A 56,880-nucleotide genomic window follows, 5' to 3' on the forward strand; every position below is an offset into this window, starting at 1 on the left:
TGGAGCTTGCGCCGGTTGTCTTGGGCAGGCGATCGACGATTGCCTGTGCTTCACGGTGTACGACCGTGGGGTCGACGCCTACAGCTTTGAGTAGTGGGGCAGCGATGCCGTCGGTCTGGTCGAGCAATGCGACCAGCAGATGGGCAGGCCGGATATCGGGGTTACCCGCCGACGACGCCGACTGCAGTGCAGCCGTCATCGCAGCCTGGGTCTTGGTTGTTGGTGTGAACGAGTCCACTTGTCACCTTTCTGGCGAAGTCGAACGGGAAGAGCCGCGACCGGTTGGTATTGCGACTGTGTCAATATGCTCAACGCGGACAAACTTGAGTCTATTCCGCTCAAGTTTGTTTTCGCCAGGCCGAGTTGGTTTCGTAGGTCACATTTTCAGCCGTACTAGAATTGTGGCGAGAGTTGCAGCTGGTGCGAAAGGGGGATGGATTGGATCCGACAGTGATCGCCCGTCTGCAATCCAGCCTCGATTCTCTGACCGACGACGAAGAGAGCCGTGCGCACTTCTCGGCAGTGTTCTACACCGGCCTCTTTGCGGAACATCCTCTGTACCGCTCATTGTTCCCCGCCGGGATGGAATCGCAGGGCCACCGTTTCTTCCGAGCCATCGAGTTCGTCGTGAAAAATCTGCCCCAGCATCGCCGAATCCGGAAGTTCCTCACCCAACTCGGCCGCGACCACCGTCGCTACGGCGTCGAGCGTGAGCACTACGAGGCCGCCGGCGTCGCGCTGAAGCGTGCGGTTCGGTCGATGTACGGCACGAGCGCGCACAGCCGCTACAAGTGGACGCCGGAGCTGGACGAGGCCTGGTCTCAGTTCACCGACCTCGTCGTCGGCACGATGGCCGACGGCGCCGAATCCGATACGACCCCGGCGCTCTGGGGCGCAACCGTGGTCAGCCACGAACGAGTCCTCGACGATCTGGCGATTGTGCGCCTCGAAGCCGACCCACCCATTCCGTACGGGGCGGGACAGTACGTCGGCGTTCAGATTCCCCAGCGCCCGAAAATGTGGCGGTACTACTCACCGGCGATTCCGACCAACCCTTTCGGTCAGCTCGAGTTCCACATCCGCAAGGTGTCGGGAGGATGGGTCAGCCCCGCGATCGTCAGCGAGACCAACGTCGGTGACCGCTGGGTCATGTCCACTCCCCTCGGCGGTCTCGAGGTCGACTTCACCAGCGACCGTGACGTTCTCATGATCGGATCCGGCACCGGCATCGCTCCACTGCGGGCACAGGTGATGGAAATGTCTCAACGCGCGCACAACCCGCGCGTGCACCTGTTCGTCGGCGGCCGCTATCCGTGCGATCTCTACGACCTCGAAACGCTCTGGCACATCTCGCTCAGTAATCCGTGGTTGACCGTCGTACCGGTTTCCGAAGAACCCGAAAACCCTTGGTGGCACAACGGACCGGTGCTCGAACCACCGTTCGGAATGCACAGCCGGCTGATCGGACCGATCGGAAAAGTGGTCGCGCAGTTCGGTTCGTGGGCCGACCGTCAGGTGCAGATCTCGGGGTCACCGTCGATGATCAAGACAACCGTCTACGCCTTGCGTGCCGGCGGAACTCCGCTCGACCAGATCCGGCACGACCCGCTCTACTGACTACAGGAGAACTTTCATGGCCCAGCGAACCTGGTCGAGCACAGTCGTCGAACATCACCGTCTCCGTGAGGATCTGGCGGTTGTTCGTCTTGTCGGCGACGTCGTCCCGTTCCGACCGGGCCAGTACGTCGACGTCAGCGTCCCGCAGAATTCGCGGTTGCTCCGTCGACTCTCCCCCGCACTGCCTCCCTCACACGACGGGAAGTTGGAGTTTCACGTCAAGACGGTTCCCGGTGGTTGGGTCAGCGGTTCGATAGTCAAGGACACCCAGCCTGGTGACGTCTGGCAGATCCTCGACCCGCGCGGCAACCTGTCCGTCGACGAGAACGGCCCCACCGTCATCATGGTCGCGGGCGGAACCGGTTTGGCCCCACTCCGGTCGATCATTCTCGATCTGGCTCAGACCCCGAACCCGCCGCAGGTGTACCTCTTCTTCGGTGGCCGAACGCTTCGCGATCTCTACGCTGCGGACATGCTGTGGCTGCTCGCCGACCAGTTTCCGTGGTTGCAGCCCATTCCTGTCGTCGAAGATCTCTCCGACGGCGGCCCGCCCGACGGATGGTTCGACCGGTTGAACGTCGACATCGGATTCGGCGACGATCATCTCATCGAAGGCACGCTCGCCGACGTCGTCGCGTCGTACGGTGCATTCACCGAACATCAGGTCCTGGTGTGCGGATCGGCGGCCATGGTTCGGTCGACGCGTGATCGATTGATCGAGGCCGGAACGCCGGCCGAGGTCATTCAGTTCGATCCGTACTGACGGTCAGTACGTCGGGTCGTTGCGAACGGTGTCGACGTCGATGCCCACTGCGCGAAGCCTGAATTTGGTGCTGTTGACCATGGATTCGCTGCCGACGACCTGAATGTCGTAGCCCGCCCAGTCCCCGAACGAGGTCACGACCTTACCGACCTTGCCGACGATGCGCCGCTTCATGCCGATCGGCGGCAGTGGCTCCGCTTCGGTGTGCCACCACGGATTCTCGTCTTCTTCGGAGACCGGGATGATCGTGAGCCACGGGTACTTCTCGGCCAGCTTCCACAGATGCGGAAGGTCGTAGAGATCGCACGGATGCTGTCCGGAGTAGAACAGTTGGACCTTGCGAGTGTTGCCGCGTCGGATCAGTTCGAGGATCTGAGCGCGAAGAGGCGCGACACCTGTTCCCGACGCGATCATCAAAAGGTCCTTGGAGTTCTCCGGAATCCCCAAGGCGCCGATGGGCGAACCGACCACCCAGGTGTCACCGACAGCGGTCTGGTTCACCATGACCGGGCTGACCCACCCGCCGGTGACCTGGCGGATGTGGAACTCGAGGATTCCGGTCCCGTCGTACGGCGTGGCCGGAGAGAGGTAGCGCCACATCCGTGGCCTCGCGGCGACCTGCACGCTGACGTACTGACCGGCGCGGTACTCCATCGTCTGGTCGAGTTGCAGCCGCACGACGGCGACGCCCTTGATGACCGGGCGGCATTCGATGACCGTGGCACTCCACGCGGGCGGACCGTCTTCCGCGTTGGCGGCGTCCATCATCGCTGCCGAGATGATCGCGAGCGCGTTGCGCCACGCGCTGTCGACCTCGTCTGTCCACATTTCGGCGCCACCGAAAGTCTCGAGTGCTTCGATCAGGGCATTGCCGACTGCCGTGTAGTGCTCGTCGGTGACGCCGTACTTACGGTGATCGCGGCCGAGCTGCGCGAGGTACTCGAGTATCGCGTCGGACTCGTCGAGGCGTTCGACGACGTGAGCGATAGCGCTGACAAGCCGGTCACGCTGCACATCCATCGCTGCCGGAAAGAACTCCCGGGTTTCGGGCGATCGAGCGAACAGGATCGAATAGAAGGTACGGGCGAGCCGTTCCGGACCATCTTCTACCGCAGCGACGGATTTGAAGCTCGACCGGACCAGAGAGATTGCTTGCGAATCCACGCTCATCCTCGTCCCGACTAGACGCGGCAAGACCCGCCGCGGAATTTCGTCTGCAGCTTATGTCACAAATGTCTGACTCGTAAATCATTCTGGACAAGTGTCACAATGCGACCCCATTTCGCGGTGTGACCGTCCCTTTCTTATTCTTGCGTGCAAGATAAACAAGAGCTTCGACACTCTCGATCGCCGAGCTAACGTTCAGCGAAATCTCAACCAGCCAAACAGGAGTCGTGCCGTGGATTTTGTTCGACAGGACGAATTGCCCACCGATAGCGGGCTTACGTCCCAGATCGCCTCCACTACCCCGACGCTGACCGAGCTTCAACGTCGGGAACTCGAGTGCGTCGAATTTTTCGACTCTCCGGAACTGGGCCACCTCCCGACGTCTCGGCGGCGTGAGGCCTTGCGTGAACTCCATCGGACCGGCACCTACACGCACACAGCGGAGGAATTGCTCGTCGGCGCCAAACTCGCGTGGCGAAACCACGCCAGGTGCGTCGGTCGCGCGCATTGGCGGACCCTCAAACTCATCGACGCGCGCGATGCCGTCACGGCTTCCGCTCTCGCCGAAGCATGCTGGGAGCACCTGCGACTGTCGACCAACGGCGGCGCTCTGCAGTCGGTCGTGACGGTCGGGCCACTCCCCCGCGAGGACGGTCAGGAGTACCGAATCCTCAGCCCGCAACTGATCCGCTACGCCGGCTACCGGCAGCCTGACGGCACCATCCTGGGCGACCCGTGGCACGTCGATCTGACTGCTCAGGTCACCGCCATGGGGTGGAAGGGCGCCGGTACGCCGTTCGACGTTCTCCCCGTGCTGATTTCGGTTCCCGACGAACCCCTGCAGTACTTCGACGTCCCGACCGACCTGGTTCTCGAGGTCGAGATCGAGCATCCCGAATACAGCTGGTTCGCTGATCTGGGGCTTAAATGGCATGCCGTCCCTGCGGTCTCGGACATGAACCTCGACATCGGCGGAATCGTCTATCCCTGCACGCCGTTCAGCGGTTGGTACGTCAGCACCGAGGTAGGCGCACGCAACTTCAGCGACACCGATCGCTACAACATGTTGCCCACCATCGGAGCGATGATGGAGCTCGACATGAGCCACGACCGCACGCTCTGGAAGGACCGCGCACTGGTCGAACTGAACCGTGCAGTTATCCACAGCTACCGCAAGGCCGGCGTCATCATGGTCGACCATCACACTGTCGCAAAGCAATTCATCGATCACATCGCGCGTGAGGACAAGGCCGGGCGCAAGTGCCCGACCGACTGGTCATGGGTGAACCCGCCCATGTCCAGCTCGCTCACGCCGACGTTCCACCGCCTGTACGACGAGCCCGATCTCGACATCCGGCCCAATTTCGTGACAAAAAAGAAGAAGGGCACCGACCAAGGCCGGTGCCCCTTCCACAACTGATCGCGCTCAGAAGGGGATCTGCCCCAATCCGACGCCGACCACGAGCATCGTGATCGAGATCAGGCCCGCTCGCCACAGAACCTTCTTGTGGTGATCCGCCAGAGAAACACCGGCGAGTGTGACCAGTAGCAGGATCGCCGGGACCAGCGGGCTCTGCATGTGCACGGCCTGCCCGGTGATCGAGGCGCGCGCCATCTCCACCGGCTCGATGCCGTACTGCGCTGCAGTCTCGGACAGCACCGGCAGCACACCGAAGTAGAACGCGTCGTTGGTCATGAAGAACGTGAGCGGGATACTCAGGACGCCCGTGATGACGGCGAGGTGCGGGCCCATCGCGTCGGGGATGACCTGAAGCAGCCACTCTGCCATCGCCTCGACCATGCCGGTTCCCTGGAAAACGCCGGTCAGCACCGCTGCTGCCAGCACCATCGCGACCACCGAGACGATGCTCGACGAATGGCGTGCGATTGCTTCACCCTGATCCTTGACCGCCGGGAAGTTCACCGCGAGGGCGATCGACGACGCGATCATGAACAGCACCGGGATGGGCAGGATGTCCATCACGAGTACGACGAGAAGGATCGTCGTCAGCGCAGCGTTGAACCAGAGCAATTTCGGCCGCAAGGTGTCCCGCTTGGGGTCGAGGCCGTCGATGAATCGTCCGGTGTCGCCGCCGTCGTCCTCGGAGTCGTTCGAGCCGCCGGTGCCGGCGCTACCCGTGCTGGAACTTCCACCGTTTCCGACCTTTTCGAGGATGCGCTCAGAAGTCAGGACCAAAGTCCCGATCCTGCGGCGCTCCATGATCCCGAGGTGAATCGCGAATCCGAGCACCATGATCAGGCCGACGATCAACGACGGCACCATCGGCACGAACACGTCGGAGGGTGAGAGTCCCAGCGCGCTCGCGGCCCGGACGGTCGGGCCGCCCCACGGAATGATGTTCATCGTCGCGTTGGACAGGCCGGCGATCACCGTCAGAACGACGGGACTGACACCGAGTTTGAGGTAGAGCGGAAGCAGCGCCGAGGTCACGATGATGAAGGTCGTCGAACCGTCTCCGTCCAGCGAGACCACCATCGCGAGCACTGCGGTTCCGACCACGAGCCTCATCGGATCGTCTCGCACCATCCGCAGGATGAGCTTGACCAGCGGATCGAAGAGGCCGACGTCGATCATGATTCCGAAGAAGATGATCGCGAAGAACAACAGCGCCGCGGTGGGTGCGAGCGACTTGATGCCGTCGGTGATCATGTCGCCGATTCCGAGGCCGGCCCCGGCAAGTAGTCCGAAGGCCACCGGAACCAGAGTCAGTCCCACCACCGGGGTCGCGCGTTTGGTGAGAATCAGGAACATGAACACCGCAACCATGAGGAAGCCGAGTGTGACGAGCATGATGAACTCCTTTAGTGCTGAATTGCCGAGAAAAACGGCACGGCAAATCGAGCCGGTGACCTTCGTGGAGGTGAAACGAAACTTCGGTAGTGCTCAGTTGATGCCGGGCGGATCGAGTGTTGCGTCGACGAACCGGGATTGATCGGTGAGGAATGCGGAGAACTCGGGTTCGGTGAGAACTGCACTGTTCCAACCGTTTCGGCGAGACAGCTCGTTCCAGCGCGGGCTTGCCGCCAGATCCCGCACCAAATTCTGCAAGTGCTGACGCTGATCGTCCGTCAGGCCCGGCGGCGCCATGAGACCCCGCCAATTGGTGAACGTGACGTCGACGCCAGACTCCGCCATCGTGGGCGCATCCACCGCCGGGGTACGGGCCGGCGAACTGACCGCAAGGACCCGAACCGTGCCTGCCGCAATCTGATCGAGGTATTCACCGATACCGGTGGCGGCTACGTCGACCTGCCTCGTGAGCAGTGCGGGAAGCAGTTCGCCGCCGCCGTCGTAGATGCGGTACGGGGAGCGCGACGGATCGACGCCGACCGCCCGTGCGAACAGAAGGCGGAACAACCCGTCCGGTCCACCTTCACTCGAACCACCGCCGATCGAGATCGACGACGGATCCGCCACCCAGGCCTGCGTCAGATCGGCGAGAGTTTTGTACGGTGAATCTGCTGGAACCAGTAGCGCTTCCGGTTCTTCGACGAGTCTCGCAATCGGTGTCACGTCGGCAAGTGTGTGCTCGGACGGCAGTATCTCGAGCGAACCGAGAACTCCGAGCCCCATGACCATGAGTAGGTCGGGATTCCCGCTTTCGAGAGCCAACCGGTTGAGTCCGACGATGCCGCCCGATCCGGGCAGCACAACGACGTCAGCGTCGACGGTCCCTTCGTCGGCCAGTGCTTGCACCATGGTCCGGGCGGTCAGGTCGTAACCACCACCGGCCACCGAGGGCACCAGTACGCGCAGTTCTTCGGAACTCTCACCCGCTCGGCCACCGGCGAAGAAGGACTCGACCGGAGTGCATCCGGTCGAGAGCACGAGAGTCATCGCGCAGGCACCGAGCAGGGCGATATGCCTGCTCAGCCGCTTCGATGTGCTCATGGCTTCGTCCTTGTCTGCCGGTACCGATGTGTGAACAGGTTTCATACTGACGCACTTTGTGACTGGGGTCACCATTGGGAAAGCAAATTGATTTGTGCTCATTGTGCTCACGAACGGCCGCTTTCCCGGCATCGAACTGAAGGCTAGGGTCTGGCTGGTGTCCTCAGGAAACGAGCAGGCGGAGCGAGAGAGCAAGTCGTCTCTGTTTGCCCGGCTGTTTCGCCGCCGGCACACTCTGGCGACACAACTTCTCGAACTGCAACTTCTGATCGTCGTTGCAGTTCTCGTGTGCGTCACCGCCCTCTCCCTCGCGCAGTCGTCCGCGAGTTTCCAACGCGAGGAGGGACGTCGCGCACTCTCGGCAGCGGAATCGCTCGCAGCCAATCCGGCAGTACGCGAGCTACTCCCCCAGGCGCAGACCCGCCTCCGCTCCGGACTACAAGGTTCGGTCGACTCGGTACGCGCCATCTCGGGCGTCACCTACGTCTCGCTTGCCGACGCCGACGGCAGTGTCGTCATTTCGACGCGTCCCGGTGATGTCGGCATCGACGCACGTCAGACGGAGGATCGGTCGTGGACGGGTTTGGTCGACACGCCCTCCGGCAAGGCCGTGGAGGCGCACGTTCCGATTCTCGGCAGCGAAGGAGCGATTACCGGAACCGCGATCGTCGGCATCGAGTACCCCTCGATCTGGACACGGCTGCTGCAGTCTGCACCGAATCTCCTGGTATACCTCGCGGTGGCATCCCTTCTCGGCGGCGTCGGGTCGATCCTGTTGGCCCGCAGGGTAAAACGGCAAACCCTCGGCATGGAAGCCGGCGAGATCCTGGACCTGGTTCGCCAACGTGAAGCAATGCTGCGCGGTCTCAAGGAAGGCGTCATCGCATTCGACGCGCAGGGAAAGGTGGTGCTGATGAGCGACAGTGCCCACCAACTCCTCGACATCCCACGCGGCAGCGCCGGTAGATCGGTGCGGGACCTCGGTCTCGACGACCGCCTCCAGAGTGTACTGACCTCCGGCACAACCGAATCCGATCAGTTGGTTCTTGTCGGCGATCGCCTGCTCGTCCTCAACACCGTCTTGATCGAATCGAAAGGCCGCACCATCGGGTCGGTCACCACTTTCCGCGACCGCACCGAATTGCGCTCCGTGGAAGAAGAACTCGACGTGACCAAAACCAGCACCGACGCACTACGCGCCCACATCCACGAGTTCGACAATCAACTGCACACCATCTCCGGCCTCATCCAGCTCGGCGAATACGACGAGGTGGTCGGCTACGTCGAGGGTCTGACCATGGAGCGCGCGCAGGTCAGCGCGACCGTGACCGAGAAGATCGCCGACGTCGGCACCGCCGCACTCGTGATCGCCAAGATAGGTGCTGCTGCACAGGGGTTGGTCACGGTCGAGCTGGCGGCGGACACGCATCTGGAACCGGTGGACCGCAGACTCGGACGAGATCTCGTGACAGTGGTCGGAAACCTCGTCGACAATGCCATCGACGCGGTCGGTGAGATGCCGGAAGCCGCGCGCCGCAAGGTTCGGTTGTCGATTCGGGGCCGCGGCACCGCGGTCGAAGTGCGGGTCGAGGACGCCGGCCCCGGTATCGCGCCGGAGAATCGCGACAGGGTGTTCGGCCAGGGTTGGAGCACCAAGGGACAATCGAGTGACGGACACGGTTTCGGTTTGGCGCTGGTGCGCCTGACGTGTCGTCGGCGGGGCGGCGACGTCACCGTGAGCACTCGTTCGGCAGAGGACATCGAGTGGACTGTCTTCAGCGCAGTCCTACACGACGGAGAGGGCGCATGATCCGGGTACTGGTGGTCGACGACGACTTCATGGTGGCGAAGGTGCACAGCGGATTCGTCTCACGGATAGACGGTTTCGAAGTGTGCGGCGTTGCCCATTCGGCCGAGACCGCGCTGGCCGCAGTCGGTGAGTTGCAACCCGACCTGGTGCTTCTCGACGTCCACCTGCCCGGCACCACCGGACTCGATCTGATCGCCCCGTTTCGCGAGCTGGCACCGGAGCTGGATGTTCTTGTCATCACTAGTGAGCGCGAGGCCGGCTCGGTCAAGAAAGCGCTGCGCAGCGGCGTCGTGCATTACCTGATGAAGCCCTTCACGTTCGAGGTTCTCCGTGAGCGTCTCGAGCGTTACCGATCGACATATGCGAATCTCGACAGCTCCGGCGAAGCAGAACAGGAGGCGGTGGACGAGGCTTTCGGCGTGGCAGGTGGCGCGACAACGGCGTCGTCCCTCAAGGGTCTACCGAAAGGACTCAGTCCTGAGACCCTTCAGCTGGTCGAGGCAGCACTACGAGACGAAACCGAACCCGCCTCGGCCACAGATATTTCCGAGAGGGTCGGCATCTCACGCGCGAGCGCGAGGCGCTACCTCGAATACCTCTACGAAACCGGGCGGTCCACCACTTCGCTGAAATACGGAGTGGTGGGCCGCCCGGAACGTCGTTACGTCTGGAAACGCTGACCCTTCGCTACACGACGCTGGTTCCTAGACCGCGCGGGCGCTGGTCTCCCAGTACCGCGCGCGCAGCGCCTTCTTGTCCAGCTTGCCCAGCGGTGTCAGCGGGAGTGATTCCACGAAGTCGATGCTCTTGGGAGCGTGAACCGAACCCTTGGCTGCCTTCACCTTGTCGACCAGTTCCTCGGTGTCGACGGTCAGTCCGGCACGAAGTACGACACAGGCCTTGACGGCTTCGCCCCACTTGTCGTCCGGCACACCGACTACCGCCACCGACGCGACGGACGGATGCGCCGAGATCACGTCTTCGATTTCGCGGGGGAACACGTTGAAACCACCGGTCACGATCATGTCCTTCTTGCGATCGACGATGGACATGAACCCGTCCTTGTCCTTGCGCGCGATGTCGCCGGTGTGCAGCCAACCACCCCGGAACGCCTCGGCGGTTTCGGCCGGCTTCTTCCAGTAGCCCTTCATGATCAGCGGGCCACGGACGCAGATCTCACCGAGTTCTCCCTGCGGCACCTCGTTGAGGTCGTCGTCGAGCAACCGGACGTCGAGCCACGGCACCGGACGCCCACACGTGGCGAGGCGGGCCGGATCGTCGGCGAGGTGTTCTTCCTTGCGCAGCACCGAGATAGTCATGCCGCACTCGGTCTGACCGTAGAACTGGAAGAAGATCTGACCGAACTTCTTGATGCCCTCCTGCAGTCTGGCGGGAGACATCGCGGACGCTCCGTAAAACAGCGTCTGCAAACTCGAGACGTCCCGCTTGGGCAGATCGGGGTGGTCCATGAGCATGTAGATCATGGTGGGCACCAACATGGTTGCCGTGATCTTGTGCTTCTCGATCGCTTCGAGCACAGCACCTGGCTCGAAGGCAGGCAGGACGATCAACGCACCGCCGCGCAGCAAGGTCGGGATGAAGAACGCTGCACCTGCGTGTGAGAGTGGCGTGCAGATGAGGAAGCGATTGTCCTCGGGCCACTGCCACTCCGACATCTGGATCTGATTGAGCGCAGCACCCGAACGGAAGGATCCGACAACACCTTTGGGCTTGCCGGTCGTTCCACCGGTGTACACCATGCTGCTGGCGTCTTCGGCGTCGACGTGCGCTGCCTTCAGCGGCGCGGGCTCGAACGTGGCAGCCAGCGCGAGGATGTCGATTCCCACCTCGGACGGCCCCATCGAGAGCACGTTGGTCAACGAGGGTGACGACGCCTTCAACTCGGCGGCACGCTCTTCGAAGGCATTGGGATCGAAGATCAGCGTCTCGATCTCGGCGTCGTCGACGATGTACTTGTGGTCGTCGAGCGATCCCATCGGGTTCAAGGCGCTCGCCCGGCAGCCGGTGATCATGGTCGCGCCCATACTGATCAGAACCTCGGGGCGATTCTTCGACAGCATCGCGGTGCTGGTGCCCTGAGTGATTCCCAAAGACGCGAGCGCCTGGGCGAAGCAGCTGATCTGATCGCGCATCTGACCGCCGGTGAGGATCACGTCGCCGAGGTACAGCGCGGGCTTGTCGTGATTGCGTTCCAGAGCGGTGATGAGCAGGTCCGGACCGTATACCGGTCGGTGCAGGTCAGCGAACTCGTCTGTCATCTGGTCTTCCTTCTGCTCGGCGCGTGCAGTCATCGAGATGTGCTCCCGGTCACGGATACGATATCCAGAATTGCACAAAACTGGAACAGGTTCCACCTCTTCGATCGAATCCGAGAATGCTCCCGATCAGCGGGAAGCCCGTCGTCACCCGCGAGAGCGGTGGTTAGCGTCGATGTACCCACCGAGACGACAGCGTCTCGGTCGCGTCCAACGGAGAGTGTCATGACTACCAACCTCGGTACCGCCCACTTCACGGCAACTGCTCCGCGTACTGCCACCACGCTCCTCTCCGATTTCGACTCGTTGTACGGCACCGTGCGCTCGGCACCCGACGGGGCCGTCGTCGAGCAGGACGTCGTGTTCTTCGGACGCCCCGATCCCGGCGCACTGCTCACCGGATCCGTGAGGGCGTTGAGTTCGACACTCGAGCGGATCACCGAATACCACGACCAGACCGGACATCTGGTGGCCGAGGTCTTCGTCCGGGAAGTCCCGACAGCGGGCACCGGAACCGATTCCGTTGCCGCCCTTGCTGATTTCGCTGCTCGTCGTTACGGCTCGGCGTCACTACGACGCTTCCGCGGACGTTCCACCGCGACTTCCACGGGAGCAGATCTGCACTGCTCCGTGACAGTGCTCGCGACGTACGAGAAGGACCACGAGAGCGTGGCCGACGTAGCTCTGGTCGCCACCGATCCCGCTGGGGTCGTCACCGCCCGGGCCTGGGCGACTTACGCGATCGACGATGTGGCGACACTCGCGAGCTGAATCTCTGCAGGTCACCGAGTAGGCGTTCCATCCAGCGGGAACTGCCGTATCTCCAGCGGACGCTTCGTCGTTGTATGAGACGGATCACATCACTGGAGCGTCGCAAGACGCGGCTCGGAGGAAGACATGGCACTCGGAACCGGCCCACTCACCACTACGGACACCCCGACGCAGACGGGCGCCGGCGAGGAAATTCGAGAAATCGAAGCGGCAGCGCCTCCCGCACGGTTCGCACGTGGATGGCACTGCCTCGGACTGAGCAATACCTATCGCGACGGTCAGCCCCACCAGATCGAGGCATTCGGCACCAGCCTTGTCGTCTTCGCCGACAGCAAGGGCGACATCAAGATTCTCGACGCATACTGCCGCCACATGGGTGGCAACCTTGCTCACGGAACCGTCAAGGGCGATTCGATCGCCTGCCCGTTCCACGACTGGCGTTGGGGCGGTAACGGAAAATGTACGGCGATCCCCTACGCACGACGCGTTCCGCCGCTGGCCAAGACGCGGGCATGGATCACTCTCGAGAAGAACGGTCAGCTGTTCGTCTGGCACGATCCCCAGGGAAATCCCCCGCCCGCCGAGGTCACGATCCCCGACATCGAGGGCTTCGGAAGCGATGAGTGGAGCGCCTGGAGCTGGAACACGCTCACCATCGAAGGCTCTCATTGCCGCGAAATCGTGGACAACGTCGTGGACATGGCCCACTTCTTCTACGTTCACTACTCGTTCCCCAAGTACTTCAAGAACATCTTCGAAGGTCATGTCGCGAGCCAGTACATGGAATCGGTGGGACGTGAGGACGTCATCAGCGGCACCAACTACGGCGATCCCAACGCTGTGCTCCGTTCGGATGCTTCATATTTCGGACCGTCGTACATGATCGACTGGATCAAGAGCGAAGCCAACGGGCAGATCATCGAGACCGTCCTGATCAACTGCCACTACCCGATCTCGAACAATGCGTTCGTCCTGCAGTACGGCGCGATGGTCAAGAAGCTACCCGGTATGGACGACGAGTCCACTGCCGCGATGGCCGCGCAGTTCACCGAGGGCGTCGAGATGGGATTCCTTCAGGACGTGGAGATCTGGAAGAACAAAGCTCCGATCGACAACCCCCTGCTCTCCGAGGAGGACGGCCCGGTTTACCAGTTGCGTCGCTGGTACAACCAGTTCTACACCGACGTCGAGAATGTCACGGAAGACATGACGAAGCGCTTCGAATTCGAGATCGACACCACCCGCGCAGTGGAGAGCTGGAAGCGGGAAGTCGCCGAAAACGTTGCCGCACGCGACGCCCAGGCACTCGAGACAACCTCCTGATCCGCAGTCGAAAACACTGCTGAGACAACCAGACTGGATGCAAGGAACAACATGACGTACGAAGTGCTCGAACAGATCAACGCGATGGCCGACGACATCTTCGCCGAAGGCATCGAGGCCGAGCGGATCGGCCGGGTGGCCGACGACACCGCCAAGAAGATGAAGGCAATCGGTTCCATCCGCATGCTGCAGCCCAAGGAACATGGCGGCATGGAGGCGCATCCGCGCGAATTCGCCGAAACCGTCATGCGGATGGCTTCACTGAACCCGTCGGCCGGCTGGGTCCACGGGATCGTCGGAGTTCACCCGTGGCAACTCGCGTTCGCGGATCCCAAGGTGCAGCAGGAGATCTGGGGATCCGATCCCGACACCTGGATGGCATCGCCGTACATGCCCGGCGGAATGTGTATCCCCACCGACGGCGGCTACAAGTTCTCCGGTCGCTGGCAGTTCTCCTCCGGTACCGACCATTGCGACTGGGCATTCCTCGGCGCGATGGCGTGTGACAAGGACGGCAACATGGAGATGCCGCCGCGCATGCTCCATGTGATCATTCCGCGCACCGACTACGAGATCATTGAAGACTCGTGGGATGTCATGGGACTTCGCGGCACCGGCTCCAAGGATCTCGTAGTCAAGGATGCGTATGTCCCCGATTACCGCGTCATGGACTGCGACGAGGTCATCGACGGCACGGCAGTGCGCAAGTACGGGCGCACCGAGACGCTGTACCTCATGCCGTGGTCGAACATTTTCCCCCTCGGAATCACCGCCGCCACGATTGGCATCTGCGAGGGAATGCTCTTCCACGCCAACGAGTACCAAGCCGATCGCATCAACGCGCAGGGCACGGCGATCAAGGACGACCCGTACACCTTGTTCGCCATCGGTCAGGCAACCGCCGACATCCGGGCTGCGCGCGACACCCTGCTTGCCAACGTCGACCGCATGTGGGATCGAGTGGACGCTGGCAAGGAAGTGACCTTCGAGCAGCGCGCGGAGGGACGTCAGACTCAGGTACAGGCCGCCTGGCGCGCCGTCAACGCAATCGATCAGGTCTACCCACGCTGCGGTGGCAACGCATTGCGGATGGACAAGCCGCTTCAGCGATTCTGGCGCGATGCTCATGCTGGACAGCATCACGCAATTCACGTGCCGAGCACCGTTTTCCACGCCGCATCACTGAGCCGTCTCGGCGCAGACCCGCAGGGTCCGCTGCGGGCGATGATCTGATCAGACTTCGACACAAGAAATCGACAGGAAAAAGACACGATGACACGCACTGACATCAAGGGACTTGGCTACGTCAAGATCTCGACCAACGACATGGCACGTTGGCGCACTTTCGCTTTCGACGTTCTCGGCTTCGCCAAGGGCAGTGGGCCGGACGAGAACGCGCTCTACCTACGACTCGACGAGCGTGCTGCTCGCATCGTCGTCGTCGAGGGTGAGCGCGACGAGATCGTCAACATCGGTTGGGAGGTCGCCGACCACGCCGCACTGCGCCGCGTTCAAGAAGCACTCGAAAAGAACGGCACCGAGGTCGAGCAGCTTTCGCTCGCCGAAGCAGATGCTCGACGGGTCGAAGAGGTCATCGCCTTCACCGATCCCGGCGGAGCAGCCATCGAGGTCTTCCACGGAGCGATCCTCGACCACAGCCCCGTGGTGACGCCCTTCGGCGCTCGATTCGTCACCGGCTCACAGGGTCTCGGCCACGTCGTACTCCCCGTCATGGACAGTGCTGCGAGCTTCGACTTCTACACCGAGGTGCTCGGCTTCTACCCGCGCGGCGCCTTCCGCCTGCCGGCCCCGCCTGAATTCGGGCCGCTGCGAATCCGTTTCATGGGCGTCAACGAGCGTCACCACAGCTTGGCCCTGTGCCCGGCACCGCACGGCGGCGCACCCGGCCTGATTCACATCATGGTCGAGGTGGACACCCTCGACGCCGTCGGCCAGGCACTCGACCGCGTGATGAAGGACGGATTCTCCGTGTCGTCGACCCTGGGTCGTCACACCAACGACAAGATGATCTCCTTCTACGTCCGCGCACCCGGCGGCTGGGACATCGAGTTCGGCACCGAGGGCGCGAGGGTGGATCAGGACTCGTACTCCTCCGAGGAGATCACCGCTGACAGCTACTGGGGCCACGACTGGTCCGGAAGCGAACCACTGGCAGCTATGTAGTACCCGCCGGTGGCGATCAATACCTGCCGGTGGCGATCAATACCTGCCGGTGGCGATGTAATACCTGCCAGTAGTTAAACGACGAGGGGGTTTGCGCGAGCATTCGCGCAAACCCCCTCGTCGTTTCCACCCGCGACGCGCCCGAAAACAGACCGGTGATCCACTTCACAAATCCGTAACTCTATGACACTATTTCTAATTGAAATAGCCAGTTCACTGGTTGTGGAGCTCTAAGAGAAGTGAGGTACACGATGACACTGCAGGCTGTGGATGCTTTAGGCGCCGATTCGGCCCCGACAGCAATTCTCGATCGCGTCTCGCTGGTTCTCGACGCCTTCGACGGTCCCGGCAGGTTGACGCTCGCTCAAGTCGTTCGGAGCACGGGCCTTCCCCGCTCGTCTGCCCACCGCATGCTCGAACGTCTTGTCTCGATGCGTTGGCTGCGTCGCGACGGCCGTGACTACGAACTCGGTATGCGCCTCGTCGAACTGGGATCGCTCGCGGTTCATCAGGACCGCCTCCACGCTGCAGCCATGCCCCTTCTCCATGAGCTCTACCGAGTCACCGGATTCGTGGTTCACCTCGGCATCCTCGACGGGCCCGATGTGGTCTACATGGAGAAGATCGGCGGACGCCTCGCCGCCGCAGTGCCGACGCGTGTCGGTGGTCGACGCCGCGCCGAGACCACTGCGATCGGTCAGGCACTGCTCGCGTTCGGTTCGCCGAAGTCCTCGGGCTACGCACTGCCCCACCTCGCCAGAATCCGCGAGTCCGGGGTGGCCTTCGAATCCGGAAACGGCCTACCGGGATTCAGCTGTCTTGCGGCACCGATCGGCCCCATCGGCCGCGCCGTCGCCGCGGTATCCATCTGCGCGCCGTCGAAGGCCCTCCGCCTCGACCACGTCAGCGCAGCGCCGGTCCGTATGGCGGCCGCTGCCATTTGGCGAGGCATCGACGGCGGATCGCTGAGCGTCACTCCGACTTTGCAACGTCGTCATCTGCTGCGCAACATGCCGACCGCAGCCGGGGCCTGACTCAGATACTCGAACCGTTGCCGGTGAGCCCGGCTTGCTCGAGCGCCAACACGTACTCCTCGACGTTCTTCCATTTGCCAGGCGTCGAGGGCAACGGTGATCCCAGTCGGTCGTGCTCGGCGACGTTCGCGAACTCGGCGGTCGCACGATCGATGTCGTCGAGCAGTTCGCGAGCAAGTTCGATCTCGGCTCGGAAGTACCGTTCCGACCATCGCAACGTCATGACCGGGAACGACCAGGCCGGCTCGTTCTCGGCATGATCTGCGTGGAGTTTCGCGCGTCGAATCTGCTCTTCGACATTGGCGATGTGGGCTTCCACCAGCGCCTTCAGTCGCTCGGGCTCGTTGAGGTGTCCCATCCACAGACGCAACATCACACCGTGCTTGAGCACCGGAACTTCCACCGGTGCCTCCCGTGACCACGTCCGGACGGCGTCGGTTCCTGACTGAGTAATGGAGTAAAGGCGCTTGCCTCGCACCCCTGGTTCGGAGACGACCCGGGACTCCACGAACCCGATGCTTTCGAGCTTCTTCAGTTCTGCGTACACCTGGCTGATGGACGGGCTCCAATAGAAGAAGCCGACACTCCAGTCAGCCCACTTCTTCAAATCGTTTCCGGTCAGCTCCTCCCCGAACGTCAGCATCCCGAGCACTGCCCAGCTGGTAGCGGGAAGTCCTCGGGACACGTCATCAGGTTCGGACATGCCCGAAGTCTAACAATCACTGGTCATTTGCTGGTTTCGTAGAATCCGAACGGACCGCTGAGCGGGATCAAATTTGCTCGAAACCCCTCCACCTGCCACTCGGTCGGTCCTGACCCGTGCCGAGAAGCCATTGCTGCCATTGAGTGGGACTGCCGCTGGATTACGGCCGCGGCGCCACACATCGTTGCTTCTGAAGCTGTTTGCAGAGTTTTGAACAAAAGATTTGAACAAGGAGACGACATGACCGTGGAAAACGCCGAGCCGCCAGTTCTGGACGGACGCACACTTCGCAACGTGATGAGCAATTTCTGCACCGGCGTCACCGTCATCACCGCTCACGACGGAAATTCACCCCTCGGTTTCACCTGCCAGTCCCTGGTCTCGGTATCGCTTGATCCCCCGTTGCTCTCGTTCTGCCCGGCGAAGACGTCGACAAGTTGGCCGAAGCTTCGCGAAACGGGAACTCTCTGCATCAATGTTCTCGCCCACGATCAGCAGGACATGTGTTCGGCGTTCGCTCGCGGCGGGACGGACAAGTTCCTCGGCGTCGAGTGGGATGCCGCCGGCAACGGTGCTCCGGCGCTGAGCGGCGCGCTCGCCCGCATCGAAGCAACGGTCGAGCAGGAGCACGACGCCGGTGATCACACCATCGTCGTCGCACGCATCACCGATCTGAACGTGCTGCGCCACGACGGTCCGCTTCTGTTCTACCGCGGCGGGTTCGGACGCTTCGACGCCTGAGTGCTCAGGCTGTCCCGCTGCGTGGGAGATGCCGGCGCCGAATCGAGCCCGCACCGATAGCGTCCGAAGTAGTTGTCAGACCCTGAACTTCTCGACTGATCGGACTAACTCGATGACCACTCTCGAACCAGACACCACGGCCGCGATCACGGCGACGGTTACCACCTACCTCGACGCCGTGGCTCGCGGATCGTCAGCGGACATCGCCGCCCTCTACGCCGAGAACGCGACGCTCGAAGACCCGGTCGGCAGCGAACCCCGCGTCGGCAAGGCCGCGATCACCGAGTTCTACGGCGCTCTCGAGGGCGGTTCGCAAGAGACAGAACTGCTTACCTTGCGGGTGAGCGGATCCAGCGCGGCCTTCCACTTCCGCGTCGTCACACCGGTGGGCGATCAGGTCTACGAGGTCGAACCGATCGACGTCATGACTTTCGACGAGGACGCCAAGATCACGAGCATGCGCGCCTTCTGGTCACCGGCCGATCTGATTGCACGCTGATGCGTCAGGTCAGTTGCCGCAACTGCGGAAATCGCGTCCTCGTCGAGAAGTACAGCGAAGCGCACACCAGCGTCCAATGGCTCGAAGAGTCGCAGGAAGTGTGCCCGGAGTTGGGTCGCGTGAACAGCCGTGCCAACGCTCAACGGACGTGTGGCGCTCTGCGCCAGACGATCAACGACCTTGCCGACGCCGGTGAGCTGGAGATGAGCCTGCGCAGCTACCCGGTGCCGGGCAAGCTGTCCTGAACGCTTCCGCGTAGCATTTCGGCGAACATGCGCGCCGATTCCAGGTCGTCGGCGTTCGGCCGCCCCTTCCGGATACCGCCGAACGGCTTGAACGGGAGATAGGTATCCCACGCACGGGACGAGAAGGCTGCGACCACATCGAAGCCCTTCTGTTCGAGCAACTGAACCAGTGGACGCGAGAAGCGATGAATCCCCTTGTCAGGAAAACCACTGGTGGCGAAGACAAAAGCCTTGGATCGCCGTTCTTCGGGGAGTGCCTCGACGAACGAGCGTAAATCTGCGTGGTACGAGCGTAGGTAGATGCCGGAGCCGAACCCCACGAGGTCGTAGTCGGCGAGCTGCGCGGCGTCGATGTCACCGGGCTCGACCACGCGAGCATCGAGAACTTCTCCGATGACGTCGGCGATCAGCTTCGTATTGCCATGGGAGACAGAGGTACACACGATGATCGTCTTCATTGACTTCTTTCTTTCGTCGCAGCGCCTCCGGTGCTCTCTTCATTTGCGCGTACGTAGATCCAAGTGATGAATCCACCGCACATTGCAAAGATCACGGCGACAATCGAATACATGTCGAGGGGAAATCCAGTCCAGATCAAGCCTGCAACAAGAACCATCGCACCAACAGCCAGACCCGCCGATACTTCCTTGGACATACGCATCCCTCCCATGGCTTGTCACCGACAGTTCCAGGATAGAGGTCCCGGCGAAGCTACGGACAATGGTGGAGATGGGGAATGATGCCGGTATGTCAGCACGATTGAAGGGGCGAAGACGTGCGGTGAACGCGCTGCTCGTCGACGTCGAACGATGGGCCGCTGAGCACGATGACGTCAAAGCTGTAGCGCTGGTCGGGTCCTACGCGCGCGGCGCGGAGCGTATGGCGAGTGATCTTGATCTGATGATCCTGGCCGACGACGCGAACGCGCTCGCAAATGAAGACTGGTTCGACCGGCTCCGCCCCGACGCGCGATTCATCAGAGCCGCCAACTGGGGACCAGTCCGAGAACGACGCTTCCGCCTACGGTCCGGTCTTCTCGTCGAACTGAATTTCGCGAGCGAGAGCTGGGCCGACCTTCCGCTCGACGCGGGCACTCGACGCGTCCTCGAAGACGGCCACCGAATCCTGTACGACACCGGGCCTCTTCGCGTCGCTACGAGCGCGGGAAGAACTGCTCGATGAGCACCAAGACGGTCTTCGAGACCTTGGCCGCCGAAATAAACGCGCTGCGCGGCTCTCCCGTCGTCGCGATCGACGGCGTCGACGGGAGCGGCAAGACGACATTCACGAAAAGTCTTGCAGCACAGCTGAATGAACGCCCCGCCATTGTGATTCACGTCGACGACTTCCTCAATCCGCCGGAGATTCGCCATCGCAGAGGTCGGCTGTCACCGGAAGGCTTCTGGCTCGACAGCTACGACTACGACGCCCTCGAGCGTCATGTTCTCGCCCCTCTGAGACCGGGAGGTAACCGCGAGTACCGACCACGACCGGACAGCGACGCGTACTTGCATGCAGCCGACGGAGCCGTAGTCCTCGTCGAGGGACTCTTTCTGCATCGGGACGAATTTGCTTCCCGATGGGACTATTCGATCTTTCTCGACGTGCCCTTCGAGATCACCGCCGAGCGAATGAACCTTCGCGACGGAACGAACGCGGATCCGGAACACCCGTCGATGAACCGTTATGTCGGCGGCCAACGTCTGTACTTCGCGGCTGCAGAGCCCTGGACCCGCGCGGACAGTGTCATCGACAATTCAGACCCGAAACTGCCTCGAATCACGACACATGCCGCCCACTGGAGTTGGCAGTCCGCATCGCCGGCCCCGCGTTTCATCGGTGCGCTGTGGATGTGAATTGGAAGGTTGCGGCATCCACGATCTCAGCGGGCGTGATGTCGATTTCGCCGTTGAGCCAGGCCGTCACCAATTCGGCCAGGCCGCCCACGAACAGTAATCCGTTGATCTCACCCTGATGGGGAGGCCAGGCTCGGTCGCCGTACAAGAGCGCAGCCTCGTCGGCCACCATCTGCGCGAACCCACGCAGCGCTCCGCGCCGGTGAGTGCGCAGCGGCTCGTAAGCCACCGACTCGACCATCGCGACGCGCCCTTTTCGAGGATCGTCCGTCAGGATGTTGACGAACGAAGCAATGGCGCTCCGCACGCGCTCCTCCCGTGTCCCCTCGGTCGTTCGGAGTGCAGCCATTCCGGCCACGCGCACCTCGTCGACGATTCCGTCGAAAACCTGCTGGAGGAGTTCGTCCCTGCTGGCGAAACTCTCGTAGAAATATCGCTCTGTCAGCTTGGCATGCGCACAGATGGCGGTCATGGTGGCACCCTGCCTGCCCGCGGCCGCAAACACGTCCAGTCCTGCTGCGAGCAAGCTTTCACGCCGAAGCGCGGCCCGCTGCTCACCACTCAGACCGGCATATCGACGGGGTGTGGGAGAAGCCATGAGTCGATCTTGACAGACGACGCGACTGTGACGCAGACTACCCCCATCTGACAGGCGCCACTGTCAGATGCAAACGGAAGGCAGGTACGTGATGTCGAAAATCCTGGCCGCTCCACCCATCCGGTCGCAGTTGCGTCCCATCTCAGGCAACTCGGGACTACCCGGAATAGGGCAAACTTTCGAATACATCCGCGACCCTCTCGCTCTGATGCAAAAACGCTGGGATCGTTACGGCGAAGTCTCGTGGTTCTCGATGGCCGGTAGACGATGGGTCGCAGCCCTCGGGCCCGACGCATGCCAAGAAGTTCTCCAGAACAAAGACCGCGCTTTTGTCAACAGCGACGGGTGGTCAGTGCTCATCGGTCCCTTCTTTCACGGGGGTCTGATGCTTCTCGACTCCGAAGAGCACCTACGACAACGACGCATCATGCAACAAGCCTTCACGAGATCGCGTCTCGAAAAGACCGTGGACGTGCTGAATCCCGCGATCGCCTCCGCGCTCGACGCCTGGACTCCGTCCGATGGCTTCCGCGCCTACACCGCTCTCAAAGCTCTCACACTCAACCTCGCGACCGACATCTTCATGGGCGGCGCGGAAGGGACCACTGAAAGCGAAATCGACTCTGTGAAAAAAGCTTTCGTCGATTGCGTGCAAGCTGCAACCTCGGTGATCCGTTATCGAGTTCCCGGCACCAGATGGAAGCGCGGCCTCGACGGGCGCCGAACCCTCGAAAACTTCTTCCGCCGCTACCTACCTGCGCGCCGTTCACGCGAAACCGACGACCTGTTTTCCGTTCTCTGTCACATCGAATCAGACACCGGACAGCGCTTCAGCGACGGCGAGGTGATCGATCACATGATCTTCCTGCTGATGGCCGCACATGACACCTCCACCATCACCATCTCGACAATGATGCAATATCTCGGCCAGAATCCTCAGTGGCAGAACAGATGTCGGGCGGAATCACTCGCACTGAGTACGTCGACGCCGAGCTATGCCGAACTCGACCAACTCGCAGGCTTGGACCTGGTGATGAAAGAATGCCTCCGACTCGTCGCTCCCGTGCCGGTCATGGCTCGCCGAGCGGTGTGTGACACCCAGATACAGGACCACTTCGTACCCGCTGGGACCTACGTGTCAGTGGTGCCACATTTCACTCACCACATGCCGCAGTACTGGCCCGACCCCGAACATTTCGATCCCGAACGTTTCGCGGACCAGCGACGTGAAGACAAGGTGCACCGGTATGCCTGGGAACCGTTCGGTGGAGGCGTGCACAAATGCCTCGGCATGCACTTCGCCGGCGTCGAAATCAAAGCGATCATGCACCACCTGCTCACACGCTTCGATTGGCAGGTCGCGCCCGGCTACACCGCCCCTCTCAACTACATGTCCTTGCCGTTCCCCTCCGACGGACAGCCGATCGATCTGAAACCACTCACGACTTCTCATGACCGGTAGCGACCGAACAGACGTCAGGATCAACTCGCACATGACTACCGGCACAGACGCTTTCGAAATCCAGAGGAAAACATGAGCACTCGGCCCGCCCGAAACCGGCATGCACGCGCTGCTCCGAAACCAGAGGTCGTCTCAGCGGCGGAGTTCCTACTCGCAGAATCCGACGCCCATGTCTTCCGTCGCCGCTATCTCGAACTGCTCACCCACACCACAGCGCCGGATGGCGCAACCGTCACGGACTACACGGTCGCCGAAAGGTATCTACTCAACTCTGCAGCAAAGAGACGTGCTGCGCGGCGCCCGGCCACTCCTTAGCCACGATCGCCGGTCGGGCAGCGCTCGCGGCGAACGTCGAGAACATCGGTACGGGGTTCACGAATTCGTCTTGGGGTAACGACGAAGAATAGAGTGCGCTGCCTGGGTGACGGTGGTGCGATCGTAGGTTTGCACGAAGTCGAAGGTCCGCTCGAGATCTGGACCGTTGTCATGAAGATCTCGCGCCGACAGCATCGCCGCATGGTGTGGTCCCAGAGTGACGACCGTCCACTCGTTGACGAGATCATCACCCGGGTCGAGCGGTGCGTGTTGAACTTTACCGTCGAGCATCACGGACAGTCCGACACCGTAGACACCGGCAAACCCTACGGTATCGGCGAGGTGACGCCACCGTGCTGTTGTGGATGCGGTGAAATGCTCGGCTTGTTGAAAGGTGCCCAGAACAAGCATCGAGGAACCCGATGTGGCGGCTTGCGCTTCGAGAGACTTACTCAGTTGGATCAACAGACGCTTGGTACCGCGCCGGATCCGGCTGTGAGCAGACACGATCGAGTAGGGAGTGCCCACGTCGGGGATGGGATCACTCCACACCGGACTGTCGGGCATCGCGACGACCGGTTCGGACAACAGTGAACTCGGATCGTCGACTGCGGGATACAACTCACCCGTTCCGTATGTGGCTCCGATGGTGATTGCGGCAAGACGGGACGATTCCGAGTCGACACCCTCGGCAAGGATAATCGCGTTCGATCGCTCGACGTAGGCGCCGAGCGCGTGCACCGTCGTTCCAACTTCGAAATATGCCGCCTTGGAGAGTAATTCAGCGGAAGTGATAATGATGTCGGGTTCGACCAAAGACAGAAGTGTCGCCGAGTGCCTGTCGATGCCGACGCCGTCGAGTGCAATCAGACGCCCGCCCGCGCGGGCTTCTCTGATCACTGCCAGAGAGTTGTGGGGATCGGTAAGCACCGATGCGCTGTCAACCGTGATGACGATCCGTTGCAGATTTCTCGTCGCTCCTTCGATACCAGGAGCGTTCAGAGCTGCTCGGGAAGCCGAGTCGACTGCCACCAGCAACGGCAGGCGATCCGCGACGGTGCATGCGAGTGCAGTACGGGACATGGCCAGTTTGTGACTGTCGAATTCCGAGCGTTGCTGCATCAATTGCGAGGCGCGACGAAGGGCATGCGCCGAACACAGAGAGGAATTGTCAGGCCCACGCAATTGCAACTCGGCGCCTGCAAGTGCGTGGTCGTCGAGGCGGCGTATCGGTGCGAACTGCATGCTTACTTCCAGACCAATCACATCGGAGAACTGGGTGATCGGAGAATTCGACGATGTCGAACCGTTGCTGGTGTCATACGCCATGGCGTGGCTCTTCACTACGAGTCGGGACCACCAAGCGTTCATGCGGCCGGACGCGTCGATGGCAGCGCCGGCTGCTCGACACCGAACGAGACTACCGCAAATCTCGGCGCAACCCGGTGACGACAACCTGATCCCGCGCCGCAAAGTGCACATCGACACGCAGATCAGACCAGATACCAAGTCAACGCGTATCGAGCACTGCTCACTTCACATCGTTCGTGGGAGTTGTTTCCGGCTCAAGCACCGAGAGCATCAGCGGTCGACGTGGCAACGCCCGCAATGAGTTCGGAGGCGCCGAGAGCCTGAAAGATCATGGAGACCGCTCGCGTCGGGGCAAACAAGCGAATGCGGTTGTTGCCACGCCCCGCAGCATCGACAACGGCATTCGCCACTCCGGACGACATGAAGGTCACGCCGGAGAGATCGACGTGAATATCGGTTCCGACCAGGAGAAGTCGGTCGAGCGCGTGCACCAATTCCACCCGCTGACCCATGTCCAATTCTCCGGCAAGTCTCAGTACCGCATACGAAGGGGTGTAGCTTTCCACGTCGATACTGTACCGATGCCCTTCTCGACCGGCGCTGTCAAAGAGATCGAGAACATTTGCAGCTGAAGAACGTTCGTTGATCGTAGTCATGAAAGCCTCTTGTCTGGACTCGGCGTGCCCCACCGCCCGAATCAGCGATGAATCACTGTGCGTCGGATAACCAACCGTGTCGGTCACTGCGTTCCAGACGAACTCTGCCACCGGCAGGTTTCGCCGACACAACCACATCTATAACGCTAGGGTCTCGAAAACGTCACAGCGCGATATCGCACTTTTGGCGCCACCCCCGACGCACTGAACCGCTACCTCGCCTGGCCCCCGACGTGCCTGCGGGGCGACGTCTCTGCGGCGTCGACCACTGGCTTTCTCGCTCATCGGGAAGGTGGGTTCGCCGCACCACCATTCCGCAATACCTTCTGTGACATGGATAACATTGTCGACGTACTCGTCATCGGATCGGGCGCTGCCGGATCGGCCGCAGCGCTCCAAGCGCACGCCGACGGCGCATCGGTCGTGATTCTGGAAAAGAGCGGACCTGATTCCGCGGGCGGCAACACTCGACTGTCCGGCAGTGGATGGTTCGTCAACCAGGACCCCGCTGCCGCCCGAACCTTCCTGCGTTCGTTGAACGGGGAGTTCCCCGTTGCCGAGGACGTCATCGATGCCTGGGCCGAGAACACTCACGGACTGTCCGACTGGATCCGCAGTCTGGGTGCAACTGTAGCGATGACCGGCGATTTCCATTCCGCGGCAGAGTTCGCCGAACTTGACGGAAGTTCTTGTTACGCAGGGATGGACACCGTCGAAGGGAAGATGGGCAATGAACTTCTCTACCGGTTCCTCGTCTCCGCTCTCGCTGAACGCGGCGTCACAACACTATTCGACACCGAAGCCACCGGACTGCTGACGGATGAATCCGGAGCGGTGACCGGAGTCGAGATCCGTTCGGGTGAAAAGACTTCGCAGATCCAGGCACGCCGGGGCGTCATCCTTGCCACCGGAGGATTCGAAGCAAATCCGACGATGGTGCGCGACTACTTGCGTCTGGAGAATCCGAAGATCTGGGGCTCACCATCGGCAACCGGCGACGGTCACCGCATGGCACAGGCCGTGGGCGCCGATCTGTGGCACATGAACAACATGATGACCATTACGGGAATTCCCGGCGACCTCGAAAATCCGACTGGATTCTTCCTCGCACTGTGGAACGCGCACAACTATGTGTTCCTCAGCCGGGAAGGTAGACGCTTCACCGACGAGTCAGCCGAAATGCGGCATGGTCATGTGTTCAGAGAGGGTTCTTACCAACACTTTCCGGTGCAACCGATGAACGTCGTCTTCGACGAGACGATGAGGTTGGCCGGACAGCTGAGCCCCGGCCGCGACGCACTGCCCGTCGGCCACAGGGTTCTCGACGAAGGGTACGAGTGGAGCTCGGACAATCAAGCCGAGATCGACAAGGGATGGATCCTAAAGGCGGACACGCTCGCCGAACTCGCCGAGAAACTCGGACTGGACCCAACAGTCGTGGAAACGAGCGTGCGACGCTACAACGAGGCGTGCGCGGACGGCATCGACCATTCGTTCGGCCGCAATCCCGAAACTTTGGCCCCGGTGGCTACCGCTCCGTTCTACGCCGTCTCCGGGTCGCCACTGCTGGGATGGAGTAGCGGTGGGCCGCGCCGCGACGGTCATTCCCGCGTACTCGATACTGCCCGCAATCCGATTCCTGGCCTCTACGCCGCGGGCGCGGTCAGTTCCACCTACAGCGCGGCGAAGGACGGCGGATTCCACATTGCCGACGCCTTCGCATTCGGCCGTGTCGCCGGGGCCCATGCCGCCGCGCGTAAAGCTTGATATCGCCGGCCTTTCGACTGACTAGCCACGCACGATTACGTGGCTGGTCAGTTGTGGTCGATCGTCACGCAGATGAATCCTCTGCGCCGGATGAAACCGGGATTCGTACCGGGACGCTATCGCCTCGGCCGTCCCGTAATAGCTCACATCGCGCGGACGTCCCTTCGCACGCCGCAAGGACTCGTCGAAGCTTGCTTCAACCCAGATTCGTAGGTCGAACTGATCTCGCATCAGTCCGCGAAAAAGCAGCACTCCCTCGACGATCACAATGGCGCGATCCGGGACTCGTGGCTTCGACACCACAGATTCGTCTGTCTCCGGATCAGTCGAGACGTAGGAAATTTCGGTAACTTCGGCCAACCGTAGCGGCACCATCACACGGCTACTCAGGTTCGAATAGTCGTACGCATCCTCGAGATACCCACGCACCGTGTCAGGATCTTTGTTCCGTACCGCTTTCGCAGTCGAGAACTCGTCCCCATGGATCATGATGAAGTCATGGCCCGACTTCGAGATACCGGCAGCCAACTCGTCCGCGATCGTCGATTTTCCGGAAGCCTCGATTCCCGAGATCCCGACAAAAGTGCGTCCTGCCCGATCTTCGTGGCAGCGCACGACGTGCTCGACTAGAGAACCCGAATCATCCGCGCCGAAGGTCTTCTGCCGATTCACACCCGAGCAGCCTTGACCTCGTCGAAGAACGCGATGACGGCTGCCTCGTTCTCCGGCGGAACAGTCAGCGATGCCCGTGGACCCGCTACCGCGATCGAGTCGTCGGCGAGTCTGTTCCCGATGGTGAGTTTCAGTCCCGACTTCGACGGTTTCGCCTTCACCGCAATGTGTTCGACATGCCAACGAGCCACTTCGCTCGTGCTCGCGGCGGTGCGGTCGAAGACCTCCACCGTGCGGTGGTCGAGGACCATCACGATGTTGATCCCGACGGTGACTTCCAGATAGCGCCGTTCCGCCACGGTGTACGCCTTTCGGTTAGGTGAAACCGACGCTACACACCGTGGCGGAACTCAGCGTGTCAAAACCTCAGCTGTTCAAGATTTCAGCCGTTCGAAACCTCAGCGGGACGAACTTCCTGCATCCACCGGCAGGGCGACCGACGTGATGTAGCGAGCCTCGTCGGAAGACAGGAACAGAGCAGCGTTCGCTACGTCCACCGGTTCGATCCACGGAATGGCGAGCATGTTCATCGTCATCGCTGCGGCAGCAAATTCTTCGCGCGTCGGGTTCTCGAGATCGGGGCGGAACTTGCCGCGCACCAACGGGTTTTGAATCATGAGGGTGTCGACGTTGGTGGGATGGACCGTATTGACGCGTACGTTGTGCGGAGCCAGTTCCTTTGCCAGCGAACGCATCAGACCAACGACTCCATGCTTGGCTGCGGTGTAGTGCGCGACTCCGACCAGCCCCCGAAGTCCGGCGATGGAGCTTGTGAGTGTCATCGATCCCCCGCCCCGCGCGATCAAGTGCGGAGCAGCGACGGTCGTGGTGTGCCACACGCCGGTCAGATTGACGTCCAGCATGGTCTGCCACATCGTTTCCGACATGGTCAGGGCCCCGTCGGAGGACGTGATACCAGCTGTAGCGCAGACGATGTCGAGACCACCGAGCGTTCCGACGGCCGAGTCCACGGCACTGCGTAGTGCCTCGAGATCCCGAACGTCCACTACCGCAGATTCGACCTTTCGCCCCAGCGCCCGGATCTGCGCCACTGTCTCATCGAGATCGGCCTCCGTCGCGGGCGGCGTGACTGTGGTTTCCACCGAAGTGCACACGTCGACCGCGATGATGTCCGCGCCCTCTTCGGCAAAACGCACGGCCTGAGCCCGCCCGATTCCTCGTGCCGCACCCGTGATCAGCGCGATCTTGCCTTCCAATCGAGAAGTCATCAATTCACACTTTCTGGGTCAGGCCGGCGTCGACAACCAACTGACAGCCGGTCATGTAGCGGGACTCCGCGGATGCGAGAAACAGGACCGCATTACTGACGTCCACCGGATCGACCCAGGGAACGGGCAGCAAGTTGCGAGCGCTGAGCACTGCAGCAGCGTCTGCTTCGGTGGGATTCTCGATGTCCGGGCACAGGTTCGCGAACACTCGCTCGTTGATGATCATCGGGGTACGTACCGAACCCGGATGCACGGAGTTGACGCGGATACTCTGCGCCCCCAACTCGTTGGCCAGCGTTCTGGCCAGGCCCACCACGGCATGCTTGGCTGCGCTGTAATGACTTGCTCCGGCAATACCTTTGATTCCCGCTGTCGAGCTGACCAGAACGACGGATCCACCGTCGCCGAAGTGCGGAACGCAGGCCTTGACGGTGTGCCACGCGCCGGTCAGATTGACGTCCAGCGAGCGGTTCCACACTGCAGGATCGATGGTCCACGACGGTCCCGGCGTGTCGTAGACGCCTGCATTCGCGACCACGACGTCCAACCCGCCGAGTTCGGTAACGCACTCGGCCACGACGGCGGCCAGACCGTCGAAGTCCCGAATATCCGCCACACCGGTGACCGCGACACCGCCTCGATCACGCACTGCCTGAGCGGTTTCCGCCAACCCCGATTGCGCCTGTTCGACATCCAACGCGATCACGGACGCGCCTTCCTCGGCGAGCCGCTCACAGTGTGAGCGTCCCATTCCTCCGGCAGCACCCGTCACGAGTACCCGCTTGCCCTCCAGCCGGCTCATGCGTGCACCGCGCTGTTCAGCTCGAAGCCTCGGTATCCCGCTGCTGCCACGTCTGCACAGATGTCGGAATAGACACCGAAGCCTCCGATGAAGGGCATGAATATCCTCGGCTTTCCCGGGATGTTGGCTCCCATGTACCAGGAGTTCGCGGATGGGAACAATGTTGCCGACGCCCGGCGTGAGCACTCCTCGAGCCAGTTGTCCACGGCTTCGGCACTCGGCTCGATGGTGTCGATGCCCGCCGAATCGAGGTGGTTGATCGCGTCGGCGATCCAGTCGACGTGCTGTTCGGCAGCGAGAATCATGTTGGACAGCACACTCGGGCTGCCCGGCCCGGTGACGATGAACAGGTTCGGGAAGCCGTGAACTCCCAAACCAAGATAGGTTCTCGGACCCGCATGCCAGTTCTCTCGCAAGGTCTCGCCGTTGCGGCCACGGATCTCGATGCGATCGAGTGCCCCGGTCATCGCATCGAAACCGGTGGCGAACACCAATGCGTCGAGTTCGTAGTGCGAGTCGGTCGTCTTGATCCCGGCCTCGTCGATTGCCTCGATCGGTGCGCTCTTGAGATCGACCAGGCTCACGTTGTCACGGTTGTAGCTCTGGTAGTAGTCGGTGTCCGTCACGATCCGCTTGGTCCCGATGGGGTGGTCGTTCGGGATCAGCAGGTCGGCGATGGCCTGATCTTCGACCACCGATCTGATCTTGGCCTCGGCAAATGCGGCCGCCGTCGCGTTGGCGTCGATGTTGCTGGTCTGGTCGGCGAAGGTTTTGGCGAACAGGACACCGCCGAGCTTCCACCGCTCTTCGTAGGCCGCGTTTCTCTCGGCCTCGGATACCTCGAGCGCACTGCGAGGGTCCGAGACAAACGGTGATCCACCGCCGCTGCGCTTGGACAGCGCTCGGCGCTCGGCGTAGTCGGCCTTGATCTCTGCGCGTCGTTTGTCATCGAGAGGCGTGTTTCCCGCCGGCACACTGTAATTCGCGGACCGCTGGAACACGAAGAGGTGATCGGCCTGCTCGGCGATCAACGGAACGGACTGGATGCCCGACGATCCGGTGCCGATCACTCCCACTCGCTTGCCGGTGAAATCGACGCCCTCGTGCGGCCAGAAGCCGGTGTGGAAGACCTCACCGCCGAAAGTCTCGCGACCTGCAATGTTCGGAACGTTCGCGGTCGAGAGGCTGCCCGTGGCGCACACCACGAACCGCGAGGTGACGTCATGACCACCGTCGGTGTGCACTCGCCACGTCGACGAGTCCTCGTCGAACTGTGCGCTCAGGACACGGGTATCGAAAGTGAACCCACTGCGTAGGTCGAAGCGATCGGCGACGTGATCGAGGTAGGACAGGATCTCCGGTTGCGCGGCGTACTTCTCGCTCCAGTCCCAATCCTGTTGCAACTCTTCGGAGAACGAGTAGGAGTAGTCGAAACTCTCGACATCGCAGCGTGCGCCCGGGTAGCGGTTGAAGTACCACGTGCCGCCCACTCCGGAGCCCGCCTCGAAGCCGTGGACACGCAGCCCCTGCTCGCGAAGTCGGTGCATGGCGTACATGCCGGCGACGCCGGCGCCGATGACTACGACGTCGAGTGGTGCGGTGGAGAAGTCAGGATCGGTCATGGTGGCCACGCTACGAGTGGGTTGAATGGTAGAGGAACAGGTTCTCCCGCTGGGTGGGCGGAGCCCCCACCCCATGACGCTGGGTGGGCGGAGCCTCCACCCCATGACACTGGGTGGGCGGAGAGCGCTGTGTCCACCGATCGGGGGACAGCGATGTCGTCCAGCACTCGGACCCGTAGGTGGACAGACCCGAAGGGATTTCGGGGCCATAGTTGTCTCATCACAGAAACACACGGTCACCGAGACCGACAAATCGAGGAGAACATGATGAGCACCAACACAATTCGACCTGAAGCACTTTCCTTCTCCGGCCTCAGCATGGCAGCTCTGGTTGCCCGCTCCGCCGGTGCGAACACGGTGAAGTCGATGACCGACACATCCGTCACGACGGCGATGATCAGCAATTCGGGTCGCGGGGCCCTGTATCTGGTCCACGCGTCCAATCCGAACGGCGACTGGGTCGTCCCGCCGGCGGACTACATCCTCCCCAACATGAACGTGAACGTTGTGGCCACGAGCAAGAACCAGAACGACTTCCCCATCGTGCTCACGTACCGCTCCGACGACGGTAGAGTGTTTGTCTTCAGTGCCACCAACTCGAAGACCAGGGCGGATGCCGGCGGTACTTACGCCCCCGACAGCCACGACGTCACGGTGACGATGACCTCGGGTTACCCGGCCATGAACGTCACGTACGTGCTTCGGTGACGCTTGCTCACTCCAACAATCCCTGCCGCATTGCAGCGGCGACGGCGGCGCCTCGATCGTTGACTCCGAGTTTCTCGTAGAGGCGCTGCACGTGGGTTTTGACGGTGGAGGGCGCAAGAAAGAGTTGTGAGGCAATGGCCGGGATGCTGGCGCCCTGCGCGATCAATCCGAGAACCTCACGTTCGCGCGCGCTGAGCGTCGGACCGGACGGTTCACTACGACGCCGAACCTCTCCTACCAATCCGGCGGCGATACTGGGCGGCAACACATCTCGTCCCGCAGCACAGTCGAGCACGGCACTCACGATCTCGGCGCGAGTGGATTCCTTCGGCAGGAATCCGGCAGCACCGGCTTGCAGGGCCTGGTACACGACAGACGATTCGTCGTGAGCGCTGAGCAGAAGCACACGCGTCGGAAGCTCGTCTCGAACGACTGCGGCGGCGACCTGAGTTCCATCCAGGTGCGGCATCCGGAAGTCGAGCAGCGCGACCTGCGGGCGTAGTTCGCGGATCATTGCGAGCGCTGCTGCGCCGTCGTCGGCCTCGCCCAGGACGTCGATGCCGTCACTGCCGGTCAGAGCCCGAACCACGCCCTCACGGAACAGTGGGTGATCGTCGCCGACCACCACGGAAACCTTGCCGGCCAGCGGCTTCGTGCCTTCGCGCATTGCTCACTTTCTCACGCCCGTACCAGCAATGCGAGCACTTACGCCTCCCCCGATCGGGGGACAAGAGATTCAACCCCGCCACGGCCCCGTCGGCGGACATACTGCAGCACTCATTCGCGACAAGATTGATTCATCGCCGAGAACGGCAACCACACACCATCCCAGGAGCAGACATCATGCGTACCAACACCACTCGCTTCGTAGCAGTCACCGCAATCGCCCTCGCTGTCGGCGGAACCGCACTGGGAACCGCAGCGATCGCCAACGCCGGCACCATGCCCACCGACGGCCCGACGGTTGCCATGACCATCACCAACAACACCGACAACCCGATGCTGCTGGACAGCGCGTCCAACCCCTACGGACAGTGGATCAACGGCCCCCGCTCCTACCTGGCCCCGCACACCACCGAGATCGTCACCGCCTACAGCAGCGATCCCCGCGGTATCGGTGTCGACGTCACCTACAACGTCGCCGACGGCGTCCAGACGGTCATGGCTGCCAACAACTACGTCGGCAACCCCACCCTCGACGGGACTCGCATCATCGGCGACCCGACGCACGTCATCCTCACCGACTACATGGCCACCGGCTACCCCACGATGAACGCCTCCTACGACGTCTTCACGCAGAACTGAACCAAGCGTTGATGCGACCACGAACTTGATCCGCTACGGCCCACGACCCGGTATCCGCATGGATGTCGGGACGTGGTGTGCGCTGACCAGCTCAGACGCGTTCGACCAACACGCAGCGGGCGCCACTGAAGATCGTGGGCATGCACTTGTTGCAGTGGATGCACAGTGATTGGGTATCGGATTCGGCCGCGATCCGATTGATCAGATCCGGTTCTCTGAGCAGCGCCCGTGCCATGGCGACGAACTCGAACCCTTCCGCCATTGCGGTATCCATGCCCGCTTTGTCCGTGACACCCCCGAGCAGCACGAGCGGCAACTTCACCGCAGCACGAATCTGCCGAGCCTCTTCCAGCATGAACAACGGCTTGTACGGATAGGTATGCAACATGCTCTTCCCCACCAACTGCACACCGAGTCGAACAGGTTGCGGCATCGCGGCGGCGAACTCGCGGATCGGCGCATCGCCCTTGAACAGGTACATCGGGTTGAGCAGTGAACTGCCCATCGTCAACTCGAGCGCGTCGACGCTTCCGGATGCTTCGAGCCACTGCGCCACCTGGATTGCTTCGTCCACCCAGAATCCGCCTGGCACACCGTCGTCCATGTTCAGCTTGGCCAAGATCGCGATCTTGTCACCGACGGCATCGCGCACACTGCGTGCAGTTTCGAGTACGACGCGAGCCCGGTTCTCCAGCGATCCGCCGTAGGAGTCCTTACGACGGTTGAGTTTCGGGCTCAGGAACGAGCTCGCGAAATAGTTGTGACCGAAGTGGATCTCGACGGCGTCGAATCCTGCCTCGACGGCAAGTCGCGCAGCGCTCCCGTGCGCCGCCGCAATTCTGGTGATGTCCGCTGTCGTGGCAGTGCGAATCATCCTCATGCTCAACGGATTGAACGAACTCGACGGTGCCAGCGCGGGCAGTCCGGTCGACTTCTGATTCGCCACGGGACCGGCATGGCCGAGCTGCGCCGACGCAGCAGCACCTTCGGCGTGAATGGCATCGGTGAGCCGCCGAAGCCCGGGGAGGGCATCGGGCCGCATCCAGAGCTGGCCGTATTCGGTGCGCCCTTCCGGTGCGACGGCGCAATACGCGACGGTGGACATCCCGACTCCGCCGGCGGCTGGGCGACGATGGAACTCGATCAGCTCGTCGGTGACCAGGGCGTCGGGAGTTTTGCCTTCGAATGTCGCGGACTTGATGATTCGATTTCGAAGGGTCACCGGGCCGAGCTTCGCCGGGGCGAGCACGTCGGGAGCAGTGGTCATCGAGTTTGCCTCTCGCGGGAGTTGTTTGCAGGACGGTAGATCGATGGCCCCGAGCCGGCTAGGGCCCGTGCCACGGAGCGGGAAACGGCTTCAGCCCGGCCGAGGAGGCCGGGCTGAAGTCGTCATTGCCGTTCAGACGCGTCCGAAGTACGCATCCTTGAGCACTGCCAGGTCGTCGATGTCCTTGGCATCGGCGTCGAGAACCACCTTGCCGATGTCGAGGACCGTGACATGATCGGCGACGCTCATCGCGGCCTCGACTGCCTGCTCGACCAGTAGAACAGCCAGGCCGGTTTCCTTGAGTTGTTGGACGCGGTCCATCACCTCACCGACGATCACGGGAGCGAGACCGCCCGAAGGTTCGTCGAGAAGGAGCAACCTAGGCTGCGCCATCAGCGCTGCGCCGATCGCGAGCATCTGCTGCTGACCGCCCGACATGGAACCGGCGGGAAGCGAACGCTTCTCCCCCAGGATCGGGAACATCTCGTACATCGATTCGACGGATTCCATAAGCTCGCCGCGCTTTGCCTTGCGGGTGTACCCGCCCAGCAGGAGGTTCTGCTCGACGGTCTGCTTGTGGAAGACCCGCTTGCCCTCCTGCACGTACGCCATCCCCTGTCGTACCCGTTTGTGCGCGGGGACTCCGGTGATGTCGGCGCCGTCCATCTCGACGGTTCCGGAGGCCACCTTGTTGAGGCCGGACAGGGCACGGAGCGTGCTCGTCTTGCCTGCGCCGTTGCGTCCGAGCAGGGCGGTCACCTGACCGGGATAGACGTCGAACGAGACATCCCAGACGACGCGCAGATCGCCGTACCCGGTCTGCAAGTTTCGGACCTTCAGAATCGGTTCCATCACTTCACCTCACTGGTCTGATGGTCTACCGCGCCGATTTCTTCGAGAAGTGCTTCTTCGTCACCGGACTTGACTCCGAGGTACTCGCTCAAGACGCGTGGGTGATGTTCGATGGTTGCCGCATCGCCGGTCGCGATCACCTGCCCTTGCGCCAGCACGACTATCTCGTCGGCCAGCGAGAGGACGAGGCGGAAGTTGTGCTCCACCAACACCACTGTCGCCCCGGCATCTCGCAGTACCCGGATCAGATCTGCCAGGCGTTCGAGTTCGTCCTCGTCGAGTCCGGATGCCACCTCGTCGAAGAGGACGACCCTCGGTTCGGCGATGACGGCGCGAGCAACCTCGAGCATGCGACGCATCCCCAGGGGCAGCGACGTCGCGATCTCGTTGCGCAAGTGCGACATCCCCACGAGTTCGAGGACACGCTCGGCCTCGACGATGTCGGCCTTCGCGATCCTGCGGAAGCTGGGCAGGCGAAGCACAGCCGACGCCATCGACGCTCGGTGCACCGAATAACGTCCGGATGCAACAGCTTCCAGAACCGTGATGTTTTCCGGAATCGTCGGAGTTTGGAACGTGCGCGCCACACCCACGCGCGCCACCTTGTGCGGCGACGACTGCGAGACCACCGTGTCACCGATCGTGATCACGCCCGCATCTGCGGTGTAGAAGCCGCAGATCATGTTGAGCATGGTCGTCTTACCCGAACCGTTGGGCCCGATCAACGCGGTGACCTTACCGGCCTCTGCGGTCAGGGTTGCCGCATTGAGCGCCTGGTTGCCACCGAACGCTTTGGACACTCCGTCGACCACCAACCGTGCTCCGTTGATCGGCGCCAGTTCCGGTGTCCCACCGCTGTTTTCCTTTGCGGTGACTACGCCCAGTCCGGCCTTGCGATCGAGTTTCGAGACGATCGCTCGCCCGACCTTGGTCAAACCCCCGGAGAGAAGCACACCGCCGATGATCAGGAAGCCGCCGTAGAAGATCAGCGAATACTCCTGGAACGCCGTCGACTGGTTGGGACCGAGCTGCATGATCGCGGCACCGACCACGGCGCCGTACACACTTGCCGCACCGCCGAGGATCGACGCCGCCAGAACTGCTGTGGCAAAGGTGAACCCGAAGGCTTCCGGCGAGATGAACAGGTCGGTGTTGGCGAACAGCGCACCCGCCAGACCGGCGGGGAACGCACCGATGGCATAACCGAGCAGCTTCATCCGGTACACCGATACACCCTGCGACGACGCCAGAACCGGCGACTGCTTGAGCGTGCGGAACGCGATGCCGTGCCGCGAGACCACCAGGTTACGCATCACCGCGAACCAGAGCACGGTCACGACGACGACCACCATGTAGTACTGCTGGGTGTCGAGTTCGGAACCGAAGAACGTCGGCGGCTCCATACCGGTGAGGCCGTTTCGGCCGCCGGTCTTGCCACCGAAGATCGCCAGTACGTCCGGTACCAGCAGAACCAGGAAGAACGACGTCATCGCCAGGGACCAGTTGCCCAGGCGCAGACCGGGAACACCGGTCAGGATTCCGACCGCCAGTGCCACTGCTCCGGAGGCAGCAAGCTGAAGCAGAATGTCGGTGTGACCTGCCTGGGACATCAGACCCGCGGTGTAGGCACCGGCCGCGTACATCGCTGCCTGGCCGAGTGCCAGTTCACCGGCAAAGCCGAGGCTCAAGTTCAGGCCACTGACCACAAGTGCCAGGATGCAGGCCAATTGAATCTGACGTGATGTCGACAGGTCGAGTCCCATCACGGGCAGCAGCAGGATCACCACGGCCAGGACGAGTGGGATGATCCAGCTCGGTAGGGAACGGAAAGTCCGCCACGCACTTACCATCTCACACCACCCGTTCTCGGACATTGCCGAACAGTCCAGCCGGTTTGACCATCAAGATGACGATCAGCACCGTGAAGACGGCGATATTGCTGTACTGACTTCCCGCCCACAGGGCGGTGAACGATTCCACCAGGCCGACGGTCAGACCGCCGATCAAAGCGCCAGGCAGAGAGCCGAACCCGCCGATCGCCAACGCCACGAATCCCTTGAGGGCCAACGCTGCACCCAACGTCGCAACTGCAAACGTCTTGGGGCCGACGAAGAGTCCGAGGACACCGGCCAAGGCACCCGAGAAGGCAAACGCTCCCAGTGCCAACCGTCGTACGTTGACTCCTCGCAGCATCGCCGCTTCACGATCCTCGGAGATGCCGATCAGAGCCAGACCCGTCATCGTTTTCTTCGAGACGTAACTCAACCCGACGACCAGTGCGATCGCCGCAACCAGCAGAGCGATCTCGACCGGGTAGGTACGGCCGCCGAGCAGGGTGATCGGTTCGTTCGATCCGAAGAACGGAACCGTGAGAGGTTCACTACCCCAGATCAATTGAGTGGCGCCGTTGAGCAGAGTTGCGACACCCAACGTCGTGACCAACTGGTTCTGGTGATCGGCCACCGGTCTGATCGCGACGATCTCCTCGACCGAGGCGAGGAGCATCACGGTCACGGTAGCCATGACGGCCACCACGAGAACGGGGAGTTTCAGGGTCACCAGACCCGTGTAGGCGACAAAGGTGCCCACCATCATCAGCTGAGCTTGAGCGAAGTTGAATGTGTTGGAGGAAACGAAAACGATGTTGTACCCGATGGCAACCAGCACGTAAACCGCGCCGAGCGCCAATCCGGACCACAGAATGGTCATGACGCAGCCGGGTTTCCGAACTGACCGTTGAGGGTCTTCGTCGGGCTGATGAACTTCAGCTCGCTGGTGTCCGGGTTCGGGCCGTGGTTGTCGGAGCTGAAGTTGTAGCGCGAGAGGAATGCGGTCTTGGCATTCTCCTGGACCTCAGTGGTTTCCAGTGCTTCGGCGAGCTTCTTCGGATCGGTCGAACTGCCGACCTTCTCCGCTGCCGCCGCGACGAGGGGGAATGCGTCGTAGTTGTCTGCGAGGATCAGCGTCGACGGGATGGAGCCCAGCGAAGCCATCGTGTCCACCATCGTGTTGACGAGTGCGTTGTTCGGATCGAACACCGTGCTGCTGAACACCTGCGTCACCAGGTTCTTCACCTGCGGGGTGCCGAGCACACCGGCCGGCGGATCATTCGCGATCAGGTTGGTGGCAGACACCGAGGTGTTTCCGACCAGCGGCACGTCCCAGCCGAGTCGCTCGAGGCTTTGCAACACGTATCCGAGAGGAGCGCCGTACGCATCCAAGGCGATTGCCGCGGCACCCGAATTCTTGAGCGACTGCAACTGCGCCGTCATGTCCAAAGCGGCGGCGTCGTACTCCTCGTTACCGGCGGCCTTCAGACCTGCGGATTGCAAAGCACTGGTCATTTCTTCGCCGAACAGCTCACCGTAAGCGGTGCTGCCGTGCAAGACTCCGACGCTGCTGTAACCCTTGGACTTCGCGTACTCGGAAATTCCGCGAGCGGTATCGGTCGCACCCGGAGCCAGATCGAAGTTGAGCGGGAACTTCGAGGGGTCCGTCGAATCGGGCGAGGGAGCCATGCTCATCGAGAGAATGTTGTTCTGCTTGAGGATCGGCAGAACCGCAGCCGCGATCGACGACGGACCCGAGTTCAGGTAGAGGTCAGGCTTGTTCCCCGAATTGATGGCTTCGCGCAGCTTGGTGACGGCGATGGTTGCGTCACCCGCGTCGTCCACCGTAGTGAGCTCGATCTGACGGCCACCGATCCCCCCGGCTTCGTTCTGGACCTGAACGCCCGCCTTGGTGGCGAGCAGCGAGGTCTGCGAATTAGCCGCGAGGACTCCCTGTGCACTGATCCCGCCGGTCAGCAGCACACGGTAGGGCGAGTCCGCACCTCCGTCGGACTCCGAAGAACCACTGCACCCTGCAAGAGCCAGAGCCGTCACGGCAACTGCCGCAACAAGAATGGGCCGACGATTCATGTCTGCACTCCTAGAACACATGTATGCACCGAACGTCAGGCGAATACCTGACGAAAGAATGATCGGCCGGTGGACGTGCCTGATTTCGAGCACCAGCCAACCAAGCACCCGCTTGATGATCTAGCAAGCAGTTGCTTGGGATGGAGCATAGAATGTGATCTGGATAACGTCAAACGCTGAAAAGTGGAGTCATGGAAGCGGACGCTATGCACATTGAGGCGGCGTCGACAGATCTCTTCCCGCTGGGTGGAAACGCCGAAACGGCTCCACGCCCTGGCGGATTCGACGAAATGAATCCGACAGGGCGTGGAGCCGTTTGTGTAAAGGTCCGACTATCGCTGGTTGCGGGGCTTCCAGACCACCAACGCGTTGTTGCGCGGAATCGGCACGAGATCCCGGCGATAGCCCGCATGGACTTTCGCGATCTCCTCGGCCAATTCGCGGACGCGATGCTGCAGAGCCTCGACCTGGTTGGTCAGTTCGATGATTCGTTTGATTCCGGCAAGGTTGACTCCCTCGTCCTGCGAAAGCCGTTGTACTTCACGAAGAAGCGCAACATCGCGCGGGGAGTAGCGTCGTCCGCCACCGGTGGTTCGATGCGGGGTGACCAACCCGAGTCGGTCGTAGTTACGCAAAGTCTGCGCGTGCATTCCGGCCAACTCGGCTGCCACCGAGATCACGAAGATCTGAGCGTCAGGATCGACCGTCGCATCCCATTGATTCTGCGGTCGCTCTGTCATCATGCACCGGCCCACCCGGCCCGTGGATCGAACCCGCTCGCCTTCTCGGCTTCGAGATAGGTTTTCAGCGCTTCGATCGCCGGGTCGTCCAACTTCTGCGGAACGGATACCTTGACCGTGACCAGAAGGTCACCGGCACCGTCCGGCCGCTTGGGGATACCGCGTCCGCGAACTCGCAGAATGCGTCCGTCCACCGTTCCAGCCGGAACCTTCACTCCGACACGGCCTTCCAAAGTCGGCACGGACAGTGTCGTTCCCAGCACCAGCTCGCCGTAGCTCACCGGAACCGTCAGTGTCAGGTCGTCGCCGTTGCGTCCGAAGACACTGTCCGGCTTGACGCGGATGTTGACGAACAGGTCGCCGGCCGGAGCGCCGCGGAGTCCCGCTTCGCCCTTGCCCTTGAGTCTGATCTTCTGACCGTCGCTCACACCGGCAGGCACGCGAACCGTGATGGTCCGTGTGCGATTGGTGACGCCGCTACCGTGGCAGTCTTCACACGGCGAGTCGATGATCGAGCCGGTTCCCCGGCAATCGTCACACGGCTCACTGAATCCGAAGGCGCCCTGGTTCCGGCTGACCACGCCGGTTCCGTTGCAATGTGGGCACACTCGCGGGCTGGTGCCTGGCTTTGCGCCGCTGCCGTGACACGTGGTGCACGACGTAGGGCTGGTCAGACGAAGAGGGACGGTGACACCGAGCGCTGCTTCACGAAAGGCGAGCGTCGTCTCGGTCTCGAGATCCTTGCCTCGACGCGGGCGGTTGGGCGCAGCTGTTCGCTGGCCCGCTCCCCCGCGGTTGAACAATCCGCCGAAGATGTCTCCGAGACCCGAGTCCTGCCCACCGGCCCCGCCGCCGAACAGGTCGTTGATGTCGAAACCACCAGCGCCGGGGTTGAATCCGCCGCCGCCCTGCGCGCGGGGGCCGAAGCCGCCGCTGGCAAAGAGGCGCCGAGCCTCGTCGTACTCCTTGCGCTTGTCCGGATCAGACAGAACGGCATGAGCTTCACTGACGGACTTGAAACGCTCTTCGGCCTTCACATCGTCAGGGTTGGCGTCGGGATGAAGATCCCGAGCCAGCTTGCGATACGCCTTCTTGATTTCGTCGGCCGTCGCGGTGGACGAGACGCCCAGCTCCTTGTAGAAGTCCTTCTCGATCCACTCCCGTTGACTCACTGGGCGTCTCCTCCTCTCACTCTTACTTCGCTTCTTGTTCTGAACCGTCTGCAGGCTTGTCGCCTACCCGGTCCGTCACGGCCACCATTGCGGTCCGAAGGACCCGGTCGCCGAGCTTGTATCCCTTGCGCATGACCGTCCCGAGTACCGGGTCGTGGCCTTCGCCTTCATGTTGCACCGCTTCGTGGAGTGCGGGATCGAAATCGTCACCCTCGCTACCGAAGTCGGTCAAACCCAGACCCGTCAGAGTCGTGTTGAGTTTGTCTGCGAGTGCACGCAGTGGACCCGATTCGAGGTCACCGTGTGCCCGAGCGCGATCCAGGTCGTCGAGAATTCCGATGAGCTCGGTGATGACCGAAGCCCGCGCGGTTTCCTTGATGACCTGCTTGTCACGCTCGACGCGACGACGGTAGTTGGTGAACTCCGCCTGAAGTCGCTGCAGATCCGCAGTCCGTTCGGCGAGCTGATCGGTGGCGGATGCTTCCTCCACGATCGACTCTGCTTCCTGAACTACCCCTGTGTCTTCCGAGTCGAGCGGCGGCAGGGATTCCCCCGCCGCCTCTCCCTGTGCACCGGTCTCGGGGTCGACCGGGTTGTTCTCGGGGTTGTCCGAGGTCACTTCTTGTCCGAGTCGGTGGGCTCGTCGACAACCTCGGCGTCGACGACGTCGTCGTCATTGCCTGCGCCGTCGGTGTTTCCGGCCTCGTTTGCAGCGGAAGCCTCGTAGATGGCCTGGCCCAGAGCCTGCGACTCGGTGCCCAGCTTCTCCACTGCGGTCTTCACTGCAGCGATGTCGGTGCCTGCCAGGGCGTCGTTGACGTCCTTGACCGCTGCCTCGACCTTGGTCAGGATCTCCTCGGAGACCTTGCCCGCGTTCTCACCTTCACGCTGCTCCTTGACGAACTTCTCCGTCTGGTGGACCAGCGACTCGGCCTGGTTGCGAACCTCTGCCTCTTCGCGACGGGCCTTGTCTTCCTCGGCGTGAGCCTCGGCATCCTTGACCATGCGCTCGATCTCTTCCTTGGACAGACCGGAGCCGTCCTGGATCTTGATCGTGTTTTCCTTGCCGGTGCCCTTGTCCTTCGCCGTCACGTGCACGATGCCGTTGGCGTCGATGTCGAAGGTGACCTCGATCTGCGGAACGCCACGCGGGGCGGGCGGCAGATCGGTGAGCTCGAAGGAGCCGAGCAGCTTGTTGTGCGAAGCGATTTCGCGCTCACCCTGGAAGACCTGGATCTGCACCGAAGGCTGGTTGTCGTCAGCGGTGGTGAAGGTCTCGGAACGCTTCGTGGGGATCGTGGTGTTGCGCTCGATGAGCTTGGTCATCACGCCACCCTTGGTTTCGATGCCGAGGGAAAGCGGCGTGACGTCGAGGAGCAGAACGTCCTTGACCTCACCCTTGAGCACACCGGCCTGGAGTGCGGCGCCGACGGCGACGACCTCGTCCGGGTTGACGCCCTTGTTGGGCTCACGGCCACCGGTCAGTTCACGAACCAGATCGGAGACGGCCGGCATACGGGTGGAGCCACCGACGAGCACGACATGGTCGATGTCCTTGACGGCGATTCCGCTGTCCTTGATCACTGCCTGGAACGGCGCACGAGTGCGATCGAGCAGGTCCGAGGTGATCTTCTGGAACTCGCTGCGGGTGAGCTGCTCGTCCAGGAAGAGCGGGTTCTTGTCCGCGTCGACCGTGATGTACGGGAGGTTGATGGAGGTGCTCTGCGAGCTGGAGAGCTCGATCTTCGCCTTCTCCGCAGCCTCACGCAGACGCTGCAGGGCCATCTTGTCCTTGGTCAGATCGATGCCGTTCTGAGCCTTGAACTTGTCGACCAGCCAAGCGACGACGCGCTCGTCCCAGTCGTCGCCACCGAGGTGGTTGTCACCGGAGGTTGCGCGAACCTCGACGACACCGTCGCCGATTTCGAGCAGGGAGACGTCGAAGGTGCCGCCACCGAGGTCGAAGACCAGAATGGTCTGCTCGGTGTCACCCTTGTCGAGTCCGTATGCCAGTGCAGCCGCGGTGGGCTCGTTGACGATACGAAGGACGTTGAGGCCGGCGATCTGGCCGGCTTCCTTGGTTGCCTGACGCTGTGCGTCCTCGAAGTACGCGGGGACGGTGATGACGGCGTCGGTGATGTCTTCGCCGAGGTAAGCCTCCGCGTCACGCTTGAGCTTCATGAGCGTGCGGGCGCTGATTTCCTGCGGCGTGTACTTCTTGCCGTCGATTTCCACGTTCCAGTCAGTGCCGATGTGGCGCTTGACGGAGCGGAGGGTGCGGTCGACGTTCGTGACTGCCTGGTTCTTCGCGGGCTGACCGACGAGAACCTCGCCGTTCTTGGCAAATGCGACCACCGAGGGGGTGGTACGTGAGCCTTCGGCGTTGGCGACCACTACGGGCTCGCCGCCCTCCAGCACTGCAACTACCGAGTTGGTCGTACCGAGATCGATACCGACTGCACGAGCCATAGTGTTCCTACCTTTCGTTCTGCGGTTCTCTGCCCGAGTGGTTGATCTCGAACATGACCGCGAGTTTTTCGCTTGGTGAGCGTCCTCCGCTCAAGTTTGCCTCCGACCGTGGCCGAGAGTCAACTTGAAGTTGAGCCGAGGGCGCTCAAGCTTGTCGAAATGGTCAACTACAGCCCACGTAGATTTGTTCCCGCCTTCCCCGAAAAGCCGGAAAAGTGCGCCACATCACTTCCGTATCTCTCCGAATGGCTACGATCGGCCGGTGACCGATCCCGACAATTCTCCCGCGCGACCTCCTCGCCCGTCACCTCCACGCCCGGCACCCGAGCGACCCGACGTCTCGGTTCGGCCGCTCCGACCTGCAGCGAGCGACGAGACACCCAAAGCCGTGACATTGTCCACCTCTGCCTGGATCGGCTCGTTCGTCGTCCTGGCCGGAATCGCCGGAGTGGTAGTCACCAGCCTCGACGACGTCCGGTCGGCTCTCGAAGAATCGACTGCGCGCGACAATCCCGGATACTCGTCCACCGACATCTCCGATGCCGTGACCGTCGTACTCGCCGGCAGCGGCGGCGGCGCTCTCGTCCTGGTCCTGCTCGCACTTTTGAGCCTTCAACTCCTCCGCGCACGCAAGAACGCCGGGCGGGTGATGACGGCGATCGTGGGAGTCCTGAGCATCGCGGCCGGACTCGGCTTCATGTCTCTGGTCGACGGCGCAGCAGACATCGGCGCCGGAGTTCTGAGATGGGGTCCGATTCTCTACTGCGCCCTGGTCGCGGTGGCGGCGATCGCTCCGTTCGCTCCCGGTGTCAGCACCTGGCTGCGGGGACGCCGATGAAGGTTCACGTACAACTGGACTCCGCGCCGGGCGCGGGCGCTGCTCGTAGCCGTGAACTCGCGGAGACCGGCGCCGGTGGCCTGTTCACGTTCGAGGGACCACACGACGTGTTCTTCCCGCTCGTCGAAGCAGCATCGGCCGTCGACCTCGACCTGATGACCAACGTCGCCATCGCATTCCCCCGCAGTCCCATGCATCTGGCGCATTCGGCCAACGACCTGCAGTTGCTCAGTCGCGGCCACTTTCGACTTGGCCTCGGATCGCAGATCAAACCGCACATCGAAAAACGCTACAGCGCAACGTGGTCGCGTCCGGCGGCCCGCATGAAGGAGACTGTCGCAGCGGTCAAGGCGATCTTCACTGCGTGGGAGAACACCTCGACGCTGAACTTCCGCGGCGAGTTCTTCACCCACACGTTGATGCCTCCGACGTTCGATCCAGGCCCCAACCCCTATGGGCCGCCGCCCATCCTGATGGGTGCGCTCGGACCGGTGATGACCAGGACAGCTGCCGAGGTGGCCGACGGACTACTGGTCATGCCGTTCCACACGCAACGTCATTTCCTCGAACGAACACTTCCGGCCGTCGGTGCCGGTCTTCGCGAATCCGGCCGCACCCGAGACGAATTCACGATCATCCCGCAGGTCATCGTCGGCGTCGGCCGCGGCGACGATCAACTTGCCGCGGCCGCCAGAGGCGTCCGAGCCCTGCTCTCGTTCTACGGTTCGACGCCCGCATACCGTCCGGTGCTCGACGTCGAAGGGTGGGGCGAGGTCCAACCGGAACTCAATGCCCTGTCGAAGCGAGGTGGCTACACCGAGATGGCGTCGCTGATCACCGATCCGATGCTGACCACACTCGCCGTCGTCGGCACTCCCGAAGAGTGCGCCACCGAGATTCGGCGGCGGTTCGGCGAACATGCCGACGAAGTGTGCTGCTATTTCCCCGGTTACGACGTAGAACCGTCAGACGTGGCGTCGATGATCTCGTCTCTCACCTGAACCCGGTCGAACTTCTTGATCAGGCCCCCAAGGTACGGGCCAGCTCGGTCAACGACTCCCGGGCAGCACGCAGGCTCGCGTCACCCTGCTCGATCAGAGGTGCCATCGCCGGAATACGTTGCGCCAAAGTCAGTTCCGCGGTGATGACGGAGACATCCATTCCCATCGACACCCCGAGCACCTGAACGAGTGGCGGGACGGTGTGATCGTTGGCCTCGTTTCCCGAGCCCGGCGCATAGGTGTTTCCGCGGCTGGAGACGATCACCACCGGCTTACCTGCCAGAGGCTGAGTACGCGTGTCGAAAGGCACCGTAGTCCCCAGGACGTGTACGTAGTCGATCCACGCCTTCAACGTGGACGGGATCGACCAGTTGTACATCGGCGCACCGATCACGACGACGTCTGCAGCGGTAAGTTGCTCGATGACCCGAGCCTGGAGTGCTTCCGCGGCGGGATCCGGAATCTCGCCCTCGACTCGCAAGCGTGGTGCATAGTGCAGGGCCGCGTCCGCGAGGTGCGGCAAGGGATCCCGGTGCAGGTCCAACGTCACCGTCGTGTGATCCGGACTGTTCTTCGACCACTGCTGAGCGAACAGTGCGGTCAGATCACGTGAGGTCGAGTGGTGGAGTTCGGCGGACGAATCGATGTGAAGTAGCTGTGGCATCCCTCATCACTACCAGAGCGCGCTCAACTCTTCTCCGCGGCTAGATCGGATTCCGCTGCGTACTGCGCCAGCAGGACTCGTTCGCGCTCGCGACGCGGATAGAAGAACGTCACCACCGCGGCACCGGCACACACGATGATGATCGCCGCGATGTAGGCGTTTGTATCCCCGTCCAGGAAGGCGTTTTTGGCGGCGGTCATGATTTGGTCCGCGTATTGCGGGTAGCGTTCCGCGAGAACTTCGGCGCTGGAGAAGGATTTGGTGAGCGCGGCCTGAGTTTCGGGAGTCACTTCGGATGCGTTCGGCGAGGACGAGATCGCATTTCCCAACGATTTTGCGTACCCGGCCGTGAGTATTCCGCCGAGAATCGACTGCATGATGGCGCCGCCCAGGTCGCGTTGCAGGTCCGAGGTTCCCGACGCCATACCAGCGCGGTGCACGGGAACGGATCCGGTCAGCGAACGCGATGCCGGTGTGCCGGCCAGACCGACGCCGATGCCGACAAGCGCATAGGCCAGCGCGACCTGCCAATACTGTGTGCTTTCGTTCCACAGGAACAGCGCGACGAACAAACCGAGAACCACGAACAGGTAGCCGGCGAGCAGCGTGACGCGGGCGCCGTACCTTTCGATCATGGTCGCCGAGCGCGGCGCGACGATCACCATCGCCAGCGCAGCCGGAATGATCGCCGCACCGGCTGCCAGCGTCGAGTACCCGAGGACGTTCTGCAGGAACTGCTGGCCGATGAACATCGCGCCCATGAGCGAACCGAACACGACCAACCCACCCACCGCCGCGACCCAGAAGGTCGGGCGCGCAGCTACGTGAAGATCGAACAGCGGATTGGCCGCGCGTCGCTGTTGCAGGAAGAACCCGATACCCGCGACAACTGCTATCGCCCCGAGCACCAGAGCCAACGTGCCCGAACCCTTCACCGGCGCAAAGTTGATGGACAACACCAGCGCCCCGATGAAGACGATCGACACTATGCCGCCGAGGTGATCGACTCGCTCGGTCGTCTCGTTGACGTGAGCGGGAACCAACACCAGGGAACAGATCAGTGCCACAAGGGCCAAGGGAAGGGTGACAAAGAAGACCGAACCCCAGTGAAACTGCTCGAGCAGCGCCCCCGAGACGATCGGACCGAGTGCTGAAATCGCGCCACCGATTGCCGACCACATGGCAATCGCCTTGGTTCGTGCCGGTCCGGCCCACAACGCCGTGATGATTGCCAGCGTGGTCGGGAACGCCAGACCTGCCGAGACGCCTCCGACTATCCGAGCGAGGAACAGCACTTCGAAGTTCCCGGCGAATCCCGCCACGATCGACGCCGGAATGGACAGCGCCATGCCGGTGACCAGCAACATCTTGCGGCCGTATCGGTCTCCCAAGGCCCCCAGGTAGAGCACCGTTCCGGCCAGGCCCAGCGAGTAGCCGACCGCGATCAGGTTCAGTTGCGTCTGACTGGCGTCGAAAGCCCGCCCGATATCGGGCAAAGCGACATTCGCGACCGAGAGATTGAGGTTCGCGACCGCAGCGACCAGGATGAGCGTCCCCAGGACGAGGGTGGCTCGATCCGGTGAAGCGGACTTGATGTCACTCGCCATGCGCGTGCTCCCATCGAGGTGGGACCCGAACCTGGTAGTTATGTCCGGATCATCCCGAACTCAAGATAGAACCCTCGTCCGGCGCTCGCATAGTGAACGGGTCCCTATTCGGGCACAATTTCAGCCAGGACGCCCTCGGCGCTGCGGGCGGCGACCAGGCAGGCGCGCGAGGTGAACCTGTCGAAGAGCGGATGTCTGGACAACTCGCGCCATCTGCGGACAGCCGCCGTGGCCCGCGCACGCTGCACCTCCGGCGATTCTTCCGGTTCGCAGCCCAACCGGTCACTTGCCCGGATTCCGTAGCCGCCGATCAGTCTTTGCAGTTGTGCCAGGTCGTCGGGTGGCAGATCCGTGTGTACCGAACGAAGACGCCCGAGCAGGCGAAGTTCGTGAAAGCCGTGAACATCGGCAAGCAACCGTTGCGCCTCCGCCGCGATCTGATCGCCTTCCTCGCTCGGATCGGCTTCGAGGATTCTTCCCAGCGTCACCAGCGCCGTGTGCGATTTGAGCTGATCTGCCCGCTGCCCGAATTGAACGTCGATCACCTGACGCAGTTCGTCCAGGCCGCTGCGCTCCAACAATTCGGCCGCCAGGGACGGTGAATCAGTGGCCCCCAACTTGATCGACGTCACGGCGAGGCGAATTCCGAAGAGCCCGAACCGATCGGCCAATTGCGCCCGCATGGCCGCATCGACCGGCAGCGGACTGTCCTGCCTGGCAAAGCGATCCGCGGAGAGGAGCGCAAGGCTCAGATCCTCGGCCGGAACCTGCGCGAGCGCCGAGAAGGCCGCGAACTCGCTCTGCCTCATCGTCCGAGCAGCGAGCGCGAGCAGACCTGCCACCGGAACCACCGACTGGCACAGGCCGGTTCGCTCCAACTCCTCGGCAAATCGCGCCGCGACGTCCTTCGCCGAAGACAACGCGTCGAGCCTGCCTGCGCCGACCTCATCGGCACGCGAGAGAACTCCGATCACTCCGAGTGGCCCGGATTCTCCGCCCACGTGATCCGCGATCTTCCCGAGGAACTGCATGTCACTGGCGTTGAGAGCCCGCAGGAGGTAGACCACTGCATCCGCGCCTGGTGCCTCACCGTCGGGAACGAGCATGTCCCAGGTGCGGGCCGAGACCTCGGTCGAGAGCGACGAAGTGCCCGGTGTGTCGATGATCGTCGTACGAGCCAATGCCGAAGACGGCCAGTCGACGTCGATGCGGTCCACCGAGTCTGCGGTGTACTCGCCCAGATCGAACGTGAGCCTGCCGTCGCGGCGCGTCACCGGCACGTTGAACTCGGCACCGTTCTCGGCCGTCGCGGTCACCTGCGGCGTCGTCCCGTTCCGATACCAGGTGACGACGCGTGTGCATTCCGTCGCGTCGGTAGGCGCTATATCCTGTCCGACAAGCGAATTGAGCAGCGTCGACTTACCCGCTTTGAGGGAGCCGGCGAGCGCCACCCGGAGTGGCTCGTCGAGCCTGGCCGCACATTCTTCCAACTGGGCGCGCGTCTGCGGCTGATCGGCGTAGGCACGTCTGGCGTGGTCGATCAGGGCGTGTGCCGACTCCACTGCGGTCACGGTGGTCGTGGCATTCATGCGTTGGTCACCTTTGCCGAGGCAGGAGCGGGAGTTTCGCCGATCAGCGTTCCGGCAACGGCGTCGAGCTCCGCGACGACGCGCATGTCGGTCTCCAGACGCTTGATCCGAGCGGCATGTTCACTCGACTCCAACTGCGCGGCTTCCTGAGTGGCGCGGAGGGATTCGTTGATCGAGCGCAACGCCTGCTCGGCGATGTCGGTGAAGTGATCACGCAACAGCCGCTGCACCAGGCGTAGGCGATCCTTCGACTCCTTGCCCACCTGGAAGCTGACGTCGTCGGCAAACCGTCGGATAGCCGCTTTCGCCTCAGCGCGACGCTTGAGCACCTGAGCCTGCTTGTCTTCACGATAAGCCTTGGTGCCCAGCAGAACCCCGGCGCCGATGGAGATCGGGTTGACCAGAGCCATGCCCATCATCGTGGTGATCAAGCCGAACATGAGCACGCCGCCGTACGAGCCGCGCATGCCGACCAGGACTTTCTGAGTGATGCCGATTCGGCCGGATTCGAGGTCCGCCAATGCACCGACCGGTTCCAGGAAACCGTCGGTGTCGGCGACGTCGAGATGCGGGAGCGCGACGTCACCGGTCTCCGCAAAGTGCTGCGCCACAACTTCTGCCAGCCACTGTGCGCGATCATGCGCCCACACGAAGTTGTCACCGATCGCGGTGGCGATCTCCTGTTCGAGCCACTCCCCCACGACGTCCCAGTCCTTACCGGGATCGCCTTCGTCGACCGTCTCCTCGGCCTGGCGGGTCACCCGGCGCAACCGGTCCCGGAGGTCGTGATCGATGTCGGCGGCGAGGTCTGCGATGCCGTCACCGAGGCTCTGCTGCCACAGTGAGGTCTTCTTGTGCAGTTCCTCGGCCGCTGCCCGGGCACGCTGCAGTCCCGCGACCGCTGCCTGAGCGGTCGACGGATCCTTCAGCGCCGCAAGCTCACTGCCCATCTCCAACGTCAGATGCGCTGCCGCAGAACGCACATCCATCGCAACTGCGCGTCGAGTATTCGATTCGGCACGCGCAACGACGTTGTCCCGCAAGAACTGATAGAGGTCCAAGAATCCGGATTCCGCTTCGAGTTCCTTGTCCCCCAGCCTCAGCGCGTGCGAGCGCAGTACCGAGGAGATCGGAATGAGCGGCAGATCCAACCCGGCACGCTGGAGATGTCCGCGATCGGCGTCGAGGATCTGCCGCCAGTGCGGGTACAGATCGGTCTTGCTGATCAGCCCGGCTACCGCAGGACACAGATTGACGACCTGGCGGATGAATCCCAGCTCCGGTTCGGTGAACTCCTGGCTGGAGTCCGACAGAACCAACACTGCATCGGCCGCAGTGATCAATCCCAATGTTCCTGCAGCATGAGGATTTCCATGACCGCCGACACCAGGGGTGTCGATCAGAACCAAACCGTCGGCCAACAGCGGACTGGGAACACCCACTTCCACACGCAGAACCTCACGCCCTTCGGCGCGAGGCGTGGCCGGGGTGATCCCCATCAGTTCCTCGAGCGGGAGGGGCACCCGAATGGGCGCCGCACCCGGATCGGCGAGAATCAGTTCGGCGACCGCGGTCTCCGCGTACTGAACTACCGTCGCCACGGCCGTGGTCTCGTCGTCACCGACCGAGCACACGTCGATGCCTAGCAGAGAATTGACGAACTGGCTCTTGCCCTGCTTGAGGGGTCCGACCACCACGATGCGAATACGCGGGTCGTTGACTCTCACCTGAGCGTTCTCGAGTCGGCGCACCAGATCCGTGCGCCCGAAATCCTTCGCCACGACGGCTGTTCGTTCGAGCAACGACGCCGTCGACGACGCGACGCGCGCCTTCCGGCTGCTTACCTGACTCGCTGAATCACTCATGAGCTACGTTGACCCGCAATTCTTCCCGACTCGAATATCCGGCCCTGCGAACGCATAGCGCACGCAGGGCCGGATTTGTTACATCAGGTCATTTTGACCGATTTCAGTTCCTGCGTCAGCAGATCAGGGATGCAGGTGATCGACAACCGCAACCGGGTCGATGTGATCGACCGGCGCTGCAACCGAATCCTCGGCGAAGAGCGAGTGTTCGGTATCGGCGCTCAGACCCGAAGTGGAACCCGAACCGAAAGCATCGGTCGCATCGATCGACGACCACGGGTTCAGCGCACCGGTCGACGAACTCGTCAGGTCGGACACTCCGCTCACTGCTCCACCGAGGGATCCGCCCAGGTCAGCGACTCCACCGCCGCCAACGGTACCGCCGCCGTCGACTGTGCCACCGGCAGCTGCGGCTGCGTCGGCTCCGATCGAACCGGTCACGTCGGTGACTGCTCCGACAGCCCCGCCGAGCGATCCACCGAGATCGGTGACGCCGTTCAGTGCGCCGCCGAGCGACCCACCCAAACCAGCCGCAGCGTTCGTGGCCGCGTCGAGACCTGCTGTTGCGTCGAGACCTGCTGTTGCGTCCAGCGCGCCGCCCACAGTTGCTCCGAGGTCGCCGGTCACACCGCCGAGGTTCAGGCCTTCTGCCGCGATGCTTCCGAGGTCGACGGAAGGCAGTTCAGCGGAGATCGGGCCGAGGTTCACAGCGCCGAGGTCGACGGAGGGCAAGTCGGCACCGATCGAACCGGTGTCGATTCCGCCGAGGTTCAGTGCCGTGTCCAGCGCTCCACCGAGTGCACCTTCGGCACCGAGAACGCTGTCGAGAGAGCCCCCCAGCCCGAGGCCCGCGCCCAGCGCACCGTCCAGCGCGCCGGTCAGGTCCGTGCCCACGGAACCGACAGCACCCAAGCCGCCTGCACCTGCGAGGGCGGTGTCGAGAGCCGCAGCGACACCGGCTGCCAAGCCTGCTTCACCGCCCAGACCGAGTGCACCACCGAGGTCGATTCCGGTAAGTCCGCCTGCGCCCAGCGCTGCGTCGAGAGCGCCGCCGAGACCGCCCGCGAGCCCGGCATCGACGCCGAGTGCCGAACCGAGAACACCCTCGAGGGCCGTCGACAGATTCGCGCCTCCGGCCAGAGCTGCCGCGAGGTCTGCGCCGAGACCGCCTTCGAGGTCGAGTGCTCCCCCGAGCAGTCCACCGAGTGCGCCACCCAGGTCGGCTCCGACCGTTCCCCCGGCACCGAGGGCGCCGGAGAGTGCCGCGCTGAGCTGCGCGCCGAGGTCTGCTCCGCCGCCGAGTACGGCGTCGAGGTCGAGTCCGCCGCCGAGACCCAGTGCTGCGTCGAGTGCGCCGCCCAATGCAGTTTCCAGACCGCCGCCGACGCCGAGTGCTCCGCCGAGGGCGCCACTCAGGGCAGCACCGAGATCGAGGCCGCCCGCGATATCGGTGAGAACGCTGACATCCGTGATCGCGCCGAGGACGCCGCCGAGCGATGCACCCAGATCGGCGCCGATCGTGCCGCCGGCTCCCAGGACGCCCGAGAGCGCGCCGGACAATGCCGTGCTGAGGTCGCCTGTCAGAGCGCCGGCAAGATCCAGGCCGCCGCCGAGTGCAAGAGCGGATTCCAGTGCGCCGGTCAGGCTCGTGCCCAGTTCGCCGCCGATGTCAAGGAGACCGCTGAGGTCTGCTGCGCCGCCGAGGAGTCCACCGAGAGCCAGGCCGAGATCGGCTCCGAGGTCACCACCGATGGCGAATACGGGTGCGAGAGCTCCGCTGAGCCCTGCCGTCAGGTCGAGTCCGCCGACTGCGCCGATCGCGGCGTCGAGGGCTGCTCCCAGCTCCGCAGTCAGGCCGCCGGTCACACCGAGGGCGCCGCCCAGAGCCGCGCTGAGCTGTGCGCCCAGATCGAGAGCTCCTTCGAGATCGAGTGCGCCGCCCAAACCGAGACCGGCTTCGATCACAGCGCCGAAGGCTGCGCCGAGTTCGGCACTGATCTCGCCACCGATGGCAAGCGCAGCGCTGAGGGCTGCTGCGAAGTCGCCGACCAGGTCGAACTGGCCGCCGAGGGCGCCTCCGACTCCGATTCCTGCACCGGCGCCGAGACCCAGGCTGCCGCCGAGGCCACCACCGAGACCACCGGTGAGTCCACCACCGAGACCACCGCCGAGTCCGAGACCGCCGCCGATTGCACCGGCAGCGGACGCACCGGCGTTGACGATCGCGGACAGGTCGGCGCCACCACCGGCAAAGAGTCCGGACTCGGCGACCAGCGGAGCGACCGCGACGATGTCGGCGGGGCTGACGTCGCACAGACCGGCAGCATCGAGTGCCGCGGTCGGGTTGGCGCAGTAGTTGGCAGCTGCCTCGTCGTCACGAAGTAGCCCGAGGATGAATTCGAGTACGGCGTTCGTTGCCATGGCGGGTTCTCCTGAAGTTCGTTGACCGGGTTGTTGCCGGTGGGTAGTTGCCGGTGGTCCGGAAACTGGTGCGCTGCCAGAGGTAGCGAGTGGAATCAACGCTAAGAACTTTTGCGAGTGGGGCCAACGGGGAGCACCCCCCTCTTCTCCAGGGACAGGTGGGGAAGCCCCCCATTGGGCTACGCCCGGTCGGAATAGGGGATTTGCCCCGATTAGGGGATCGGTCCCCTACTTCGTCGCGACGCCTCCGATCCGGTAACGATCTAGGTCCTGAAACCGACATCTCAGACAACCGCGACAGTCCTTCTGTCGCCCACGACCAGGGGAGTTCGTTCATGGCGGCAGGGCTCGGCATCAGCATCGGTTCGGCCACTCTCGTAGCTGTCACCGACGGCTCGACCGGTGAAACGCAACAGGTCCGCTTACCCAGTGCGCTGCAATTGGACGACGGATCCGTCATCACCGGATTTGTCGAGCGCGTCGGAGACCCGATTCCGATACTTGCCGCCGACGGTACCGAGTACCGCGGCGAGGCTCTCGCGGCGACAGCGGTCGGCGCACTGGTAGACCAGGCAGGCGGTAACGAAGGGCCAACTGTCGTCCTGGCTCACCCGGTGGGGTGGAACCGCCACACGGCACGCACCATGGAGTCCGCTCTGGACGACGTCGGAATTCACGGGGCGACTCTCGTCGCCGAACCCGCAGCCGTCATGGCGTGGCTCGCCGCTTCCGGAACTGTCGTCAGCGACGGTCTGACCGTCGTCTACGACCTCGGTGCTCGCTCGCTCGACGTCACGATGATGTCCACGACCGACGGACGAAGCGAGATCTTCGGTAAGCCGCTGCGCAGCGAGGACATCGGCGGCGACGAATTCGATCACCTCGTCACCGTTCACCTGCTCGATGCGGTTTCCGACCAGTTCGCAACCCTTGATCCCTTTGCACCCGAGACGATTGCAGCGCTGGAAACTCTGCGCGAGCATGCCCGCGCAGCCAAGGAGGAACTTTCCACCGAGACGGAAACCGTTGCCCGCGTGGCGCTTCCCGGTGCCGTCAGCGACGTTCGACTCGTTCGTTCCGAACTCGAAGATCTGATCCGGCCCGCCCTCACCGAATCGGTGGCATTGGTTCGCGAAAGCCTGCGATCTGCCGGCGTCGAGTCCAGTGACGTCAATCAGGTTGTCCTGGCCGGCGGAAGCTCGTCCATTCCCCTTGTCGCCGAACTACTGTCGGCGGAGCTTCGTGTCCCGGTGATCGCCGACGCCGATCCAGCGTCGTGCGCGGCGTCCGGCGCCGCGGCCCTCGCACTCGACGCCAGAGACTCGCAAGTACCGGCCGCCGCCACTGCAGTGATTCCCGCCGAGCCGTCTCGCAAGCCCGCACCAGTTCCCGCCTTCTCCACTCCGTTGCTTGCCGAGCCGACCGAAGAAGAGAACACGGCGACTCGACGCTCGTCGAGGGTCGGCGTCGTTGCTGCAGTGGTGGGAGCATTCATCGTGCTCGCCGCAGGCGGGCTCGGAATCGGAACTGCCATGGACAAGATCAATGTTCCGTCCAGTTCGGCGAACACCACCAGCGAGTCCACCTCCTCGACCGCTTCGACCACCGCGGGCTCTACTCCCGGCAGCACCACGGCAGCGGAAGCGGCAGGCACCGGATCCACGACTGCGAACAACGGCACTCAAAGCAATCAGCCCGGTTCTCCTGCTGCCGCAGGCGGCTCGACGACGGCGCCGGGGGCAGTTCCGGTTGCCGGCGCACCGGCGGGATCCTCGCCCGCACCGGGCGAGACCGCTCCGTCGGCGCCTGCACCTGCCGCACCCGGCGCCCCGGCGCCCGCACCTGCTCCCGCCCCGGCACCAGCACCCGCGCCTGGAGCCGGCGTCGGGACCGGTGTCGGTGACGCTGCGACCGGCATCGGAAACGGAGTCGGCGGTCTGGTCGACGGTGTCGGCAACGGAGTCGGCGGCGTGGTCGGAGGTCTCGGTAACGTCGTCGGTGGTGTCGGAAACGTGGTCGGTGGTGTCGTCGGCGGCGTCACCGCACCGATCCGCTGACCGGCGGTCTTTCGATGAACCGTGACAACGGCACCGAATCGTCGTTCATCGCAGGACTTTTGCGCGACGTCGACCTGACTGCATCGCCACTGCGCCTATTCGTCACCGGGACCGATGCCAGCGCTCGGCCCCAAGTGACGAGGGTTGTACGGAAGCGAATCGAATCGGGTGACAAGCCCGTGGTCACCGCAGTCACGCATGACGTCCCCGCCGACGCGATTGTGGTGATCGCGGACGCGCAAGCTCTGACCTCCGATGAAATCCGTGCCCTGAAAGAGCTTGTCCAACGTGACGACCTCGGAGTTGTCGTAGCCTCCGATCGGATCGATCCACCACTCGCACCGATCTACTCGAACATCTCGAGTTTCGGCACCGTGTTGCATCTGAACCCGTTGAACCGAAACGATATTCGGAAGATCGCGGCCGAGCGAAGAGTCCCGCTCGACGACCGCGCCGTGGTGGCGCTCGAGCATCTGTCCGGTGGTTCCTTCGGGGCGATCGAAGCGTACTTCGCCGCCGCCTCGGCAGGCCGCCTGGAAATGCCGAACGCCATACGCACACACATCCTCCACCAGGTCACCGCTCTGCATCCGATCGAGCGCGAGATCCTCGAAGTTTCACTCGCCGTCCCGGACATCGACGCCTTCGAGCTCGATCTGGGACAGGAGAAGTTCAGCCTCACAGCTGCATTCGACCGGGCACTGGCGACCGGACTGTTCGGTTCGCGATCACCACTCGTCGCGAGCGTGCTCGCCGAGTCGACGAGCACCGGGCGTATCCGCAGCGAGCTGATCAGAATCGTCGCATCACGCGCACACACGAGAACCCTCGATATCGACACAGCACGAAGACTTTTCGACTCCGGAATCCGCCACCGCGATCTCACGGGTGTACTACGAGACGCCGTCGAGGCGAGCACGCCGGCGGTCGCGGCAGATCTCTTTCGCCGCGTGAATTCGATCGAGCCTCTCGGCGTGGCCGACACGCTGCTGTACGCCCAGGTCTCGGCTCGCAGTGGTGACCTCGACACTGCCTGCCGTCTGGCCGATTCCGTCATCGCCGCACCCGA

General features: G+C 62.8%; 55 protein-coding genes (2 of these 55 cut by a window edge). 24 read left to right on the top strand and 31 right to left on the bottom strand.

Annotated features, from left to right (window positions below; all coding sequences use genetic code 11):
- On the bottom strand, positions 1-238 hold the beginning of the coding sequence (gene clpB, locus ASU23_RS19525) for an ATP-dependent chaperone ClpB (RefSeq protein ID WP_003944290.1). Its footprint begins 2,315 nt before the window's first position; only the first 238 of its 2,553 coding nucleotides appear in the window; it begins with the start codon at positions 236-238; its stop codon lies beyond the left edge, outside the window.
- A gap of 212 nt (positions 239-450) precedes the next feature.
- Between clpB and ASU23_RS19530 the strand changes: the two genes are divergently transcribed.
- Together ASU23_RS19530 and ASU23_RS19535 are read left to right on the top strand one after the other, a co-directional pair.
- The gene (locus ASU23_RS19530; RefSeq protein ID WP_037131510.1) at positions 451-1,617 is read left to right on the top strand and encodes an FAD-binding oxidoreductase; all 1,167 of its coding nucleotides are present in this window, start codon (positions 451-453) and stop codon (positions 1,615-1,617) included.
- Positions 1,618-1,633: 16 nt separating this feature from the next.
- The gene (locus ASU23_RS19535) at positions 1,634-2,380 is read left to right on the top strand and encodes an FAD-binding oxidoreductase (protein ID WP_003944435.1); all 747 of its coding nucleotides are present in this window, start codon (positions 1,634-1,636) and stop codon (positions 2,378-2,380) included.
- Positions 2,381-2,383: 3 nt separating this feature from the next.
- Here the strand turns inward: ASU23_RS19535 and ASU23_RS19540 are convergent, their stop codons facing one another.
- Entirely contained in the window at positions 2,384-3,544 is a 1,161-nt protein-coding gene (locus ASU23_RS19540) for a globin domain-containing protein (RefSeq protein ID WP_003944359.1), read from the bottom strand.
- Between the two features lie 235 nt (positions 3,545-3,779).
- Between ASU23_RS19540 and ASU23_RS19545 the strand changes: the two genes are divergently transcribed.
- Positions 3,780-4,967 (top strand): nitric oxide synthase oxygenase, encoded by a 1,188-nt coding sequence (locus ASU23_RS19545; RefSeq protein WP_042924169.1) that lies wholly within the window; start codon positions 3,780-3,782, stop codon positions 4,965-4,967.
- Between the two features lie 6 nt (positions 4,968-4,973).
- Here the strand turns inward: ASU23_RS19545 and ASU23_RS19550 are convergent, their stop codons facing one another.
- Both ASU23_RS19550 and ASU23_RS19555 read right to left on the bottom strand, forming a co-directional pair.
- A complete protein-coding gene (locus ASU23_RS19550; RefSeq protein ID WP_003944372.1) occupies positions 4,974-6,359 on the bottom strand; it encodes a CitMHS family transporter in 1,386 nt (461 codons plus the stop codon).
- 93 nt (positions 6,360-6,452) lie between these two features.
- Complete coding sequence (locus ASU23_RS19555; RefSeq protein WP_231915012.1) at positions 6,453-7,460, bottom strand: tripartite tricarboxylate transporter substrate binding protein; 1,008 nt, start codon at positions 7,458-7,460, stop codon at positions 6,453-6,455.
- A gap of 157 nt (positions 7,461-7,617) precedes the next feature.
- Between ASU23_RS19555 and ASU23_RS19560 the strand changes: the two genes are divergently transcribed.
- Together ASU23_RS19560 and ASU23_RS19565 are read left to right on the top strand one after the other, a co-directional pair.
- Positions 7,618-9,270, top strand: coding sequence for an ATP-binding protein (locus ASU23_RS19560; protein ID WP_233272364.1), 1,653 nt, complete (start codon positions 7,618-7,620; stop codon positions 9,268-9,270).
- Positions 9,267-9,950, top strand: a complete 684-nt coding sequence (locus tag ASU23_RS19565) for a response regulator (RefSeq protein ID WP_003944308.1) — start codon at positions 9,267-9,269, stop codon at positions 9,948-9,950. Before ASU23_RS19560 ends, ASU23_RS19565 begins: the two co-directional genes overlap by 4 nt.
- Positions 9,951-9,974: 24 nt before the next feature.
- Here ASU23_RS19565 and ASU23_RS19570 read toward each other — a convergent pair whose 3' ends face one another.
- The gene (locus ASU23_RS19570) at positions 9,975-11,549 is read right to left on the bottom strand and encodes an AMP-binding protein (protein WP_039972740.1); all 1,575 of its coding nucleotides are present in this window, start codon (positions 11,547-11,549) and stop codon (positions 9,975-9,977) included.
- Between the two features lie 222 nt (positions 11,550-11,771).
- On the opposite strand from ASU23_RS19570, the gene ASU23_RS19575 reads away from it, so the two are divergent.
- The 5 genes from ASU23_RS19575 to ASU23_RS19595 all read left to right on the top strand — a co-directional run bounded on the left by ASU23_RS19575 (position 11,772) and on the right by ASU23_RS19595 (position 16,858).
- Positions 11,772-12,317 (top strand): hypothetical protein, encoded by a 546-nt coding sequence (locus ASU23_RS19575; RefSeq protein ID WP_007726737.1) that lies wholly within the window; start codon positions 11,772-11,774, stop codon positions 12,315-12,317.
- A gap of 126 nt (positions 12,318-12,443) precedes the next feature.
- Positions 12,444-13,640 (top strand): Rieske 2Fe-2S domain-containing protein, encoded by a 1,197-nt coding sequence (locus ASU23_RS19580; RefSeq protein WP_058038551.1) that lies wholly within the window; start codon positions 12,444-12,446, stop codon positions 13,638-13,640.
- A gap of 51 nt (positions 13,641-13,691) precedes the next feature.
- Positions 13,692-14,873, top strand: coding sequence for an acyl-CoA dehydrogenase family protein (locus tag ASU23_RS19585; protein ID WP_003944352.1), 1,182 nt, complete (start codon positions 13,692-13,694; stop codon positions 14,871-14,873).
- 39 nt (positions 14,874-14,912) lie between these two features.
- Positions 14,913-15,824, top strand: a complete 912-nt coding sequence (gene bphC, locus ASU23_RS19590; protein WP_007726736.1) for a biphenyl-2,3-diol 1,2-dioxygenase — start codon at positions 14,913-14,915, stop codon at positions 15,822-15,824.
- 251 nt (positions 15,825-16,075) lie between these two features.
- Positions 16,076-16,858, top strand: a complete 783-nt coding sequence (locus tag ASU23_RS19595; protein WP_007726735.1) for an IclR family transcriptional regulator — start codon at positions 16,076-16,078, stop codon at positions 16,856-16,858.
- 1 nt (position 16,859) lies between these two features.
- On the opposite strand, the gene ASU23_RS19600 is transcribed toward ASU23_RS19595, so the two are convergent.
- Positions 16,860-17,561 (bottom strand): PadR family transcriptional regulator, encoded by a 702-nt coding sequence (locus tag ASU23_RS19600; protein WP_003944324.1) that lies wholly within the window; start codon positions 17,559-17,561, stop codon positions 16,860-16,862.
- A gap of 240 nt (positions 17,562-17,801) precedes the next feature.
- On the opposite strand from ASU23_RS19600, the gene ASU23_RS19605 reads away from it, so the two are divergent.
- The 3 genes from ASU23_RS19605 (at position 17,802) to ASU23_RS19615 (ending at position 19,046) form a co-directional block, all read left to right on the top strand.
- On the top strand, positions 17,802-18,302 hold the full coding sequence (locus ASU23_RS19605) for a flavin reductase family protein (protein WP_007726733.1): 501 nt from the start codon (positions 17,802-17,804) through the stop codon (positions 18,300-18,302).
- 112 nt (positions 18,303-18,414) lie between these two features.
- Positions 18,415-18,801, top strand: a complete 387-nt coding sequence (locus tag ASU23_RS19610; protein ID WP_003944423.1) for a nuclear transport factor 2 family protein — start codon at positions 18,415-18,417, stop codon at positions 18,799-18,801.
- The gene (locus ASU23_RS19615) at positions 18,801-19,046 is read left to right on the top strand and encodes a hypothetical protein (RefSeq protein WP_003944366.1); all 246 of its coding nucleotides are present in this window, start codon (positions 18,801-18,803) and stop codon (positions 19,044-19,046) included. Before ASU23_RS19610 ends, ASU23_RS19615 begins: the two co-directional genes overlap by 1 nt.
- Here ASU23_RS19615 and ASU23_RS19620 read toward each other — a convergent pair.
- Both ASU23_RS19620 and ASU23_RS19625 read right to left on the bottom strand, forming a co-directional pair.
- Positions 19,019-19,504 carry a flavodoxin family protein gene (locus tag ASU23_RS19620; protein WP_007726729.1) on the bottom strand — a complete coding sequence of 162 codons (486 nt, stop codon included), beginning with the start codon at positions 19,502-19,504 and terminating at the stop codon, positions 19,019-19,021. The genes ASU23_RS19615 and ASU23_RS19620 overlap by 28 nt on opposite strands.
- Positions 19,501-19,701 (bottom strand): hypothetical protein, encoded by a 201-nt coding sequence (locus ASU23_RS19625; protein WP_058038552.1) that lies wholly within the window; start codon positions 19,699-19,701, stop codon positions 19,501-19,503. Before ASU23_RS19625 ends, ASU23_RS19620 begins: the two co-directional genes overlap by 4 nt.
- 92 nt (positions 19,702-19,793) lie before the next feature.
- Between ASU23_RS19625 and ASU23_RS19630 the strand changes: the two genes are divergently transcribed.
- Both ASU23_RS19630 and ASU23_RS19635 read left to right on the top strand, forming a co-directional pair.
- A complete protein-coding gene (locus ASU23_RS19630) occupies positions 19,794-20,228 on the top strand; it encodes a nucleotidyltransferase domain-containing protein (RefSeq protein WP_037131485.1) in 435 nt (144 codons plus the stop codon).
- The gene (locus ASU23_RS19635) at positions 20,225-20,902 is read left to right on the top strand and encodes an AAA family ATPase (RefSeq protein WP_058038553.1); all 678 of its coding nucleotides are present in this window, start codon (positions 20,225-20,227) and stop codon (positions 20,900-20,902) included. The genes ASU23_RS19630 and ASU23_RS19635 overlap by 4 nt, the downstream gene beginning before the upstream one ends.
- Here ASU23_RS19635 and ASU23_RS19640 read toward each other — a convergent pair.
- Complete coding sequence (locus ASU23_RS19640; RefSeq protein WP_054827522.1) at positions 20,880-21,500, bottom strand: TetR/AcrR family transcriptional regulator; 621 nt, start codon at positions 21,498-21,500, stop codon at positions 20,880-20,882. The genes ASU23_RS19635 and ASU23_RS19640 overlap by 23 nt on opposite strands.
- Positions 21,501-21,591: 91 nt before the next feature.
- Here ASU23_RS19640 and ASU23_RS19645 point away from each other — a divergent pair, with 91 nt between their 5' ends.
- Positions 21,592-22,962, top strand: coding sequence for a cytochrome P450 (locus ASU23_RS19645; RefSeq protein WP_082661436.1), 1,371 nt, complete (start codon positions 21,592-21,594; stop codon positions 22,960-22,962).
- A gap of 72 nt (positions 22,963-23,034) precedes the next feature.
- On the top strand, positions 23,035-23,277 hold the full coding sequence (locus tag ASU23_RS19650) for a hypothetical protein (protein ID WP_003944403.1): 243 nt from the start codon (positions 23,035-23,037) through the stop codon (positions 23,275-23,277).
- Between the two features lie 57 nt (positions 23,278-23,334).
- Here ASU23_RS19650 and ASU23_RS19655 read toward each other — a convergent pair whose 3' ends face one another.
- Together ASU23_RS19655 and ASU23_RS34925 are read right to left on the bottom strand one after the other, a co-directional pair.
- Positions 23,335-24,606 (bottom strand): DICT sensory domain-containing protein, encoded by a 1,272-nt coding sequence (locus tag ASU23_RS19655; RefSeq protein ID WP_082661437.1) that lies wholly within the window; start codon positions 24,604-24,606, stop codon positions 23,335-23,337.
- 236 nt (positions 24,607-24,842) lie between these two features.
- Complete coding sequence (locus ASU23_RS34925; protein ID WP_228401988.1) at positions 24,843-25,154, bottom strand: STAS domain-containing protein; 312 nt, start codon at positions 25,152-25,154, stop codon at positions 24,843-24,845.
- A gap of 423 nt (positions 25,155-25,577) precedes the next feature.
- On the opposite strand from ASU23_RS34925, the gene ASU23_RS19665 reads away from it, so the two are divergent.
- Positions 25,578-27,011, top strand: a complete 1,434-nt coding sequence (locus tag ASU23_RS19665) for an FAD-dependent oxidoreductase (RefSeq protein WP_054187130.1) — start codon at positions 25,578-25,580, stop codon at positions 27,009-27,011.
- 21 nt (positions 27,012-27,032) lie between these two features.
- Here ASU23_RS19665 and ASU23_RS19670 read toward each other — a convergent pair whose 3' ends face one another.
- The 5 genes from ASU23_RS19670 to ASU23_RS19690 form a co-directional block, all read right to left on the bottom strand.
- Positions 27,033-27,683 (bottom strand): hypothetical protein, encoded by a 651-nt coding sequence (locus ASU23_RS19670; RefSeq protein ID WP_003944437.1) that lies wholly within the window; start codon positions 27,681-27,683, stop codon positions 27,033-27,035.
- Positions 27,680-27,982 carry a hypothetical protein gene (locus ASU23_RS19675; protein ID WP_042452216.1) on the bottom strand — a complete coding sequence of 101 codons (303 nt, stop codon included), beginning with the start codon at positions 27,980-27,982 and terminating at the stop codon, positions 27,680-27,682. Before ASU23_RS19675 ends, ASU23_RS19670 begins: the two co-directional genes overlap by 4 nt.
- Positions 27,983-28,081: 99 nt before the next feature.
- Positions 28,082-28,912: a mycofactocin-coupled SDR family oxidoreductase gene (locus tag ASU23_RS19680; RefSeq protein WP_007726714.1), complete on the bottom strand. Its 831-nt coding sequence runs from the start codon at positions 28,910-28,912 to the stop codon at positions 28,082-28,084.
- Positions 28,913-28,916: 4 nt separating this feature from the next.
- A complete protein-coding gene (locus ASU23_RS19685) occupies positions 28,917-29,714 on the bottom strand; it encodes a mycofactocin-coupled SDR family oxidoreductase (protein ID WP_058038555.1) in 798 nt (265 codons plus the stop codon).
- Positions 29,711-31,336 carry an NAD(P)/FAD-dependent oxidoreductase gene (locus ASU23_RS19690; RefSeq protein WP_007726712.1) on the bottom strand — a complete coding sequence of 542 codons (1,626 nt, stop codon included), beginning with the start codon at positions 31,334-31,336 and terminating at the stop codon, positions 29,711-29,713. Before ASU23_RS19690 ends, ASU23_RS19685 begins: the two co-directional genes overlap by 4 nt.
- 267 nt (positions 31,337-31,603) lie before the next feature.
- Here ASU23_RS19690 and ASU23_RS19695 point away from each other — a divergent pair, with 267 nt between their 5' ends.
- Positions 31,604-32,044: a hypothetical protein gene (locus ASU23_RS19695; RefSeq protein ID WP_058038576.1), complete on the top strand. Its 441-nt coding sequence runs from the start codon at positions 31,604-31,606 to the stop codon at positions 32,042-32,044.
- Between the two features lie 7 nt (positions 32,045-32,051).
- On the opposite strand, the gene ASU23_RS19700 is transcribed toward ASU23_RS19695, so the two are convergent.
- The gene (locus ASU23_RS19700; protein WP_058038556.1) at positions 32,052-32,711 is read right to left on the bottom strand and encodes a response regulator transcription factor; all 660 of its coding nucleotides are present in this window, start codon (positions 32,709-32,711) and stop codon (positions 32,052-32,054) included.
- A 176-nt stretch (positions 32,712-32,887) separates the two neighbouring features.
- Between ASU23_RS19700 and ASU23_RS19705 the strand changes: the two genes are divergently transcribed.
- Positions 32,888-33,349 (top strand): hypothetical protein, encoded by a 462-nt coding sequence (locus ASU23_RS19705; protein WP_007726708.1) that lies wholly within the window; start codon positions 32,888-32,890, stop codon positions 33,347-33,349.
- A gap of 91 nt (positions 33,350-33,440) precedes the next feature.
- On the opposite strand, the gene ASU23_RS19710 is transcribed toward ASU23_RS19705, so the two are convergent.
- The 9 genes from ASU23_RS19710 to dnaK all read right to left on the bottom strand — a co-directional run bounded on the left by ASU23_RS19710 (position 33,441) and on the right by dnaK (position 43,769).
- A complete protein-coding gene (locus tag ASU23_RS19710; protein WP_042452220.1) occupies positions 33,441-34,616 on the bottom strand; it encodes an NADH:flavin oxidoreductase in 1,176 nt (391 codons plus the stop codon).
- 132 nt (positions 34,617-34,748) lie between these two features.
- Positions 34,749-35,468: an ABC transporter ATP-binding protein gene (locus ASU23_RS19715; RefSeq protein WP_003944438.1), complete on the bottom strand. Its 720-nt coding sequence runs from the start codon at positions 35,466-35,468 to the stop codon at positions 34,749-34,751.
- Positions 35,468-37,318, bottom strand: a complete 1,851-nt coding sequence (locus tag ASU23_RS19720) for an ATP-binding cassette domain-containing protein (protein ID WP_054781170.1) — start codon at positions 37,316-37,318, stop codon at positions 35,468-35,470. The genes ASU23_RS19715 and ASU23_RS19720 overlap by 1 nt, the downstream gene beginning before the upstream one ends.
- 1 nt (position 37,319) lies before the next feature.
- Entirely contained in the window at positions 37,320-38,177 is an 858-nt protein-coding gene (locus tag ASU23_RS19725) for a branched-chain amino acid ABC transporter permease (protein WP_007726703.1), read from the bottom strand.
- Positions 38,174-39,388, bottom strand: coding sequence for an ABC transporter substrate-binding protein (locus ASU23_RS19730; protein WP_058038557.1), 1,215 nt, complete (start codon positions 39,386-39,388; stop codon positions 38,174-38,176). The genes ASU23_RS19725 and ASU23_RS19730 overlap by 4 nt, the downstream gene beginning before the upstream one ends.
- 332 nt (positions 39,389-39,720) lie before the next feature.
- Complete coding sequence (locus ASU23_RS19735) at positions 39,721-40,128, bottom strand: helix-turn-helix domain-containing protein (RefSeq protein ID WP_020906601.1); 408 nt, start codon at positions 40,126-40,128, stop codon at positions 39,721-39,723.
- Complete coding sequence (gene dnaJ / locus ASU23_RS19740) at positions 40,128-41,300, bottom strand: molecular chaperone DnaJ (protein WP_058038558.1); 1,173 nt, start codon at positions 41,298-41,300, stop codon at positions 40,128-40,130. The genes ASU23_RS19735 and dnaJ overlap by 1 nt, the downstream gene beginning before the upstream one ends.
- Before the next feature lie 22 nt (positions 41,301-41,322).
- On the bottom strand, positions 41,323-41,919 hold the full coding sequence (grpE, locus tag ASU23_RS19745; RefSeq protein WP_003944430.1) for a nucleotide exchange factor GrpE: 597 nt from the start codon (positions 41,917-41,919) through the stop codon (positions 41,323-41,325).
- On the bottom strand, positions 41,916-43,769 hold the full coding sequence (gene dnaK / locus ASU23_RS19750; RefSeq protein ID WP_003944365.1) for a molecular chaperone DnaK: 1,854 nt from the start codon (positions 43,767-43,769) through the stop codon (positions 41,916-41,918). The genes grpE and dnaK overlap by 4 nt, the downstream gene beginning before the upstream one ends.
- Positions 43,770-44,031: 262 nt before the next feature.
- On the opposite strand from dnaK, the gene ASU23_RS19755 reads away from it, so the two are divergent.
- Entirely contained in the window at positions 44,032-44,607 is a 576-nt protein-coding gene (locus ASU23_RS19755) for a hypothetical protein (protein ID WP_058038559.1), read from the top strand.
- On the top strand, positions 44,604-45,608 hold the full coding sequence (locus tag ASU23_RS19760; protein WP_042926298.1) for a TIGR03617 family F420-dependent LLM class oxidoreductase: 1,005 nt from the start codon (positions 44,604-44,606) through the stop codon (positions 45,606-45,608). Before ASU23_RS19755 ends, ASU23_RS19760 begins: the two co-directional genes overlap by 4 nt.
- 19 nt (positions 45,609-45,627) lie before the next feature.
- Here the strand turns inward: ASU23_RS19760 and ASU23_RS19765 are convergent, their stop codons facing one another.
- The 5 genes from ASU23_RS19765 to ASU23_RS19785 form a co-directional block, all read right to left on the bottom strand.
- Entirely contained in the window at positions 45,628-46,272 is a 645-nt protein-coding gene (locus tag ASU23_RS19765; protein WP_007726694.1) for an FMN-dependent NADH-azoreductase, read from the bottom strand.
- A 23-nt stretch (positions 46,273-46,295) separates the two neighbouring features.
- On the bottom strand, positions 46,296-47,879 hold the full coding sequence (locus ASU23_RS19770; RefSeq protein WP_007726692.1) for an MFS transporter: 1,584 nt from the start codon (positions 47,877-47,879) through the stop codon (positions 46,296-46,298).
- A 104-nt stretch (positions 47,880-47,983) separates the two neighbouring features.
- Positions 47,984-49,468, bottom strand: coding sequence for a dynamin family protein (locus tag ASU23_RS19775; protein ID WP_042452229.1), 1,485 nt, complete (start codon positions 49,466-49,468; stop codon positions 47,984-47,986).
- A complete protein-coding gene (locus ASU23_RS19780; RefSeq protein ID WP_007726689.1) occupies positions 49,465-51,333 on the bottom strand; it encodes a dynamin family protein in 1,869 nt (622 codons plus the stop codon). Before ASU23_RS19780 ends, ASU23_RS19775 begins: the two co-directional genes overlap by 4 nt.
- Before the next feature lie 123 nt (positions 51,334-51,456).
- Positions 51,457-53,754: an IniB N-terminal domain-containing protein gene (locus ASU23_RS19785; protein WP_058038560.1), complete on the bottom strand. Its 2,298-nt coding sequence runs from the start codon at positions 53,752-53,754 to the stop codon at positions 51,457-51,459.
- A 335-nt stretch (positions 53,755-54,089) separates the two neighbouring features.
- Between ASU23_RS19785 and ASU23_RS19790 the strand changes: the two genes are divergently transcribed.
- Positions 54,090-55,811 carry an Hsp70 family protein gene (locus tag ASU23_RS19790; protein WP_054187121.1) on the top strand — a complete coding sequence of 574 codons (1,722 nt, stop codon included), beginning with the start codon at positions 54,090-54,092 and terminating at the stop codon, positions 55,809-55,811.
- 14 nt (positions 55,812-55,825) lie between these two features.
- Positions 55,826-56,880, top strand: partial view of a LuxR C-terminal-related transcriptional regulator gene (locus ASU23_RS19795; protein ID WP_058038561.1) — the 5' portion only. 1,381 nt of this gene lie beyond the right edge of the window; 1,055 of the gene's 2,436 nt are visible here — the first part of the coding sequence; its start codon is at positions 55,826-55,828; its stop codon lies beyond the right edge, outside the window.

The sequence above is a fragment of the Rhodococcus sp. KB6 genome, from assembly GCF_001445685.1.
GTDB classification, from domain to species: domain Bacteria; phylum Actinomycetota; class Actinomycetes; order Mycobacteriales; family Mycobacteriaceae; genus Rhodococcus_F; species Rhodococcus_F qingshengii.

Excerpts from the sequence above, each read along its gene's own strand:
- ASU23_RS19535 (WP_003944435.1), top strand. The coding sequence starts at position 1,634 with ATGGCCCAGCGAACCTGGTCGAGCACAGTCGTCGAACATCACCGTCTC.
- ASU23_RS19550 (WP_003944372.1), bottom strand. The coding sequence starts at position 6,359 with ATGCTCGTCACACTCGGCTTCCTCATGGTTGCGGTGTTCATGTTCCTG.
- ASU23_RS19555 (WP_231915012.1), bottom strand. The coding sequence starts at position 7,460 with ATGAGCACATCGAAGCGGCTGAGCAGGCATATCGCCCTGCTCGGTGCC.
- ASU23_RS19565 (WP_003944308.1), top strand. The coding sequence starts at position 9,267 with ATGATCCGGGTACTGGTGGTCGACGACGACTTCATGGTGGCGAAGGTG.
- ASU23_RS19570 (WP_039972740.1), bottom strand. The coding sequence starts at position 11,549 with ATGACAGACGAGTTCGCTGACCTGCACCGACCGGTATACGGTCCGGAC.
- ASU23_RS19575 (WP_007726737.1), top strand. The coding sequence starts at position 11,772 with ATGACTACCAACCTCGGTACCGCCCACTTCACGGCAACTGCTCCGCGT.
- ASU23_RS19580 (WP_058038551.1), top strand. The coding sequence starts at position 12,444 with ATGGCACTCGGAACCGGCCCACTCACCACTACGGACACCCCGACGCAG.
- ASU23_RS19585 (WP_003944352.1), top strand. The coding sequence starts at position 13,692 with ATGACGTACGAAGTGCTCGAACAGATCAACGCGATGGCCGACGACATC.
- bphC (WP_007726736.1), top strand. The coding sequence starts at position 14,913 with ATGACACGCACTGACATCAAGGGACTTGGCTACGTCAAGATCTCGACC.
- ASU23_RS19595 (WP_007726735.1), top strand. The coding sequence starts at position 16,076 with ATGACACTGCAGGCTGTGGATGCTTTAGGCGCCGATTCGGCCCCGACA.
- ASU23_RS19600 (WP_003944324.1), bottom strand. The coding sequence starts at position 17,561 with ATGTCCGAACCTGATGACGTGTCCCGAGGACTTCCCGCTACCAGCTGG.
- ASU23_RS19605 (WP_007726733.1), top strand. The coding sequence starts at position 17,802 with ATGACCGTGGAAAACGCCGAGCCGCCAGTTCTGGACGGACGCACACTT.
- ASU23_RS19610 (WP_003944423.1), top strand. The coding sequence starts at position 18,415 with ATGACCACTCTCGAACCAGACACCACGGCCGCGATCACGGCGACGGTT.
- ASU23_RS19615 (WP_003944366.1), top strand. The coding sequence starts at position 18,801 with ATGCGTCAGGTCAGTTGCCGCAACTGCGGAAATCGCGTCCTCGTCGAG.
- ASU23_RS19620 (WP_007726729.1), bottom strand. The coding sequence starts at position 19,504 with ATGAAGACGATCATCGTGTGTACCTCTGTCTCCCATGGCAATACGAAG.
- ASU23_RS19625 (WP_058038552.1), bottom strand. The coding sequence starts at position 19,701 with ATGTCCAAGGAAGTATCGGCGGGTCTGGCTGTTGGTGCGATGGTTCTT.
- ASU23_RS19630 (WP_037131485.1), top strand. The coding sequence starts at position 19,794 with ATGTCAGCACGATTGAAGGGGCGAAGACGTGCGGTGAACGCGCTGCTC.
- ASU23_RS19635 (WP_058038553.1), top strand. The coding sequence starts at position 20,225 with ATGAGCACCAAGACGGTCTTCGAGACCTTGGCCGCCGAAATAAACGCG.
- ASU23_RS19640 (WP_054827522.1), bottom strand. The coding sequence starts at position 21,500 with ATGGCTTCTCCCACACCCCGTCGATATGCCGGTCTGAGTGGTGAGCAG.
- ASU23_RS19645 (WP_082661436.1), top strand. The coding sequence starts at position 21,592 with ATGTCGAAAATCCTGGCCGCTCCACCCATCCGGTCGCAGTTGCGTCCC.
- ASU23_RS19650 (WP_003944403.1), top strand. The coding sequence starts at position 23,035 with ATGAGCACTCGGCCCGCCCGAAACCGGCATGCACGCGCTGCTCCGAAA.
- ASU23_RS19655 (WP_082661437.1), bottom strand. The coding sequence starts at position 24,606 with ATGGCGTATGACACCAGCAACGGTTCGACATCGTCGAATTCTCCGATC.
- ASU23_RS19665 (WP_054187130.1), top strand. The coding sequence starts at position 25,578 with ATGGATAACATTGTCGACGTACTCGTCATCGGATCGGGCGCTGCCGGA.
- ASU23_RS19680 (WP_007726714.1), bottom strand. The coding sequence starts at position 28,912 with ATGACTTCTCGATTGGAAGGCAAGATCGCGCTGATCACGGGTGCGGCA.
- ASU23_RS19685 (WP_058038555.1), bottom strand. The coding sequence starts at position 29,714 with ATGAGCCGGCTGGAGGGCAAGCGGGTACTCGTGACGGGTGCTGCCGGA.
- ASU23_RS19690 (WP_007726712.1), bottom strand. The coding sequence starts at position 31,336 with ATGACCGATCCTGACTTCTCCACCGCACCACTCGACGTCGTAGTCATC.
- ASU23_RS19695 (WP_058038576.1), top strand. The coding sequence starts at position 31,604 with ATGAGCACCAACACAATTCGACCTGAAGCACTTTCCTTCTCCGGCCTC.
- ASU23_RS19700 (WP_058038556.1), bottom strand. The coding sequence starts at position 32,711 with ATGCGCGAAGGCACGAAGCCGCTGGCCGGCAAGGTTTCCGTGGTGGTC.
- ASU23_RS19705 (WP_007726708.1), top strand. The coding sequence starts at position 32,888 with ATGCGTACCAACACCACTCGCTTCGTAGCAGTCACCGCAATCGCCCTC.
- ASU23_RS19710 (WP_042452220.1), bottom strand. The coding sequence starts at position 34,616 with ATGACCACTGCTCCCGACGTGCTCGCCCCGGCGAAGCTCGGCCCGGTG.
- ASU23_RS19715 (WP_003944438.1), bottom strand. The coding sequence starts at position 35,468 with ATGGAACCGATTCTGAAGGTCCGAAACTTGCAGACCGGGTACGGCGAT.
- ASU23_RS19720 (WP_054781170.1), bottom strand. The coding sequence starts at position 37,318 with ATGGTAAGTGCGTGGCGGACTTTCCGTTCCCTACCGAGCTGGATCATC.
- ASU23_RS19725 (WP_007726703.1), bottom strand. The coding sequence starts at position 38,177 with ATGACCATTCTGTGGTCCGGATTGGCGCTCGGCGCGGTTTACGTGCTG.
- ASU23_RS19730 (WP_058038557.1), bottom strand. The coding sequence starts at position 39,388 with ATGAATCGTCGGCCCATTCTTGTTGCGGCAGTTGCCGTGACGGCTCTG.
- ASU23_RS19735 (WP_020906601.1), bottom strand. The coding sequence starts at position 40,128 with ATGACAGAGCGACCGCAGAATCAATGGGATGCGACGGTCGATCCTGAC.
- dnaK (WP_003944365.1), bottom strand. The coding sequence starts at position 43,769 with ATGGCTCGTGCAGTCGGTATCGATCTCGGTACGACCAACTCGGTAGTT.
- ASU23_RS19760 (WP_042926298.1), top strand. The coding sequence starts at position 44,604 with ATGAAGGTTCACGTACAACTGGACTCCGCGCCGGGCGCGGGCGCTGCT.
- ASU23_RS19765 (WP_007726694.1), bottom strand. The coding sequence starts at position 46,272 with ATGCCACAGCTACTTCACATCGATTCGTCCGCCGAACTCCACCACTCG.
- ASU23_RS19770 (WP_007726692.1), bottom strand. The coding sequence starts at position 47,879 with ATGGCGAGTGACATCAAGTCCGCTTCACCGGATCGAGCCACCCTCGTC.
- ASU23_RS19775 (WP_042452229.1), bottom strand. The coding sequence starts at position 49,468 with ATGAATGCCACGACCACCGTGACCGCAGTGGAGTCGGCACACGCCCTG.
- ASU23_RS19780 (WP_007726689.1), bottom strand. The coding sequence starts at position 51,333 with ATGAGTGATTCAGCGAGTCAGGTAAGCAGCCGGAAGGCGCGCGTCGCG.
- ASU23_RS19785 (WP_058038560.1), bottom strand. The coding sequence starts at position 53,754 with ATGGCAACGAACGCCGTACTCGAATTCATCCTCGGGCTACTTCGTGAC.
- ASU23_RS19790 (WP_054187121.1), top strand. The coding sequence starts at position 54,090 with ATGGCGGCAGGGCTCGGCATCAGCATCGGTTCGGCCACTCTCGTAGCT.